This is a genomic window from Burkholderia sp. MBR-1, from assembly GCF_013822785.1.
GTDB lineage: Bacteria > Pseudomonadota > Gammaproteobacteria > Burkholderiales > Burkholderiaceae > Burkholderia > Burkholderia vietnamiensis.
The window spans coordinates 57,672-115,342 of sequence record NZ_CP053611.1; the positions used below are offsets into that span (position 1 = coordinate 57,672).

48 protein-coding genes and 1 pseudogene (2 of these 49 cut by a window edge) are annotated in these 57,671 nt (G+C 70.5%); 23 read left to right on the plus strand and 26 right to left on the minus strand.

All coding sequences use genetic code 11. The features are described 5' to 3' along the window. On the minus strand, positions 1-509 hold the start of the coding sequence (locus MBR110_RS24680) for an Nramp family divalent metal transporter (protein WP_181709629.1). Its footprint begins 820 nt before the window's first position; the window shows 509 of its 1,329 coding nt (coding positions 1-509); its start codon is at positions 507-509; the stop codon falls past the left edge of the window. Next, on the minus strand, positions 506-1,225 hold the full coding sequence (locus MBR110_RS24685) for a UdgX family uracil-DNA binding protein (protein ID WP_175984168.1): 720 nt from the start codon (positions 1,223-1,225) through the stop codon (positions 506-508). The genes MBR110_RS24680 and MBR110_RS24685 overlap by 4 nt, the downstream gene beginning before the upstream one ends. Before the next feature lie 218 nt (positions 1,226-1,443). Between MBR110_RS24685 and MBR110_RS24690 the strand changes: the two genes are divergently transcribed. The 3 genes from MBR110_RS24690 (at position 1,444) to dctA (ending at position 4,370) form a co-directional block, all read left to right on the plus strand. After that, complete coding sequence (locus tag MBR110_RS24690; protein WP_059456176.1) at positions 1,444-1,893, plus strand: response regulator; 450 nt, start codon at positions 1,444-1,446, stop codon at positions 1,891-1,893. 196 nt (positions 1,894-2,089) lie between these two features. Continuing rightward, positions 2,090-3,013: a LysR family transcriptional regulator gene (locus MBR110_RS24695; RefSeq protein WP_014725684.1), complete on the plus strand. Its 924-nt coding sequence runs from the start codon at positions 2,090-2,092 to the stop codon at positions 3,011-3,013. 64 nt (positions 3,014-3,077) lie between these two features. Continuing rightward, complete coding sequence (gene dctA / locus MBR110_RS24700; protein WP_081053385.1) at positions 3,078-4,370, plus strand: C4-dicarboxylate transporter DctA; 1,293 nt, start codon at positions 3,078-3,080, stop codon at positions 4,368-4,370. Positions 4,371-4,460: 90 nt separating this feature from the next. Here the strand turns inward: dctA and MBR110_RS24705 are convergent, their stop codons facing one another. The 5 genes from MBR110_RS24705 to MBR110_RS24725 all read right to left on the minus strand — a co-directional run bounded on the left by MBR110_RS24705 (position 4,461) and on the right by MBR110_RS24725 (position 8,169). Beyond that, complete coding sequence (locus MBR110_RS24705; protein ID WP_175901113.1) at positions 4,461-5,243, minus strand: substrate-binding domain-containing protein; 783 nt, start codon at positions 5,241-5,243, stop codon at positions 4,461-4,463. A 64-nt stretch (positions 5,244-5,307) separates the two neighbouring features. Further along, complete coding sequence (locus MBR110_RS24710; RefSeq protein ID WP_014725687.1) at positions 5,308-6,603, minus strand: MFS transporter; 1,296 nt, start codon at positions 6,601-6,603, stop codon at positions 5,308-5,310. 226 nt (positions 6,604-6,829) lie between these two features. Continuing rightward, complete coding sequence (locus MBR110_RS24715; protein ID WP_011879870.1) at positions 6,830-7,312, minus strand: PRC-barrel domain-containing protein; 483 nt, start codon at positions 7,310-7,312, stop codon at positions 6,830-6,832. A gap of 88 nt (positions 7,313-7,400) precedes the next feature. Continuing rightward, entirely contained in the window at positions 7,401-7,832 is a 432-nt protein-coding gene (locus tag MBR110_RS24720) for a CBS domain-containing protein (RefSeq protein WP_011879871.1), read from the minus strand. An 82-nt stretch (positions 7,833-7,914) separates the two neighbouring features. Next, a complete protein-coding gene (locus MBR110_RS24725; protein WP_181709630.1) occupies positions 7,915-8,169 on the minus strand; it encodes a hypothetical protein in 255 nt (84 codons plus the stop codon). 161 nt (positions 8,170-8,330) lie between these two features. On the opposite strand from MBR110_RS24725, the gene MBR110_RS24730 reads away from it, so the two are divergent. From MBR110_RS24730 to ligD, 11 genes are all read left to right on the plus strand, one after another. Continuing rightward, a complete protein-coding gene (locus MBR110_RS24730; protein WP_011879873.1) occupies positions 8,331-8,633 on the plus strand; it encodes a hypothetical protein in 303 nt (100 codons plus the stop codon). Between the two features lie 234 nt (positions 8,634-8,867). Next, complete coding sequence (locus MBR110_RS24735; protein ID WP_181709631.1) at positions 8,868-9,125, plus strand: hypothetical protein; 258 nt, start codon at positions 8,868-8,870, stop codon at positions 9,123-9,125. Next, a complete protein-coding gene (locus MBR110_RS24740) occupies positions 9,122-9,433 on the plus strand; it encodes a hypothetical protein (protein ID WP_034192847.1) in 312 nt (103 codons plus the stop codon). The genes MBR110_RS24735 and MBR110_RS24740 overlap by 4 nt, the downstream gene beginning before the upstream one ends. Positions 9,434-9,484: 51 nt before the next feature. Further along, entirely contained in the window at positions 9,485-9,796 is a 312-nt protein-coding gene (locus MBR110_RS24745) for a hypothetical protein (protein WP_011879875.1), read from the plus strand. 471 nt (positions 9,797-10,267) lie between these two features. Further along, on the plus strand, positions 10,268-11,701 hold the full coding sequence (locus tag MBR110_RS24750; protein ID WP_034192846.1) for an RNA polymerase factor sigma-54: 1,434 nt from the start codon (positions 10,268-10,270) through the stop codon (positions 11,699-11,701). A 70-nt stretch (positions 11,702-11,771) separates the two neighbouring features. Next, positions 11,772-11,960, plus strand: a complete 189-nt coding sequence (locus tag MBR110_RS24755) for a DUF3008 family protein (protein ID WP_011879877.1) — start codon at positions 11,772-11,774, stop codon at positions 11,958-11,960. Between the two features lie 44 nt (positions 11,961-12,004). Further along, positions 12,005-12,166, plus strand: coding sequence for a DUF1328 domain-containing protein (locus tag MBR110_RS24760; RefSeq protein ID WP_034192901.1), 162 nt, complete (start codon positions 12,005-12,007; stop codon positions 12,164-12,166). Beyond that, positions 12,163-12,549 (plus strand): DUF3022 domain-containing protein, encoded by a 387-nt coding sequence (locus MBR110_RS24765; protein WP_034192845.1) that lies wholly within the window; start codon positions 12,163-12,165, stop codon positions 12,547-12,549. Before MBR110_RS24760 ends, MBR110_RS24765 begins: the two co-directional genes overlap by 4 nt. Before the next feature lie 140 nt (positions 12,550-12,689). After that, positions 12,690-14,792, plus strand: a complete 2,103-nt coding sequence (gene katE / locus MBR110_RS24770) for a catalase HPII (protein ID WP_034192844.1) — start codon at positions 12,690-12,692, stop codon at positions 14,790-14,792. 59 nt (positions 14,793-14,851) lie between these two features. Continuing rightward, positions 14,852-15,886, plus strand: coding sequence for a non-homologous end joining protein Ku (gene ku / locus MBR110_RS24775; RefSeq protein ID WP_060042800.1), 1,035 nt, complete (start codon positions 14,852-14,854; stop codon positions 15,884-15,886). Positions 15,887-15,919: 33 nt separating this feature from the next. Further along, positions 15,920-18,880 (plus strand): DNA ligase D, encoded by a 2,961-nt coding sequence (ligD, locus tag MBR110_RS24780; protein ID WP_181709632.1) that lies wholly within the window; start codon positions 15,920-15,922, stop codon positions 18,878-18,880. A 5-nt stretch (positions 18,881-18,885) separates the two neighbouring features. On the opposite strand, the gene MBR110_RS24785 is transcribed toward ligD, so the two are convergent. Both MBR110_RS24785 and MBR110_RS24790 read right to left on the minus strand, forming a co-directional pair. Then, a complete protein-coding gene (locus tag MBR110_RS24785) occupies positions 18,886-20,208 on the minus strand; it encodes a cation:proton antiporter (RefSeq protein ID WP_059459641.1) in 1,323 nt (440 codons plus the stop codon). 38 nt (positions 20,209-20,246) lie between these two features. Further along, positions 20,247-20,603, minus strand: coding sequence for a DUF3175 domain-containing protein (locus MBR110_RS24790; protein ID WP_046427226.1), 357 nt, complete (start codon positions 20,601-20,603; stop codon positions 20,247-20,249). A gap of 140 nt (positions 20,604-20,743) precedes the next feature. Here MBR110_RS24790 and MBR110_RS24795 point away from each other — a divergent pair, with 140 nt between their 5' ends. From MBR110_RS24795 to MBR110_RS24815, 5 genes are all read left to right on the plus strand, one after another. Continuing rightward, positions 20,744-21,196 carry a hypothetical protein gene (locus tag MBR110_RS24795; protein WP_181709633.1) on the plus strand — a complete coding sequence of 151 codons (453 nt, stop codon included), beginning with the start codon at positions 20,744-20,746 and terminating at the stop codon, positions 21,194-21,196. A 103-nt stretch (positions 21,197-21,299) separates the two neighbouring features. Next, positions 21,300-21,665: a DUF3022 domain-containing protein gene (locus tag MBR110_RS24800; protein ID WP_014725702.1), complete on the plus strand. Its 366-nt coding sequence runs from the start codon at positions 21,300-21,302 to the stop codon at positions 21,663-21,665. Positions 21,666-21,891: 226 nt separating this feature from the next. Beyond that, on the plus strand, positions 21,892-22,440 hold the full coding sequence (locus MBR110_RS24805; protein WP_014725703.1) for a type 1 glutamine amidotransferase domain-containing protein: 549 nt from the start codon (positions 21,892-21,894) through the stop codon (positions 22,438-22,440). A 3-nt stretch (positions 22,441-22,443) separates the two neighbouring features. Then, positions 22,444-22,782 (plus strand): DUF1488 domain-containing protein, encoded by a 339-nt coding sequence (locus tag MBR110_RS24810; protein ID WP_060081425.1) that lies wholly within the window; start codon positions 22,444-22,446, stop codon positions 22,780-22,782. 281 nt (positions 22,783-23,063) lie between these two features. Further along, complete coding sequence (locus MBR110_RS24815; protein WP_011879887.1) at positions 23,064-23,288, plus strand: hypothetical protein; 225 nt, start codon at positions 23,064-23,066, stop codon at positions 23,286-23,288. Between the two features lie 30 nt (positions 23,289-23,318). Here MBR110_RS24815 and MBR110_RS24820 read toward each other — a convergent pair whose 3' ends face one another. Beyond that, a complete protein-coding gene (locus MBR110_RS24820) occupies positions 23,319-24,569 on the minus strand; it encodes a phosphatidylserine decarboxylase family protein (protein ID WP_181709634.1) in 1,251 nt (416 codons plus the stop codon). Positions 24,570-24,688: 119 nt separating this feature from the next. On the opposite strand from MBR110_RS24820, the gene MBR110_RS24825 reads away from it, so the two are divergent. Beyond that, complete coding sequence (locus tag MBR110_RS24825; protein WP_059897196.1) at positions 24,689-24,940, plus strand: hypothetical protein; 252 nt, start codon at positions 24,689-24,691, stop codon at positions 24,938-24,940. A gap of 225 nt (positions 24,941-25,165) precedes the next feature. Then, a complete protein-coding gene (locus MBR110_RS24830) occupies positions 25,166-27,907 on the plus strand; it encodes a putative bifunctional diguanylate cyclase/phosphodiesterase (protein ID WP_181709635.1) in 2,742 nt (913 codons plus the stop codon). Positions 27,908-27,949: 42 nt separating this feature from the next. Here the strand turns inward: MBR110_RS24830 and MBR110_RS24835 are convergent, their stop codons facing one another. The 3 genes from MBR110_RS24835 to MBR110_RS24845 all read right to left on the minus strand — a co-directional run bounded on the left by MBR110_RS24835 (position 27,950) and on the right by MBR110_RS24845 (position 32,229). Continuing rightward, a complete protein-coding gene (locus MBR110_RS24835) occupies positions 27,950-28,795 on the minus strand; it encodes an MFS transporter (RefSeq protein WP_208455206.1) in 846 nt (281 codons plus the stop codon). Positions 28,796-29,191: 396 nt separating this feature from the next. Then, on the minus strand, positions 29,192-30,637 hold the full coding sequence (locus MBR110_RS24840) for an APC family permease (RefSeq protein WP_176315244.1): 1,446 nt from the start codon (positions 30,635-30,637) through the stop codon (positions 29,192-29,194). A gap of 2 nt (positions 30,638-30,639) precedes the next feature. Continuing rightward, positions 30,640-32,229 carry a carboxylesterase/lipase family protein gene (locus MBR110_RS24845; protein ID WP_176315243.1) on the minus strand — a complete coding sequence of 530 codons (1,590 nt, stop codon included), beginning with the start codon at positions 32,227-32,229 and terminating at the stop codon, positions 30,640-30,642. 139 nt (positions 32,230-32,368) lie between these two features. Between MBR110_RS24845 and MBR110_RS24850 the strand changes: the two genes are divergently transcribed. Beyond that, a complete protein-coding gene (locus tag MBR110_RS24850) occupies positions 32,369-32,965 on the plus strand; it encodes a TetR/AcrR family transcriptional regulator (RefSeq protein ID WP_224056778.1) in 597 nt (198 codons plus the stop codon). Positions 32,966-33,067: 102 nt separating this feature from the next. On the opposite strand, the gene MBR110_RS24855 is transcribed toward MBR110_RS24850, so the two are convergent. The 13 genes and pseudogenes from MBR110_RS24855 to MBR110_RS24915 form a co-directional block, all read right to left on the minus strand. Then, a complete protein-coding gene (locus tag MBR110_RS24855; RefSeq protein WP_181709795.1) occupies positions 33,068-34,189 on the minus strand; it encodes a sensor histidine kinase in 1,122 nt (373 codons plus the stop codon). A gap of 229 nt (positions 34,190-34,418) precedes the next feature. Next, positions 34,419-37,184, minus strand: coding sequence for a malto-oligosyltrehalose synthase (gene treY / locus MBR110_RS24860; protein ID WP_181709636.1), 2,766 nt, complete (start codon positions 37,182-37,184; stop codon positions 34,419-34,421). Next, positions 37,181-39,415, minus strand: coding sequence for a 4-alpha-glucanotransferase (gene malQ / locus MBR110_RS24865; RefSeq protein WP_181709637.1), 2,235 nt, complete (start codon positions 39,413-39,415; stop codon positions 37,181-37,183). The genes treY and malQ overlap by 4 nt, the downstream gene beginning before the upstream one ends. Positions 39,416-39,425: 10 nt before the next feature. Continuing rightward, complete coding sequence (gene treZ, locus MBR110_RS24870) at positions 39,426-41,573, minus strand: malto-oligosyltrehalose trehalohydrolase (RefSeq protein ID WP_181709638.1); 2,148 nt, start codon at positions 41,571-41,573, stop codon at positions 39,426-39,428. Continuing rightward, positions 41,570-43,696, minus strand: coding sequence for a glycogen debranching protein GlgX (gene glgX, locus MBR110_RS24875; RefSeq protein ID WP_059740430.1), 2,127 nt, complete (start codon positions 43,694-43,696; stop codon positions 41,570-41,572). Before glgX ends, treZ begins: the two co-directional genes overlap by 4 nt. Before the next feature lie 32 nt (positions 43,697-43,728). Continuing rightward, the gene (glgB, locus tag MBR110_RS24880) at positions 43,729-45,930 is read right to left on the minus strand and encodes a 1,4-alpha-glucan branching protein GlgB (protein ID WP_181709639.1); all 2,202 of its coding nucleotides are present in this window, start codon (positions 45,928-45,930) and stop codon (positions 43,729-43,731) included. Then, positions 45,927-49,337 carry a maltose alpha-D-glucosyltransferase gene (treS, locus tag MBR110_RS24885; RefSeq protein ID WP_059740499.1) on the minus strand — a complete coding sequence of 1,137 codons (3,411 nt, stop codon included), beginning with the start codon at positions 49,335-49,337 and terminating at the stop codon, positions 45,927-45,929. Before treS ends, glgB begins: the two co-directional genes overlap by 4 nt. After that, the gene (locus MBR110_RS24890) at positions 49,337-52,738 is read right to left on the minus strand and encodes an alpha-1,4-glucan--maltose-1-phosphate maltosyltransferase (protein ID WP_181709640.1); all 3,402 of its coding nucleotides are present in this window, start codon (positions 52,736-52,738) and stop codon (positions 49,337-49,339) included. The genes treS and MBR110_RS24890 overlap by 1 nt, the downstream gene beginning before the upstream one ends. A gap of 195 nt (positions 52,739-52,933) precedes the next feature. Next, on the minus strand, positions 52,934-53,422 hold the full coding sequence (locus MBR110_RS24895; protein WP_014725721.1) for a phage protein NinX family protein: 489 nt from the start codon (positions 53,420-53,422) through the stop codon (positions 52,934-52,936). 37 nt (positions 53,423-53,459) lie between these two features. Next, positions 53,460-54,251 (minus strand): endonuclease/exonuclease/phosphatase family protein, encoded by a 792-nt coding sequence (locus tag MBR110_RS24900; protein ID WP_059694121.1) that lies wholly within the window; start codon positions 54,249-54,251, stop codon positions 53,460-53,462. Then, positions 54,242-56,429 (minus strand): annotated as a pseudogene (locus MBR110_RS24905) (VTT domain-containing protein). The gene MBR110_RS24900 and the pseudogene MBR110_RS24905 overlap by 10 nt, the downstream one beginning before the upstream one ends. Continuing rightward, positions 56,426-56,764 (minus strand): hypothetical protein, encoded by a 339-nt coding sequence (locus MBR110_RS24910; RefSeq protein WP_011879955.1) that lies wholly within the window; start codon positions 56,762-56,764, stop codon positions 56,426-56,428. The pseudogene MBR110_RS24905 and the gene MBR110_RS24910 overlap by 4 nt, the downstream one beginning before the upstream one ends. Then, positions 56,761-57,462 carry an MgtC/SapB family protein gene (locus tag MBR110_RS24915; RefSeq protein WP_059740436.1) on the minus strand — a complete coding sequence of 234 codons (702 nt, stop codon included), beginning with the start codon at positions 57,460-57,462 and terminating at the stop codon, positions 56,761-56,763. Before MBR110_RS24915 ends, MBR110_RS24910 begins: the two co-directional genes overlap by 4 nt. 177 nt (positions 57,463-57,639) lie before the next feature. Here MBR110_RS24915 and MBR110_RS24920 point away from each other — a divergent pair, with 177 nt between their 5' ends. Further along, on the plus strand, positions 57,640-57,671 hold the 5' end (the start) of the coding sequence (locus tag MBR110_RS24920; RefSeq protein ID WP_011879957.1) for a DUF6566 family protein. It continues 211 nt past the right edge of the window; only the first 32 of its 243 coding nucleotides appear in the window; it begins with the start codon at positions 57,640-57,642; its stop codon lies off the right edge, out of view.

The following is a 57,671-nucleotide window of genomic DNA, read 5'->3' on the forward strand; positions in this document are numbered from 1 at the left end:
GTCATCCATTTGAGCCAGCGCGCATAGCGCTCGTACGACATCAGCACCTGCAGCGCGAGCGACGCGATCCCGTACAAGGCCGCGTACCAGTAGCTGCGCCCGCCGGCGACGAGCGCGGTCGCGTCGCCCATCGCGGCGAGATCGGCGCCGACGTTCACGACGTTGACGATCACGACCATCACGATCAGCGTTTTCGCGAGACGGTCGGAGAAGTGCTCGCGGATGCCGGCCACCAGCCCCTTGCGGTTGGTGCGCCCGACGAACGCGGCCGCGAGCTGCACGACGACCATCATCGGCAGCGTGACGACGATCATCCACAGCATGTTGAAACCGAACTGGCTGCCGGCCTGCGCGTACACCGCGACGTTGCTCGGATCGGCGTCGGATGCGCCCGCGAGCAGGCCGGGGCCGAGCCGCCGATACCACGGCTTCGCGGCCGGCGCGGGCGCGGACGTGGATGTCGAGGTGGGCGCGGCGTGCGTTGCGTCGTCGTTGCGCAGGTCGCTCATTCGGCGTCTCCGCGCGTGCCGTGCGCCGTGCCGGCGTCGCGCGCGAGTCGCGCTGCGGTGCGCAGCGCGTCGACCAGCGTCCGGTACGCGCGCTCGCGCGAATCGGCGCCGCGCGTGCGCAGCACGTAGGACGGGTGATACGTCGCGACGACGAGGCGGCCGCCCGGCGAGCGCAACGGCTGGCGCGCGCGTTCGAGCGTCGCGTCGTTGTCCTGCAGCACCGCGCGCAGCGCCGTCCCGCCGAGCGCGACGATCACGCGCGGCGCGAGCGTCTCGAGTTCGCGCTCGAGCCAGTAGCGGCACGCGGCGACCTCCCGCTGCGCCGGCGTCTTGTGCAGCCGGCGCTTGCCGCGCGGCTCCCACTTGAAGTGCTTGACCGCGTTGGTCACGTACACGCGGGCGCGATCGATCCCGGCTTCGTCGAGTGCACGGTCGAGCATGCGGCCCGCCGCGCCGACGAACGGCACGCCGGTCCGGTCTTCCTGATCGCCCGGCTGCTCGCCGACCAGCATGATCCGCGCGTCGGCGGGGCCGGCGCCCGGCACCGGCTGCGTCGCGTGCTCCCACAGCCCGCAGCGGCGGCACGCGTCGAGCGTGGCCGGCGCGTGGTCATCGGCGTCGCCGCCGTGCGTGTCGGCCGCGTCGGGCTGCGGCCGCTGCGATGGCTTGGCGTGCTGCGCGGCGTGCGTCGGATGTCGGGACGTGCGTTCCGTCATGCGGCGCCTCCCACGCAGCCCGACGCGTCGGCGTGCGCCGCGCGGCATGCGTCGCGCCCGCATGCGGGCGGCTTGCTGGGTTGGCGGTTCGGCCGTGCGCGCATCGAGGGGCTCCCGTATCGACGATATCGCGTCGATGCAGCAACCGGCATGCCGGGGACTTTCAATATGGGCGCGCAGTTTGCGCGGGGGCCGTATCCGCTGAATGGAGACACCCGATGCATACCCCCCGCGTCAACGATCCGGCGGCCGACGACGTGCTGCTGTGGCGTTCACCCGACAGCGTCCCGCCGCGCCCGCGCCGGGTGCTGGTGGTCGACGACTACCGCGACGCGGCCGATGCGCTGCAACTGCTGCTGGAGGCGCGCGGTTTCGAATGCCGCGTCGCCGACGATCCGTTCGCCGTCTGCGCGCTCGCGCGCGACTGGCAGCCGTTCGCGATCGTGCTGGACATCGCGATGCCGGGCCTCGACGGCCTGCAGCTCGCGACGCGGCTGCGCGCCGACCCGCGCACCGCCGACATGCTGCTCGTCGCCTGCAGCGCGCACGCGTCGCAGCGCGATCGCGAGCGTGCGCGCGAAGCAGGCTTCGACGCGCACTGCGCGAAGCCGCTCACGCCGCACCGGCTGCTCGCCTACCTGGAATCGGCGAGCGGCGGACGGCGCTGACGCGCGCGGCGCGGGACGTTACACGACGCTTGTAAAACGGTGCCGGGTGGCGCGGCGGCGGGCTCGCGCGCATGCTCGATTGAGTGATCGTTCGCGACGACGCACGGCCGCGCTCGCGCGCCGGTATCTTCCCGGCTGGGTCTGCCCGGGCGAATCATGCACAATACCGGGCATTCGAGAACCGGAGACCAGGCCCGTGGGAATCAATTTCGATTTGACCGACTTGCAGGCGTTTCGCGCGGTGGTGGAGCTGGGGAGCTTCCGTAAGGCCGCCGAATCGATCAGCATTTCGCAGCCCGCGTTGAGCCGCCGGATCGAGAAGCTGGAGGACGCGCTCGGCGTGCGGCTGTTCGAGCGCACCACGCGCAGCGTCACGCTGACGACCGTCGGTCGCGTGTTCGCGCCGAGCGCCGAGCAGCTGCTCGACGATCTCGACGTCGCGCTGCTCGGCATCCGCGACGTGTCGTCGAGCCGCCTCGGCCATGTGACGATCGCCTGCGTGCCGTCGGTCGCCTATTACTTCCTGCCGAACGTGATCGCCAGCTACCATCGCCGCTTTCCGCGCATTCGCGTCAAGCTGCTGGATGCGAGCGCGAACGAGGTGCTGAGCGCCGTCATCAGCGGCGAGGCCGATTTCGGCGTGAGCTTCATGGGCAGCCAGGAGCCTGAAGTCGAATTCCGGCTGCTGCTGCAGGAGCGCTTCGTCGCCGCATGCCGGCGCGATCATCCGCTCGCGGGCAAGAAGCGCGTGACGTGGAACGAGCTCTATGCGTACGACTACGTGTCGGTCGACAAGACCTCCGGCAACCGTCTGCTGCTCGATCAGGCGCTGACCGCCGTCGCGCCGCGCGCGGCGAGCGTGTGCGAAACCCGTCACGTGACGACCATGCTCGGCTTGATCGAAGCCGGGCTCGGCGTGGCCGCGGTGCCGTCGATGGCGATGCCGGGGCGCGACCATCCGGTGCTCACGAGCGTGCCGCTCGTCGAGCCGGTGGTCAAACGCCGCGTGGGGATCGTGAAGCGGCGCGGGCGCACGCTGACGCCGGCCGCCGAAGCGTTTCACCGCGCGGTGCTCGATGCGCGGCGCGGCGCCGCGGCCGGCAGCGAGGCGGCGGCATGATGCGCGCATCCGCTGCCGTTCTTGCATACGCGTCCGCAACCGCAACGGCGGAGCGCGCCGCGTCGTGACGACCGCAACACCGCTTCGTTCGTTGTACGTGCAGGTCCTGCTCGCCATGGCGCTCGGCGTGAGCGTCGGCCATTTCTGGCCGCACGCGGGCGCGCTGCTCAAGCCGCTCAGCGATGCCTTCGTCGGGCTCGTGCGGATGATGATCGCGCCGATCGTGTTCTGCACGATCGTGTCGGGCATCACGTCGCTGGCGAACGGCCGGGCGATCGGCCGCACGATCGTGCGCGCGCTCGCGCTGTTCTATCTGCTGACCGCGGCCGCGCTCGCCTTCGGGCTCGTCGCCGCGTTCGTGCTGCGCCCCGGCGCGGGCATGCACGTCGACGTGCATCACCTCGATCCGAACATCCTCGCGCCATACGCACGGCAGGCGCCGCCGCGCGGCCTGGTGGCGTTCGCGCTCGACGTGATCCCCGACACGATGCTCGGCGCGTTCCGCAACGGCGACGTGCTGCCGGTGCTGCTGCTGTCGCTGCTGTTCGGCTTCGCGCTGAATGCGCATCCGCAGGCCGGGCGGCCCGTGCTGGCGCTGATCGACGGCGTCGCGCAGGTCGTGTTCCGCGTGCTCGCGATGATCATGCGGCTCGCGCCGCTCGGCGCGTTCGGCGCGATGGCGTTCACGGTCGGGCGCTTCGGCATCGGCTCGGTCGGCTCGCTGACGTGGCTGATCGTGTCGTTCTACGTTGCCTGCATGCTGTTCGTCGCGCTGGTGCTCGCGCCGCTCGCGCGGCTGCACGGCTTTTCGCTGTGGCGGCTGTTGCGCTACATCCGCGAGGAGTTGCTGATCGTGCTCGCGACGTCGTCCACCGAGCCCGTGTTGCCGCGGCTGATCGTCAAGCTCGAGGCGCTCGGGTGCGACAAGGGCGTGGTCGGGCTCGTGCTGCCGGCCGGCTATTCGTTCAACCTGGACGGCACTGCGATCTATCTGACGCTCGCCGCGCTGTTCATCGCGCAGGCGTGCGACGTGCCGCTGTCCGCGCCGCAGATCGCCGCGCTGCTGGCGGTGATGCTCGTCACGTCGAAGGGCGCGGCCGGCGTGTCGGGCAGCGGGCTCGTGGCGCTCGTCGCGACGCTCGTCGTGATGCCCGACCTGCCGGTCGCGGGCGTCGCGCTGCTGGTCGGCATCGACCGGTTCATGTCCGAGGCGCGCGCGTTGACGAGCGTAATCAGCAACGCGTGCGCGGTGATCTTCGTGGCGTCGTGGGAAGGCGCATGCGACCGTGCGCGTCTCGTGCGGGTGCTGAGCGGCGCCGGGACGGCCGGCGCGGACGAGGCCGAAGCCGGCGCGTAGTGCGCGTAGTGCGGCGGGAAGGCGGGAAGGCGGGGAAGGCGGGGGAGAGCGGCGGGAACGCGGCGTCGTGCCCGCGCCCGCCGCACGTGCTCAATGCGCGGACACCGAATCCAGCCCGGTCGACTTCACTTGCGGCTGCACGTCGGGCGACGCGAGATAGTCGAGCAGCGCCTTCGCTTCGGCCGGATGTTGCGCGCCGATCGGGATGCCGGCCGCGAAGCGCGTGACGGACTGCAGCGCTTCCGGAATCTTGCCGACGTAGGTCGCGCCCTTGACGGGCAGCAGCTCGCTGACCTGCTGGAAGCCGATTTCGTAGTCGCCGTTCGCGACCACCGAGGCGACCGGAATCCGCGGAATCATCTTCGCCTTCGATTTGACCTGGTCCTCGATGCCGAGCTTCTTGAACAGCTCGCGCTCGATGTAGACGCCGCTCGCGCTGTCCGAGTACGCGATCGATTTGGCATGCAGCAGCACCTGCTTGAGGCCGTCGGCCGTGCCGATGTCGGGGGTCGGCGCGCCGGCGCGCACCACCATGCCGATGCGCGAATCGGCCAGCTCGACGCGCGAGCCGGCGATCACCTTGCCTTGCCGGATCAGGTCGTCGAGCGCGTAGCCGACCATGATCACCGCGTCGGCCGGCTCGCCGCGCGCGAGCCGGTTCGGAATCGCCTCGGCCGACTTGCCCATCGACGGGCCGAGCGCGGTGTCGAGCGTGTTGCCGGTGTGCGCTTCGAACTGCGGGCCGAGCAGCTTGTAGGCGGCCGTGAAGCCGCCCGAGCTCATCACGTGCAGCTCGGCCGCCTGCACGGTCGTGGCGAGCGCGGCGGCGGCGACGAGCGCGCTCGCGCAGAGGGTGTGGAACAGTTTTTTCATGGTCGTGTCGATCGTCGTGGTCGAGCGGTGTCGGGGCAGCGATGCGGCTGCGGATTTCAGTGCGTCAGTGCGCGGGCGTGAGCGTCGCCGGCTGGCGGCGATACAGCGCGAAGGTCGCGAGCAGCGCGCACACCGCGGCGAGGCTCATCCAGTAACCGGGCGCGGCCTTGTCGCCCGTCGTATGGATGAGCGCGGTCGAGATCGCCGGCGTGAAGCCGCCGAACACGGCGGTGGCGAGGCTGTAGGCGAGCGAGAAGCCCGCGACGCGCACTTCGACCGGCATCACTTCCGTCAGCGCGACGACCATCGCGCCGTTGTAGATCCCGTACATGAACGACAGCCACAGCAGCACGAGCAGCATGTTGATGAACGACGGCGCGTGAGCGAGCAGCGACAGCGCCGGATACGCGGTGGCGATCGCGAGCAGCGTCATGCCGACGAGCAGCGGGCGGCGGCCGATGCGGTCCGACAGCGCGCCGCCGATCGGCAGCCACACGAAGTTCGACACGCCGACGCACAGCGTCACGAGCAGGCTGTCGGCGGTGCTCAGGTGCAGCACCGTCTTGCCGAAGGTCGGCGCGTAGACGGTGATCAGGTAGAAGCTCGTGGTGGTCATCGCGACCAGCATCATCCCGGCGATCACGACGCCCCAGTTGCGCGCGAGCGTGGCGAACACTTCCTTCATGCCCGGGCGATGCCGGCGCGCGGTGAACTCCTGCGTTTCCTGGAGATTGCGACGCAGCATGAAGATGAACGGGACGATCATGCAGCCGACGAAGAACGGCACGCGCCAGCCCCACGCGGCGATGGCCGACGTGCTGAGCCAGTGATTCAGCGCGAAGCCGAGCGCGGCCGCGACGACGATCGCGACCTGCTGGCTGGCCGACTGCCAGCTCGTGTAGAAGCCCTTGCGGCCGGGCGTGGCCAGTTCGGCGAGATAGACCGACACGCCGCCCAGCTCGGCCCCGGCCGAGAAGCCCTGCAGCAGCCGCCCGGCCAGCACCAGCACCGGAGCCAGCATGCCGATCGTCGCGTAACCGGGTACGAACGCGATCAGGATCGTGCCGCTCGCCATGATCGCCAGCGTGACGATCAGGCCCTTGCGGCGGCCGACGTCGTCGATGTACGCGCCGAGCACGATCGCGCCGAGCGGACGCATCAGGAAGCCGGCGCCGAACACGGCGAAGGTCATCATCAGCGACGCGAATTCGCTCGCGGCCGGAAAGAACACCGCGGCGATCTGCGTCGCGTAGAAGCCGAACAGGAAGAAGTCGAATTGCTCGAGGAAGTTGCCGGCCGTCACGCGGAATACCGCGGCGGCCTTCGAGCGTCCGGTCGAAGGGCTGGACGAGGGATGCATCAGGGTGTCTCCAGGAAAGCGGGAAAGGCGCGGGGCGCGATCGATTGTTGTTTCGCCAATGTTCGCCCGGAGACGGCAAAACGAGAAGTGCGATTTTTGCAGCGATTGATGTTGTTTCGTTATCAATCGGCGCGCGCGCCGAGGACGGCACCAGGACGAAAAAAAGCCCCGCATTGTGCGGGGCAGGTCGGCTCAACTGCCGCCGAATCCGGATGACGCGTCAGTTTCAGTGATGGCCGCGGGTGCGCGGGTCGGTCAGATCCTCGGTCGGGTCGGTCAGCCCGAGCTCGTCGCTGGCGCTCCAGTACGGCGTGCTGCCGTAGTACTCGTGCAGCGGCTCGGCCCATTGCGGGTCGGCCATCGCCGGCCAGTGATCCTTGTCGAAGCCCGGCGCGTTCTTGATCCGCTCGGACGACACCGACAGCAGGAAGCACTTGCGTTCGGTGTCGAGCGTGAGCGCGCTCCACGGGATCGCGAGCAGCTTGTCGCCGATGCCGAGCAGGCCGCCGCTCGACAGCACGGCGTACGCCACGCGGCCCGAGCGCACGTCGAGCATGATGTCCTTGATCTTGCCGACGTCGTCGCCGTCGGTCGTGTAGACCTTGTTGCCTTCCAGCGTGTCGGCGGCCATCACGTCGGGACCGGGGCCGGCTGCGGTCGCCGCGCCCTTGCCGATGATGCGGGCTTGTCCTTGGTCGGTAGTCTGCATGGTTGTCCTCCTGGCTGTGTAGGCGCGACCGTGCCCGGGATGGGCCCTGCGGGTCGCGCGGGTGGTCGGGCGGGGCGCGCGCGCCCCGTCACGTCTGCTTCGGTTGCGACACGCCTTCCAGCGTGTTGGCTACTTCGTCGCGCGCGGGGCTGGCCGTGCGCGTCGCGATGTCCGCGAGCGACAGCATGCCGACCAGCCGCTTGTCGTGGTCGACGACGGGCAGCCGGCGCAGCTGCGCGTCGGCCATGTAGTGCTGGATCTCGTCGAGCGAATCGTCGACGAAACACCATTCGATCGGGCCCGACGCGACTTCGTGCACGCGCGTTTCCGGCGGCTTGCCCGCCGAGATCGCACGCACGGCGAGATCGCGGTCGGTGACCATCCCGATCAGCCGGTTGTTGTCGCACACCGGCAGCGCGCCGATGTCGTAGCGCTCCATCAGTTGCGCGGCATGACGGATCGAGTCGGTCGGCGCGATGCGCACGACGTCCTGCGACATGATTTCGTTGACGCGATGCATTGCGGTCCTCCTCGCGAATTGGGAGCCGGGTCATGCGCTGCCGCAAGCGGCGTGCCGCGGAGTGCGCGTCGCCCGGCCAGGGTCATTCGTCGCGGCGCTTGGCCGGGTCCTGCCAGGGGCCGTCGTCATGCGTGCCCGGGGGCGTGTCGGGGTCGATGCGCGTGACGCCGCCGGTCGCGGGCGGGTCGCTCGCCGGGAACGTGTCCTCGAGCTGCTCGTCGATGTGGCGCTCCGAGTGGCCCGTCTTGGTCTGATCCTGGTCCTTCAGCGGCGGCTGCGGGTCGGGATGCCGCTCCTGTTCCGGCGTATCGATGCCGGCTCGGGTCGAATCGCTCATGGCGTGGCTCCGTATCGTTGGCGTTGACGTGCCGGTGGCGCAACCGGCGTGCCTGCAACGCGCGGCGGCACACGATTTGCCGTCTGCGTGGCAGAGGACCACGCGCGGCGCCGCACGCACACACGCACACGCAGTCCACACGCAATCGAGCGGGAGGCACGATGACCATTCCAAAACGACGACCCGGAGTGCGCTACGAAGTGAACGTATGTGGCGGCGGCTTCGATTCGGTGAAGAGCCACTTCAGCGCATGGAAGCGGGAGCCGCTGATTTACCGGCCCGAGCGGCGGATGTTCGAGGGCAAGGCCGACGTGCGGCCGCTCGACGAGACCTTCGGCTCGACCGAACCGGCGCGGTTCGCGCTGCAGACCGCGTGCGAGCCGGCCGACGCGTATGCGCTCGCCGCGCGGGTGCGCGACGACGGCCGCGAGCTGTGGCTCGTGATGGCCGCGTACGAGAGCTAGCGCGATGCCGTTGAAAGAATTGCAGCGCGCGGTGTAGGGAAGACATGGAATGCGATCGCGCCGCGGCGCGCGGCGGCGGGCGGCCCGTCAGGACGCGCGTGTCGCGGCGGCATAGCGCTTGCGGGCCTTTGCGAGCCTTAGCGGGCCTGATGATCGCGCGCACGCGCGACAGCGGGCGCCGCCATGTGGAGATCGGCGCCGCTTGCGCCGACACGACGCGATGAACGACTGCCTATGAACCCGATCGTTATCCGAGAGCTGCATCGCCCCGAGCCGCCGATGCCGGACGTCGAGCCGGAGCCCGAGCCGCCCGCGCCGACCGAGGTGCCGCCCGGCGTGCCGGAACCGTACCAGGATCCCGAGGGCGACCCACCCGGGCACCCGCCGCCCGAGCGTGAGCCGCCGACCCGCGAGCCGTCGATCCGGGCGCGATGGGCGCGATGGGCGCGGCGGGCGGTGAAATCCACAACGTTGATGGAGGTCCCACGATGAATATCCGCGTGAAACCCGGCATGTTGCGCGACGTGGCCGAGACGCTCGGCCGTCATTTCGACGCACGCGAGATGCCGTTTCATGTCGAGGAGCGGCCGGCCGGCGCGCTGCATATCGGCTTTCGCGTCGACGGCCATCCGGCGTCGCTGACGGTCACGTTCGACGCCGACGCGTTCGCCGCGCTGGAACACGCCGGCGTCGGGCGGCAGCGCGGCGCGCTCACGCGCGTCGCCGCCGAATTCGACACGATGATGGCGCGCCGCGCGCCCACCGCGTATGCGGGCGATTTCCACTTCAACCGGCTCTGAGCCGGGCCGTTCAGGCCGGCGCGGTGCCGGCCACTTGTCACGGAGGATTCGATGAAACCGATCCAGACGATACGCGTGGGCGCCGTTGCGTTCGCCGCCGCGTGCGCGCTGGGCGCATGCATGCAACCGCGGCCGAACGACGCCGCCCACGCTGCGCCGCCGGCGCCTCCGGGCGCGCACGGTCCGCAGCCGACCACGACGATGCCGGACGCGAACACGCGTTACGACACGCGGCCGTCGCCGCACAACACGCTGCCGGCCGGTGCTGCCGGTGGCGAGCCGGCCGACGTGCCGCCGCCCGGACCGAACGGCGCAGAGGGCGACGCGCCGCTGCCGGGCACGCCGCCGCCGATGCAGTACTGAGGCGAGCGGTTGGTGCTGCGGGGTGGGAGCGGGCGGGACGGGGGCGCACGTGACGCATGACGCGCGCACGGCTCACGGCGCACGGAGGGCGCGCCGGACCCGCGGGATGCGCGAGAAGCGCGAGAAGCGCGAGAAGCGCGAGAAGCGCAGGACGCGCTCGACACAAGAGGCGCAAGAGGCGCAAGAGGCGGAAGACGCGCGGCCGCCAACAACGTAGCCCCCAGCGCGCGCCCAGCGCGCCACGCCCTCCGTCGCCGTCCCCCAAACCCCCGCCGCGCGCCCCCCGCCCCCGCAACCCCCGTGCCCCGCCCACCCCCGAACTTCCCGCCGCTTGTAAAAAAGCGGTCTCACGCGCCGCCCGCGCCAGGGTACGAACCCTTGAGAGCCGCGCCGGACGGCGCTTTGCCGTACTGGCACGGAAGCTGCATCGATTCCCGCATACGAATTCCGCACACCGTCAGGAGGACATCGATGTCAGTCACGCTTGCGCTCCAGATGCGACAGCACCTGGCACTCACGCCAAGGCTTCAGCAGTCGCTTCGTCTGCTGCAGTTGTCTTCGCTGGAATTCCAGCAGGAATTGCGGCAGGCGCTCGACTCGAATCCGTTTCTCGAAGATGGCCAGGGCGACGACGAGGCGCCGGCCGATACACCCGAACATACCGCCGAGGCGGCCCCGCAGGACACCGCGGCCGAACGCGACGACGTGCGCGCGCCGGACGGCGACGTGTCGTACACGGCGGCCCCGACGATGCGCGGCACGGGCCGCCAGGGCGAGGATGGCGGCGATCTGTCGCCGGGCGAATGGATGGCCGCCGAGCCGTCGCTGCATCGGCATCTGCACGACGCGCTGCGGCTCTATCCGCTGAACCGCCGCGATCGCGAGGCGGCGCGCATCGTGATCGACGCGCTCGACGAAGACGGCTACCTGCGGCAGGAACTCGGCGATCTGCTGGGCGCCGCCGATCCGGCGCTGCTGGTGTCCGAGCAGGATCTGGCGGTCGCGTTGCGGTTCGTGCAGATGCTCGATCGGCCCGGCATCGCCGCGCGCTCGCTGTCCGAATGCCTGCTGCTGCAGCTCGACGCGATCCCGGCCGGCACGCCGGCGCTCGCCGAAGCGAAGGCGATCGCCCGCGACCACCTCGAACGGCTCGCGCGCCGGGAAACGGCGGAGATCCAGCGGCGCGTCGGCTGCAACCAGCAGACGCTGCAAGCCGCCTGCGCGCTCGTGCGCGGGCTCGATCCACGCCCCGGCAATCACTACGGCAGCACGCGCGGCGACTACGTGGTGCCGGACGTGATCGTGCGTCAGGTGCGCGACGAATGGATCGTCACGATCAACCCGGCCGTGCTGCCGCGCGCGCGTCTGCACGAGCGTTACGCGACGTTGTTCGCGCAGTCGAGCGGCGAGCGCGATTCGCCGCTCGGCCAGCAGCTGCAGGAAGCGCGCTGGCTGATCCGCAACGTGCAGAAGCGCTTCGACACGATCCAGCGCGTCGGCGAATGCATCGTCGCGCGGCAGCGCGACTTCTTCCGCTACGGCGAGATCGCGATGAAGCCGCTCGTGCTGCGCGACATCGCCGAGGAGCTCGATCTGCACGAATCGACCGTGTCGCGCGCGACGGGCAACAAGTACATGGCCACGCCGCACGGCACCTTCGAGTTCAAGCATTTCTTCCCGCGCAAGCTCGAGGCAGCCGGCAAGGGCGTGTGCTCGGCATCGGCCGCGAAGGTGCTGATCCGCGACATGATCGCGGCCGAGCGCCACACCGATCCGCTGTCGGACGTCGCGCTCGCGCAGAACCTCGCGGGGCGCGGCATTCTTCTTGCGCGCCGTACCGTGACCAAGTATCGCCAGGCGATGAAGATCCCGCCGGCCGAGATGCGCCGGCGCGACGCCGCATGACGATACCGTTCGAACTGCGCGCGGCCCGCGAGCCGCGGCCACCGCGCGCGTCACCGAAAGGAGGCAAGCGATGCCAGCCAAATCCCAGGCACAGCAGCGCGCCGCGGGGGCCGCCCTGTCGGCCAAGCGCGGCGACACGAAAATGAAGGATCTGAAGCCGCCGTCGAAGTCGATGGCCAAATCGATGAGCGAGAAGGAGCTCGAGAAAATGGCCTCGACGCCGACTCACGGCAAACCCAAGCACAAGCACGATTCTTGACCGCGGCGAGCGCGCCGCCGGTCACCGTCAACCAGGAGGAATTCATGCTTCGATACGCTGTCATCTTCTTCGTCATCGCGATCATCGCCGCCGTGTTCGGCTTCGGCGGCATTGCGGCCGGGGCGGCCGAGATCGCGAAGATCCTGTTCTACATCTTCGTCGTGATCTTCCTGGTCACGCTGCTGCTGGGCGTCGTGCGTAGATGACGGACGCGCCCGACCGTTCGCAGCGCATCGCCGAACTCGAACATGCGCTCGCGAACGGGTTTCCGTCGCAGTCGACCCTCGTCGTCCACGCGGACGACGCTTCGGGCCGGCTGACGATCCAGGTGTCGTGGGTGCGCGTGCCGGCCGACGAGCGCGCACGCCAGTGGCGCTGCGTGGTCGACCTCGGCTTCGCGCCGGACGTGCTTGCGCGTTACGCGTCGCTCGGCACGGCCGACCGCCTGCGCGTGCGCACGCACGTGTGCGACCTCGCACGCCGCGCGGTGGATGACCAGAAGCCGCGCGTCGAGGATGCCGAGATCGAATGCCGCGTCGCGGTGGACGTGACGCGCGCCGAACTCGACGACGCATTGCGCGCGCCCTGACGCCGCACCCGCGGCCCGCCGCGCCATCGCGCGCGGCCGCGCCGGCTCGCGCCGCCCCGGCGCGGGCCGTTTTCCGTAGCGGCGACACGCCGTCACGTGCACGTCGTCGCTCCTGACCGAATCGATACGAGGATGCCTGCATGACGAACTCCGCTCCATCCGGCAGCCAGCCTTCCGCCGCACCGCAATCCGACAGCGCGAAGGCGCGTCAGCTCGACGAGCACCGTCAACACCCTGACGGCGAGGCGTTGCGCACCAACCAGGGCGTGCGCATCGCCGACAACCAGAACACGTTGCGTGCCGGCGCGCGCGGCCCGTCGCTGCTCGAAGACTTCATCATGCGCGAGAAGATCACGCACTTCGATCACGAACGGATCCCCGAGCGTGTCGTGCATGCGCGCGGGTCGGCCGCGCACGGCGTGTTTCGCGTCTACGAGTCGATGGCCGACTACACGAAGGCCGCTTTCCTGCAGGACCCGGCGGCCGAGACGCCGGTGTACGTGCGCTTCTCGACCGTGCAGGGCCCGCGCGGCTCGGCCGATACCGTGCGCGACGTGCGCGGCTTCGCGGTGAAGTTCTATACCGAGGAAGGCAACTACGATCTGGTCGGCAACAACATGCCGGTGTTCTTCATCCAGGACGCGATCAAGTTTCCGGACTTCGTGCACGCGGTGAAGCCCGAGGCGCCGAACGAGATGCCGACCGGCGCGTCCGCGCACGACACGTTCTGGGATTTCGTGTCGCTCGTGCCCGAGACCACGCACACGGTGCTGTGGCTGATGTCCGACCGCGCGCTACCGGCGAGCTATCGCGCGATGGACGGCTTCGGCGTGCACACGTTCCGGTTCGTCAACGCGGCCGGCGCCGAGCATTTCGTGAAATTCCACTGGCGGCCGGTGAGCGGCGCGTACTCGCTGTTGTGGGACGAGGCGCAGCGCATCGCCGGCCACGACCCGGACTTCAACCGCCGCGATCTGTGGATGGCGATCGAGCGCGGCGACTATCCGGAGTTCGAACTGGGCGTGCAGCTGATCGACCCGGCCGACGCGCGCAAATTCGACTTCGACCTGCTCGACCCGACCAAGCTGGTGCCGGAGGAGCTCGTGCCGGTGAAGCCGATCGGCCGCATGACGCTGAACCGCAACCCGGACAACTTCTTCGCCGAAACCGAACAGGTCGCGTTTCATCCCGGTCATGTGGTGCCGGGCATCGACTTCACGAACGATCCGCTGCTGCAAGGGCGGCTGTTCTCCTACACCGACACGCAGCTGAGCCGGCTCGGCGGCCCGAATTTTCACGAGCTGCCGATCAACCGGCCGCTGTGCCCGTTCGCGAACAATCAGCGCGACGCGATGCACCGGCAGACCATCGCGGTCGGTCAGGCGTCGTACGAGCCGAATTCGCTGAACGGCGGCTGGCCGCGCGAGACGCCGCCGGCGCCTGCCGGCGGCGGCTTCGAGACGGTGCCCGAGCCGCTCGAAGGCACCAAGGTGCGCGTGCGCAGCGAATCGTTCGCCGACCATTTCTCGCAGGCTGCGTTGTTCTACCAGAGCATGACCGACATCGAGCAGCGGCACATCAGCGATGCGTATTGTTTCGAGCTCGGCAAGGTCACGAAGCCGGAGATTCGCGCGCGCGTCGTGAACGACATCATCGCGCGATTCGACGCGGGGCTCGCCGCGGAAGTGGCCGAGCGGCTCGGCTTGCCCCCGCCGCAGACCGCGACGACGCCGGCCGTCGCGCGCCTCGCGCCGTCGTTGAGTCTGGTCGGCCGCGCGAAGCCGACGATCCGCTCGCGCAAGATCGCGCTGGTCGCGACGCCGGGCGTGAGTCAGGCGCTGGTCGACCAGGTGCGCAGCACGCTGGCGGCGGCGGGCGCGGTGCCGACCGTCGTCGCGCCGACGCTCGCGCCGATCGGCAGCATCGTGCCGCAGGCGACGCTCGCCGGGATGCCGTCGGTGATGTTCGACGCGGTGTTCGTCTGCGGCGGCGACGGCCGCGAACTCGCGCACAACGCCGACGCGTGTCACTTCGTGCGCGAGGCGTTCAAGCACCTGAAGCCGATCGCGGCGGTCGGCTCGGGCCGTCAGCTGTTGAGCGCCGCGCATTTGCCGGACCCGGCCGAAGGCGTGTGCGTCGGCCACGTGGCCGATCTCGACGCGGTGCTCGGCGCGTTTTCCGGCGAGCTCGGCCGGCACCGCGTCTGGGCGCGCGAGCAGCAGGCGGCCGAGCTGCCGGCGTAGCGCCGCACCGCGCGCCCGGCTCGCGCAGACGGGCGCGCCTGCGGCAAGGAGGAACAGGGATGCCACCGCGGATGATATGGAAAGGCGCGATCAGCTTCGGGCTGGTGCACGTGCCCGTGCAACTGTTCCCGGCGACGCGCACCGTCAAGCCGTCGTTCCGGATGCTCGACAGGCGCTCGATGGACCCGGTCGGCTACCGGCAGATCAACAAGCGCACCGGCAAGGAGGTCACGCGCGACGACATCGTGCGCGGCTACGAGTACGAGAAGGAGCGCTACGTCGTGCTGACCGACGACGAGATCCGCTCGGCGAATCCGGAATCGACGCAGACCGTCGACATCCTGACCTTCGTCGACGAGGACGCCGTGTCGTTCCTCTATCTCGACACGCCGTACTACCTCGTGCCGGACCGCAAGGGCGAAAAGGTCTACGCGCTGCTGCGCGATGCGCTGAAGGACAGCGGCAAGATCGGCATCGCGCTGGTCGTGATGCGCGATCGCCAGCATCTGGGCGCGCTGATTCCGGTCGGCCCGCTGCTCGCGCTCGATACGCTGCGCTGGCAGGACGAGCTGCGCCCGCTCGACGAGCTGTCGGTGCCGGCCGACGACGCCAAGCGTGCCGGCGTGACCGCACGCGAGTTCGAGATGGCGAAGAAGCTGATCGACGACATGTCGGGCAAGTGGACGCCCGACGAGTATCACGACACGTTTCGCGACGACATCCTCGAGCTGGTCGAGCGCAAGGTGCGCGCGGGCAAGATCGAGGAGATCGAGGAGCGTCCGGCCGAGACCGGACGCACGGCGACCAACGTCGTCGATCTGACCGAGCTGCTCAAGCGCAGCTTGCGCAGCGGCGATGGCGGCGGCGGCCGTGCCGCGCGCGCGCGCGATGCGGAGGACGACGGCGAAGCGGATGAGGCGGACGCCGCGCCGCGCGGCGGCGCCCGGCGCAAGCCCGCCGCGAAATCGGCGTCGAAGGGCGCGGCCGCGAAGTCAGCCGCGAAGCCCGCGGCGAAGCGGCCGGCCGCGAAGCGCGCGTCGGCGGCCGAGCATGCGACGAAGAAGACTGCCGCGCGTCGCAAGCACGCGGCCTGACGGTGCGCGATCCAGTTCACGCGAGGTGACGCGATGGCAGGCAAGCTCGATCCGTATCGCCGCAAACGCCATTTCGACGCGACGCCCGAACCGGATGGCGCGGGTGCGCGGCGGCGCGCGAAGCCGCAGCCGCAGCCCGATGGGCGTGCGGCCCCACGCCGGCCGTTGCGTTTCGTGATCCAGGAGCACCATGCGCGGCGGCTGCACTACGACTTCCGGCTCGAACTCGACGGCACGCTGAAATCCTGGGCGGTGCCGAAGGGACCGAGCTTCGATCCGGCGGTGAAGCGTCTGGCCGTGCACGTCGAGGATCATCCGGTCGAATACGCGTCGTTCGAAGGGCAGATTCCGGCCGGCCACTACGGCGCCGGCTCGGTCGTCGTGTGGGACGAAGGCACGTGGACGCCCGACGGCGGCGTCGCAGGCGCGCGCAGCGGCTATCGTGCGGGCAAGCTGACGTTCCGGCTCGATGGCGAGAAGCTGCACGGCGGCTGGGCGCTGGTGCGCAGCGGACGGCAGGAGGGACGCCAGGAGCAGTGGCTGCTGATCAAGGAGCGCGACGAAGCGGCGCGCAGCGCCGATGAATTCGACGTGGTCGGCGAGCGGCCGGGCAGCGTGCACGACGGTGAGGGCGGGGCGTCGTCGGCGGCAGGCGGCGCGGGACGGGACTCGCACGATGCGACGGCGCGCGCGGGCGGCGGCGGCAAGCGTGCCACGCAAACCGGCAAGCGCGCCGCGCGAAGCGGCGAGTGCGCCGATGACCGCGATCGCGCCACCGCACGCGCGCACGTTCGCGATGGCGACCGCGCCGCGGCCAGCGACCGTGCTGCCGCAAGCGACCCCGGCGCCGCCAGCGTCCGAGCTAGCGCCGGCGACGCCGACCGCACCCCTCGCCGTACGCGTACTCCCGACCGCGCATCCGCCGGCGACCGCGACCCCTCCACCGTCGAAGGCGCCGTGCGCGCGCCGCTGCCCGAGCGCATCGCGCCGCAACTGGCGACGCTGGTCGACGCGCCGCCCGCCGACGCCGACTGGCGCTACGAGCTGAAATTCGACGGCTACCGGATCCTCGCGCGCATCGCGGGCAAGGGCGCGCGTCGCCACGTGAAGCTGATGACGCGCGAAGGCCGCGACTGGACCGCGAAGCTGCGCGCGCAGCGCGATGCGCTCGCGGCGCTGCCCGTCGACGACGCCTGGCTCGACGGCGAGGCCGTCGTGCTCGGCGCGAACGGCCTGCCCGACTTCCAGGCGTTGCAGAACGCGTTCGGCGCCGGGCAGTCGGACGACGTCACGCTGTTCGTCTTCGACCTGCCGTATCTCGACGGTTACGACCTGCGCGATGCACCGCTGGCCGCGCGCCGCGCGCTGCTCGAGCCGCTCGTCGCCGACAGCGACCCAACCAGGCTGCGCTTTTCCCCCGATCTCGGCGACGACGTCGCATCGCTGATCGCGAGCGCCTGCGACACCGGCCTCGAAGGGCTGATCGGCAAGCGGGCGGAATCGCGCTATCGCGGCGGACGGTCGGCGGCCTGGATCAAGCTCAAATGCCGGCGCCGGCAGGAATTCGTGATCGGCGGCTACACCGAGCCGTCGGGCAGCCGCCACGGCTTCGGCGCGCTGCTGCTCGGCGTGCACGACGCGCCGCCGGCCGGCAAGCGCTCGCGCGCGGCCGCGCCGCTGCGCTACGTCGGCCGCGTCGGCACCGGCTTCGACGCGCGCGCGCTCGACCGGCTCGCGGCGCTGCTGCGCCGGCACGAGCGCGACACGACGCCGTTCGAGCCGGCGCCGCGCGAACGCACGCGCACGCGCGTGCACTGGGTCGAGCCGACGCTCGTCGCCGAATGCGAATTCGCGGAATGGACCGGCGACGGCATCGTGCGGCAGGCCGCGTTCATCGCGTTGCGCGACGACAAGCCGGCGACGCAGATCGTCCGCGAAATGCCGAAGCATGTGGAAACGGAGGGAGCGATGGAGCGACAGCACAGCACGCCCGACGCGGGCCATGAACGCAAGCGCGCGTCGCGCGCCGCCGACGATACGGGCAAGCGCAAGCCAAACGCGCGCGCGAGCGCGTCCGCGCGCAACGCACGTGAGGACGGCGACGCGGAGCTGTCCGGCCGCGTGCGCATCACGCATCCCGAGCGCGTGCTCGACCCGGCGAGCGGCACGCGCAAGATCGACCTCGCACGCTACTGGCAATGGGTGGCGCCGTGGCTGCTGCCCGACCTGAAAGGGCGGCCCGTGTCGCTCGTGCGCGCACCGGGCGACATCACCGGCGAGCTGTTCTTCCAGAAGCACGCCGAGCGCCGCGAGATTCCGTTCGTCACGCAGCACCCCGGGCTCGATCCCGGGCATGGGGCGCTGCTGTCGCTCGACAGCGTCGATGCGCTGCTCGGCGCGGCCCAGATGGGCACGATCGAATTGCATACGTGGAACGCGCACGCATCGAACATCGAGCGGCCCGATCGCATCGTGTTCGACCTCGATCCCGATCCGGCGCTGCCGTGGAGCGCGATGATCGAGGCCGCGCAGCTGGTGCGCGGGCTGCTCGACGAGCTCGGCCTGCGCTCGTTCTGCAAGACGAGCGGCGGCAAGGGGCTGCACGTCGTCGTGCCGATCACGCGGCACATGGGCTGGGACGACGTGAAGGCGTTCTCGCGCGCGCTCGCGCAGCACGTGGCGGGCGCGCTGCCCGAGCGCTTCACCGCGACGATGGGGCCGCGGCACCGGCGCGGCAAGATCTTCATCGACTACCTGCGCAACGGCCGCGGCGCGAGCACGATCGCCGCCTACTCGGTGCGCGCACGGCCGGGGCTGGGCGTATCGGTGCCGCTGCACTGGGACGAGGTGCCCGACACGACGGGCGGCGCGCAGTGGACCATCGACACGCTGCACGAGCGCCTCGACCGCTTGAAGCGCGACCCGTGGGAAGGCTACGACGACACGCGCCAGCGCATCACCGCGCAGATGCGCGCGCGGCTCGACGGGGCGTGACGCGTTCAGCGGCGACGCTGCTGCAGCCGGTAATACCAGTCCATCAGCGGCGTCGCGGAGATGCCGTGCGCGATCACCGACGCGGACACGACCGCCAGCACCGGCGCCGCGAGCGGACGCACGGCGCTCGACGGTCCGTGCTCGAGCGCGAACAGTAGATAGTAGAAGGAGCCGATTCCGCGGATGCCGAACCATGCCATCAGCCGCCGCTGCGCCGGCGTCGCGCGTGAGCCGGCGAGCGTGAGCGACACCGCGAGCGGGCGCACGGCGAAAAACAGCAGCGCCGCGAGCGCCGCCGCGCCCCACGTGACGAGCGGCGCCGTCAGCGTGCCGAGCACGCTGCCGATCATCGTCATCACGACCGCTTCGGCGATCCGTTCGAGTTCGATCGTGAAATCGAGCACCGATTCGGTCATGAACGCATGCACCTTCTCCGGATGCTTCTCGGTCGCGACCACGTCTTCGGAGTCGATCCGGCCGATCACTTCGCGCGGCCGCCGGCCGCCGCTCGCGCGGTACTCGACGCGGCGCATCGCGACGCCCGCCGCGAAGGTCGCGATGAAGCCGAAGGTCTGGGCGAGCTGTGCGGCGCCGAACGACAGCACGATCAGCGCCAGCGCGAAGAAGCCCTCGAAGCCGAGCGCCTGCGCATAGCGCGTGCGCAGCCAGCCGATCGCGCGCGTCGCGCTGGCGCCGAGCACGCCGCCGATCGCCGCCGCGCCCGCCGTGCCCCACAGCGCGGCCAGCAGGAACGTTCCCGACAGCGCCGGCTGCCCGTGCGGCATGTCGGCCGCGCCGCACAGCGCGAGCCCCGCGAGCGCGAACGGCAGCGCGATCCCGTCGTTCATCCCGCCTTCGCCGGACAGCGCGAAGCGCACGAGATCGCGGTCGCCCGGATCGTGCACCTGCACGTCGTGCGCGAGCACGGGGTCGGTCGGCGCGAGGATCGCCGCGAGCAGCAGCGCGGGGCCCCAGCCGAGCCCGAGCGCGAGCATCGCGCAGCCAGCCAGCAGCGGCACCGTGACGATCATCGCGAGCAGGCCGAGCCGGCACGGCACCAGCCACAGCTTGTCGGACAGCGGCACGCGCAGCCGCAAGCCGATCGCGAACAGCGACACCAGCAGCGCGATCTCGACGATTTCGCGCAGCAGCGCCGCGTCGCGTTCGATGTCGAGATGGAGCAGTCCCGCGCCGGCCGGGCCGAGCGCGATGCCGAGCGCGAGATAGATCATCGCGCTGCTGCAAGGCAGATGGCGCAGCGCCGAGGTCGCGACGCCCATGCCCATCAACACCGCGCCGACGATCAGATACCAGAGGGTTTCATGCATGCGAAAACGGGCAGTGGGAGAGGGAAAAAGGCGTGCGGTCACGGCTTGCGGCCGAACGCCTCGCGCAGTTTCCGCTTCGCGCGCTCGAGCGTCGCGCGACGGGTTTTCGGCAGGTTGCGGCCCGCGCGGTTCACATAGAAGTTCAGCATCGACATCGCCGACTGGAACGGCGTCGCCTTGCGGCGGCGGCTGTGCTCGGCCGAGCGCTTCAGCGACGCGGCGATCTCCGCCGGATCGTCGGACTGGAAGATGTGCGGCTCGAGGTCGAGGGCGTCACTTTTTTGCATCACGTCGGCAGACCAGCGGTTGCGGTGCTGGGGACCGTTGCTGCGCGCGCGGCCGGGGCGGCGCGACGCGCGTTTGCCGTGCGGCGGTGAAGCGGAAGCGGAAGGCATGGCGGCGACTCCGTAAGGGATCGGATGAACGGACGCGGGGCCGCAAGTGGCGTGCCGGCCGACGACGACGGCACGGGCCTTGCTGATTCGTCTGCGCATGAACGTTCCACGACAGCGGTTCCATTGAGGGAGAACGCACCATGAAGTCAGCATCCGAATCGAAATCTGCCGCCCGCCGTCTGGTCGCGTGCGCAGCCGTCGCGCTCGTCGCCGCCGCGCCGGCCGCGTGGGCGCAGAACTCGCAGCGCGCGGACCACGGCACCGGCGCGCCGATCCTGTCGCCGCCCGATACGTCGGCGCAGGACGGCGGCAGCGGCATGTCGAACGGCAACACGGCCGCGCCGCCGCCTGCGACGCGGATGAACGACGCACGCGGCAAACGTTCGCACGCGCGGCCGCATGTACGTACCAAGCCGGGCGGCCCGAGCGCAGCCGGTAAGGGTGGTAGCGGCGGTAGCGCGGGGATGGGCGGCGTGGGCGCGGGTCAGGCCGGCACCGGAGCCGGTGCAGGCGCCGGCCGCTCGTCGGGCGCGACCGGCTCGGGCGGCGGCGGTGCGGGCGGCACGGGCAGCGCGGGCTCCAGCGGGTATTGACGCGCTCATTTGACGACCACGGTGTCGCGTCGGCGTAGCCGGCGCGGCGCGATGGCGGGGCCGGCCGCGCAGCCGGCGCGCCGCCGCCACGCAGGAGGACATCATGCACTCGAATCATTGGAACTCGTTCGACCCCAACGACCTCGACGCGGACGACATCGATACCGACGATCTCGACACGACGGTGCGTCTCGACGTCGAAACCGGCAGGATCATGTTCCATGCGGCCTGGGCGTCGGCGCCCAACGCGTCGCCGATTGCCGCGCGGCACTCGGTCATGCTCGCGCTCGACTGCGACACGATGGAGCGCTACGCGAACCTCGACGAAGCTGCGCGCTTGCGCGTTCACGCGATGCTGCACGACAGCGTGCAGGCGACCCTCGAGACGTTGCCCGACACCGGCGACGAGATGACGCTGACGGTCGAGCTCACCGATGCGATGCTCGACGTGGCGCGCCATTTGCAGTAACCCGGTAACGCGATACTCGCGACACGTGCGACACCTGGCCGACGTCGCATGTCGATGCGTCGCCGGCCGGCCGCAGCGCGCGTTACACCGCGTTGCAATGTTTGCAGAGCACGCGGAGCGGCACCGCGACCAAAGTCGCTTGGGCGAGCGACCGGCATGGCGATTGCTGCGCAAGCTGCACGGCACGATGGGTGCCGCAACGCGGTAACACGACAGGGAGCGATCCATGAGCAACAAGCTGGACCAATGCAAGGTGGCGATCCTCGCCGTCGACGGCTTCGAGGAAGCCGAACTGGTCGAACCGCTGCGCGCGCTGAAGGCCGAAGGCGCGCAGGTCGACGTGATCTCGCAGCAAGCCGGCGAGATCCAGGGCTTCCGGCACGTCGACAAGGGCGAGCGCGTGAAGGTCGATCGCACGTTCGACGACGTGCGCGAAGGCGATTACGACGCGGTGGTGCTGCCGGGCGGCGTCGTGAACGGCGACGCGATCCGCATGCTGCCGGCCGCGCGCGAATTCGTGACCGCAGCCGTCGGCGGCGGCAAGCCGATCGCGGCGATCTGCCACGGCGGGTGGCTGCTGGTGTCGTCCGGGCTCGTCAACGGCCGCACGATGACGAGCTGGCCGAGCCTGCAGGACGACATCCGCAACGCGGGCGGCAAGTGGGTCGATCAGGAAGTCGTGCGCGACGGCAATCTGATCACGAGCCGCAAGCCCGACGACCTGCCCGCGTTCAACGGCGCGCTGGTGCAGTGCCTCGCCGCGCGGGGAGCCTGAGCGATGGCTTCCTCCGAGCGCCGCGTGACGCTGACCGATGCGCCGCCTGAATTCGACGGCGCGGCGCTGCAGTTGCGCTTCGTGATCGACGTCGACGGCAAGCCGCAGACGGCCGCGATCAGCGTGGAAGCGCTGGAAGATCATTTCGGCGCACGCTCCGCGCTGGAAGCCGACTTGCGCGACGCGTTCGAGCGTGGCCGTGTGCGGATCCAGGCGGCCTGCGCCGAGCTGCTGGCGAACGGCGAAGGCGTCGTCGAGCTTCACAGCGGTTATTTTCGCGTGCGCGAGACGGTCGTCGGCGAGGCCGCGCGCGCGGGCCTCGAGCGCGCGCGCCGGTCGTGAGCGACGCGCTGCACCGCGCGGCGACGGCCGGCGTGGCGGCGTGGCGGTGAAACCGTCGGCCGTTGTCCCGCGGCATTACATGGCGTTGAAAACTTTGCACCGGGGCGCGCGCAGCCCGTGGCGACAGACCACGCCGCACGCGCGCTGTGCGCCGATCTCGCGCTTCATGGCGGTTGGCACGATCCCTGCATGTCCCTATAGCTGCGGCGCGCGCCTGCGCGCCCGCGCCGACACGAGGCGCGCGCCGCACCGTATGAAGCCGTCCACGGGGGAAATCAAACATGCTGACCGCACATGAATTCGCTGCACTGTTCCTGGTGCATCGCGCACCGGAACAGATCCAGCTCGACCGCGACGACGTCGTCGCGTTGATGGAACGGGAACTGATCGAGTTGCAGCCCGACGGGTCGGGCGCACACCGTCCTGCGTTGACCGCCGGCGGCTTGACGATGGTCCGGAGCGTGCAGCGGCACGACGACCGGCGGGTCGACGGCTTCGAGCTGTAACCCGCGCGCCGCGCGCTGCCGGCCCGCGCCTCAACGCGCGATCGCCACGGAATCGTTGACCTTCACGACCGGCGGTTCGCCGTCGAACGGCGGCGCGTGCACGAAGCGGTCGATCACGCCCGGCTCGAACACCAGGCAGCAGGTCGAGCCGCCGAACTGGAAATATCCGATCTCCTCGCCCTTGTCGACGCGCTGCCCCGGCACCACCTCGATCACGCACGACGACACGTCGCCCATCCCGATGAACACCGCTGCAATGGTGCCGATGCCCGGATCGTCGCTGTCGATCGCGACGATCGCGCGCGCGGCCACGGCCGTCATATAGCCCTGCGAGTCGTTGAGCCCGGCCGGGTCGGGGCCTTCCGCTTCGGCGACGGAGTAATACGCGCCTTCCACGCGGTACGCGTGCGTGACGGTGCCGCGCACCGGCGCATGCCAGCGGTGATAGTTGTACGCGGCCAGATAGGCCTGATAGATCTCGCCGCCGACGAAGCGCTCGGTCAGCGGCTGCCACGCCGGCGTGAAGATGTCGCGCAACGAATACGGTTGCCCCTTGATCCAGAACGTGTCGCGGATCTTCACGTTCGACGCGGTGTGGTACGGCGTGGATTCGCAGGGGCTGACGATCACGTGTGAATCGCCCGGCGCCGCGACCGGCCGCATCCCGGCGCGAAAACGCCGCGTAAAGAAGTCGTTCCACGAATCGAAGCCCCAGTGCGGCTGATCTTCGCGGTACTCGAACTGCGACAGACCGAGGCGCTGTTGCGCGGCCTCGCAGAACCAGCCGTTCGGCGCGGATGTGTCGAGATGCGCGCGCGAATGCGGACCGCCGAGAAAGTCGCACCACACGTTCAGCACCTGCTTCAACTGCGCGTTGACCGCCGCGTCGCGAAACACCGCATGGCCCGACGGCATGCACATCGGCCAGTCGAGGAACGCGTTCACCGGACACACGATCAGGCTCGTTTCGCTGAACGGCGGCGCGTACGTCATCAGATGGTCGAGCACCGTCGTCAACTCGCCGATCGATGCGTAGCCGAGCCGGCGGCCCGCGGCGCGCGCCTCGTCGATCGCGCGCGTGAGGCCCATGCGCAGCACCGCGTTATCGTCGAACAATTGCGCGAGCGCCTGCACGGCCGGCGTACGCAGCCGTTCGCCGGCCTGTGTGCGCGCGTCGCTCGCGAGCTTTTCGCGGTACGCCGCCATCTGCGCTTCCTCTCCGGCCATCCAGGCGCCGAGCCGGCGTCGCGTCGAGGGTGGCGTGCTGCGGTCTGTCGGCATGGTTACCTCCGTAACGAGTTGCGATAAGGCGCTCATAGCAAGCCGCTTGCCCGGCCATCGGCACCGGAATTGCTGCTCCAGGGAGCAGCGTTTCCTTCACCGACCCAAGGAGGGCACCCATGACTGCAGCTTCCGACATGCAACGGACCGACGATCGAACCGCGAGCGGCGAGCACTTTCCCGGCGGGCAACGCACGGTCGCACCGACCCGCACGCGAGCGCGGCTGCGTGCGGCCACGTCGCGCGACGCGGCGCAACGCAAGGAGCGCCCGGACGGCCAAGGGGAAATCGCCACGAGCGGCGATCACGATACTGGCGAGCCGCTGTGGGAGGACGATCGCCCAGCGATGCCGCCGGAGGAATGGTCTTAACGGGCTCGGACAGGCAAGCGGGCACTTTTTCATGACGCAGGGCTGATTCGCCGATAACGTGCCTGTCGCGGCCGAAAATTTCACTGAAGTTTTTGCGCCGCGCACCGATATATCAGGTCGGAGACAAAATTCCTGCCATGACGGGACTGGCCCCATATTCGAACAGCCGGGACTGAGAGCCGGTTGCGTGTAGTGCTGCGCTTCTTGCCGTCTTATTGCCCTTCGATGAAGTTCGTCCTGTTATCTCGTGCTCCCGCTGCGGTCCGGCGTTGGTGGCAACGTCACGTCGTCGACGGCGCCCGTCTTCCCGTCACGCTCGGGCTCGCCTTCGTGGGGCTCGCGATGTTCGCGTCGGGGCTCGGCTACATCACGATCAGCCACAACCGGCTGAATGCGCAGCGCGTGCATGCGCTGCACGCGCGCAACGACATCGACGCGCTGCAGGCGCTCTATCTGCGCGCCAACGCCGACTTCCTGCAGGGCTTCGGCAGCACGCGCGCGGCGTCGTTCGCGTGGCCGGTCGAGCGCGTCGGTGCGGCCGTGGCCGCCTTTCGGCGCCTCGAGCAGAGCTATGCCGGCGACCGCGGCGGCATCGAGACCATCCACGCGCTGCGTCAGGAAACCGCGCGATGGGCGTGGCTGCTCGCCGAAATCACGGTCAACGCGCAGGTCGCAGGCGGTCGCGCGTCGGTCGACAGTGCCGGCTTGCTGGAGGCGAACCGCCTGCTCGCGCAGATCATCGGCCAGCTCACGGCGCTGCGCGAAGGGCAAACCCGGATCCTGCGCGCGATGTCCGACCGCGCGAGCCGCAACGAGGCGATCGAGGGCAGCGTGCTGGCGCTGTCGTCGCTGCTCACCTGTGCGCTGCTCAGCTACGCGTTCGTCGCGCGCTACCGCGCGCGGCTCGAACGGCAGCGCGGGCGTCTGGTCGCCGCCGAGAACGAGCGGCGCTTTCGCCAGTATTTCGAGCACCATCCGCTGCCGATGCTGATTTTCGACGTCGAGACGCTGGCCATCATGGCCGTGAACGTCGCCGCGGCAGCGCAGTACGGCTATCCGGCGGGCGAGCTGTGCCGGCGCGACATGGCGTCGCTGTACGCGCAGGCCGATATGCCGGCGTTCCTGCGCGATCTGCAGCATCTGCGCACGTCCGGCACGGGCAGCGGCTCGGCCGGCATTTGCCGGCACCGGCGCAACGATGGCCGCGCGATGTACGTCGATCTGTCGTATCACTTTCTGACGTACACGAAGCGCGACGCCTGCTTCATCACCGCGATCGACGTGACCGAGCGCAAGAACGCCGAGCTGGCGCTGCGGCTGCGCAGCCGCGCGCTCGACGCGATCGGCAACGGCGTGCTGATCACGCGCATCGAAGCGGGCGAGGAGATCGTCGAATATGCGAATCCCGCGTTCGAGACCATCACCGGCTACACCAGCGCGCAAGTCGTCGGCCGCGACCATGCCGGCCTCGCGCGTGCCGGGCAGCAGGGGCTGCTGTTCGAGCAGATGGCCCAGGCGCTGGCCGCCGGCAGCGCGGGCGCACGGCTGCTGCGCAGCCGGCGGGCCGACGGCTCGGCGTTCTGGGGGCAGCTGTACGTCGCGCCGGTGCGCGACGATCTGACGTATCACATCTGCGTGATCAGCGACCTGACCGAGCTGATCGATTCGCGCGATCAGCTGGTGAGGCAGGCGCGGCGCGATGCGCTGACCGGTTTGCCGAACCGCGCGACGCTGCGCGAGCTGATCGAGCAGGCGGTGGCGGAGCAGCGCGCGTTCGCGCTGCTGTTCATGGACGTGGACCGGCTCAAGGACATCAACGACAGCCTCGGCCACGGCGCGGGCGACCGCCTGCTGCGCGAGATCGCGCAACGGCTGTCCGGTTGCGTCGGCGACGACGGCACGGTGACGCGCTACGGCGGCGACGAGTTCGTCGCGATGCTCGGGCGCCCGGACGACGGCGACCGGCTGCCCGCGCTGCTGCGGCGCATCGCCCGTGCGTTGGAGCGTCCGGTGCAGATCGGCGACGCCCAGTCGCGCGTGCAGTTGAGCATCGGTGTCGCGTGCTACCCGGCAGACGGGCTCGATGCGGAGACGCTTCTGAAGCACGCCGATCTGGCGATGTACCAGGCGAAGGCGCGCGGCCGCAACACCGTCGAGCTGTTCCAGCCGTCGTTCGCGGAAGCGGCGGAGCGGCGTATCGCGCTGTCGCACCGGTTGCGCGCCGCGCTGGAGCACGATGGCTTCGAGCTTGCGTACCAGCCGCAGATCGACGTGCGCACGAGCCGCGTGAGCGGCGTCGAGGCGCTGTTGCGCTGGCACGACCCCGAGATGGGCGCCGTGAGCCCGGCCACCTTCATCCCGCTTGCCGAAGATATCGGGCTGATCGGGCAACTGGGCGAGTGGGTGCTGCGCAGCGCATGCGGACAGGCGAAGCGCTGGGCGGACACGTTGCCGGCGTTGCGCGTGTCGGTGAACGTATCGCCGCGACAGCTGGCGAGCGGCGACTTCTGCAGCGTGGTGCGGCGCGTGCTGGATGCGTCCGGGCTGCCGGCTCATCAGCTCGAGCTCGAGATCACCGAAGGCGCGCTGGTCGCGCCCGGTGCGCTGCCCGCGCTGCGTGCGCTGAACGAAATCGGCGTGCTGATCGCGATCGACGATTTCGGTACCGGGTATTCGAGCCTGTCGTACCTGCGCACCTTCCACGCCGACCGGTTGAAGATCGACATGTCGTTCGTGCGAGGCATCGGCACCAACTGCGCCGACGAGGCGATCATCCGCGCGATCCTCGCGCTCGCTCGCAGCCTGCATTTCGAAGTGGTGGCCGAAGGCGTCGAACGTTCGGACCAGTTGTCGTTCCTGGTCGCCGAGGGCTGCCCGATCGTGCAGGGCTATCACTTTTGTCGCGCGGTGCCGGCTGCCGAGATTCCGACGTACGTGCGGAGCTTCTCGATGCTGTCGACGGCGTGACAGTGAGGCCGCGCGGTGCGCGCATACCGCGCGGCCGTCGCGTTATCGGCTGGCGATTTCGATTCGACGGACGTCGCCGAGCACGAACAGATAGGACGCGACGCCAAGCGCCGCGACCGCCGCAACGTAGACGAGCGCGAGATTGAACCCGCCCGTCGACTTGACGATGAAGCCGACCACGATCGGCGCCAGCGTCCCGCCCACGTTCGCGACGAAGTACAGCAGGCCGACCATGCCGTTCGGCGCGATGTCGGAAAGCAATGCGCCCGTCACCGTGGACGCCATTGCCTGACCGAAGAACGCGACCGCCATGAATGCGATCACCACGTTGATCGACGACGTGTAGTTTGCGCCGAGAATCACGCACGACAACGTGAAGCCGATGATGATCGGCACCTTGCGGGCCTTGCTGTTCGTGAAGCCTGCGCCGACCATCCGGTCGGACAGGCGCCCGGCGATCAGCGTGCCGACGATCGCGACCAGGAACGGAATCGCCGCATAGATGCCGCCCTTGAGCATCGTCATACCCTTGCCGTTGATCAGATAAGTGGGAAACCCGGTCAGGAAGAAGAACAACGTCGTATTCACCGAGAGCTGGCCGATGAACATGCCCCACAGCTGACGGTGCGACAGCAGCTGCTTCACCTTGGTCCAGGTCGGCACGGTGGGCTGATCGTGCTGCACGTCGCCGGTCGAATCGGCGAGACCGCCGCCCGCCTTGATGAAGTCCAACTCGGCGCGACTCGCGTTCGAGTGCTGCGGATCGCGGTAGAGGGCGTGCCAGATCGCCGCGACCAGCACGCCGAGCGCGACATATTGCATCGCGGTGTACATGCCGATCGCGAGCGCGCGCTCTTTCGCCGGGTGCCATGCGGTGACGACGCGCACGTTCGCCGGAAACAGATTCTGGGAGTCGGCTTTTTGCCGGGTCCGAATCGAGCCATCGCTCCTGCGAGCTTCGCGGTCGTCGCTTCGAACTTGCGGTGAAGCTTCACCACGCACCCGCAAGCATCGACTCGTTCGGCATCCAGGCCGAGCGGCAAGGCTTCGTCGTTACGCTGTCAGCTTGCGTATCGCCACCGATTTTCGGCGCGGCCGGATCCTCATAAACGGGCAGTGCGACGAGCGTCGCATCGGTGTCGGCTGCGGGCCGGCGCGAACGAGAAAAATTACGTCCGCATCGGGCGACAGTTGCGCCGGGACCGGCCAGCTCGGCCGAACAGGTCAACCGATCCGGCGCAACGGTTCGTCGCGGGCCATCACCTCGCCACGAACCGAAACCCGTCAACTCTCGTTGAGAAAACGCCCCAGCGCGCCATACACCGACGGCCGTGCATGCCGCAGCCATATCGCGAACGCGGCACCGGCGACGGCGATGGCCGGCGTCGTCCACGGCAGAATGGACACGACCGTCGACGACGTACCGGCCATCAGCGAGACGTTGCCGATCATCGCGTACAGGAAATAACCGAATCCGGCAAAGCTGATCGCCGGAAACACCGCCCACCGGATGAACGGCGTTTCACGCTCGCGACGCATGCGGAAGAACCGGATCACCGCGAGCGCCGTCAGCGCCTGAACGCAGACGATGCCGATCGCCGCCGGAATGCTCAGATACGGCGTGATCACCATCACGGGGTCGACGCGATATACGGCGAACAGCACGATCAGCGCGATCATCAGCACGGACTGCATGTTGGCTGCGCGGATCGGCAGCCGCTTCTTGCTGCTCAACTCGCCGAGCGAGCCGAATGCGATCCCGTCGCGGCCGAGCGAATACCAGTAACGTACGGTCGCGTTGTTGAAGCTGATGATCGCCGCAAGCATGCTGGTGATGAGCAGCGCATTGGTGACCATCACCATCTGCTTGCCGAGCACGCGCTCCGTCACTGCGAACCATAGATCGGCCGGCGACTTCTGCGCCAGCGCGACCACTTCGGCGTAGCCGAATGCGTTGGACATCTGCACCGTCGACACCACATAGATCGCCATGATGATCGCGACGCTCACGTACGTGGCGATCGGAATCGACCGGTTCGGATTGCGCACGTCGTTCGCGTAGATCACCGTCGTCTCGAAGCCCATGTACGCGACCACGACGAACACGAGCGACGTGCCGAACTTGCTTGTCAGCACGTTCGCCGGATGCAGCGGCGCCAGGCTGAAGTGCTCGACGCCGCCGCCCGTGGCCGCGACCTTGACGTTGAACGCGACGATCAGCCCGATCTCGATGATCATCAGCAGGAACAGCACCGCGCCGTTGAACTGCACGTTGTTGATCGCGAACACGTGCACGACGGCCGCCGCCGCGAGCGTGCAGGCCCACCACGGCACGGCGACGCCCGTCAGGCTGCCGATGAAGTAGCTGATGTAGAAACCGAGCAGCGCGTAGCACGCGAGCGTGATCACGAAATACGACGCGACGGCCATGAACGCGGCGCCCACGCCCGCCGGCCGCCCGAGCCCTTGTCCGACGTACGCGTACAGTGCGCCCGCATTCGATACGTGGCGGCTCATCGCGGTGAAGCCGACCGCAAAGAACAGGTAGATCAGCCCCACGCACAGATAGGAGCCCGAGATGCCGATGCCGTTGCCATAGGCGACGCCGTACGGCACGCAGCCGATCAGGCTGGTCAGCGGTCCGTTGGTGGCCAGCACGAAAAACACGATTCCGAGCCAGTTCAACGGCCGCGTTGACTGGGATGCACCGGTTGCCGCTGACGTCTCCATGTCTATTCCTTGTCGATGAGAGTGGAACTGCTGAATGCGTTCGAATCCGCGGCGAACAGCGCATGTCGCCGCGGCCCGTCCGGATCGGTCTCGATCCGGCAGATGCGGTCGAAGATGCGGGTCGCGCGTTGGTCGCGCGTGTAGCGCGGCCATATCGATGCGTCGCCGGCGGACGCATCGCCGGCGCGCGCAAACCCGGCCCACGCGCGGCGCACGCGGGCGGCGAGGCGGAACCGGTCGCCGTGCGGGTCGTCGCGATAGCGGTCGCGCGGAAGATCGGCGCTGTCCCAGGCGGGCAGCGCGTAGTCGAGCGTGCCGAACACGAACGGGATTTCGGCACCGTGGATCGCGTAGCGGCCGCCGCAGCACGGGAATGCCCAGTCGAACCGGTAGACGAACGTGTCCGCGTGCTCGGCGTTACGCTCGGCGAGCGCCAGCGCGGGCATCCGGAACATCACGTCGGTCAGGTCGCGGCCGAGCGAGCGCGGCCCGAGCGCGTGCAACCGCGCTGCGGTGGCGGCTGCCGCCCGCACGTCGTCCGCGCCGATGCACAGCGGGCGCATGCCTTCTTCGAGCGCATCGCGATAGTCCGTCGAGTCGAGCGGGCTTCGCGCGAGCAGCTGCGGCGGCAGAAAATAGGCGGCCTCGTGCCGCGTCGTGCCGATCAGCATCGGCACCGATGCCGCACGCCGCCGCGACGCATCGACGACGTTGCCGTCGTCGACCGGCCAGAACGCGGTATAGCCGTATCGGTCGATCAAGCGGCGCGCCGCGCCGAGCAAGCGCGCATCGTCGATCGCGGCGAGCGAGCGCGCATCGGCGCCGAGCAGCGACAGCAGCGCGTCGGTGCGCTCGCGTGCCTGCGCGCGCGACAGCATCGTGACGAACGTGCCGCTCTGGATGATGGCCTTGTGAAACAGCCCGTCGGCCGACGGCATCATCGTCAGCGCGCAGATCTTCCCGCCGCCGCCCGATTCGCCGAACAGCGTGACGTTGCCCGCATCGCCGCCGAACGCGGCGATGTTCGCGGCGATCCACTCGAGCGCCAGCACGATGTCCTGCTGCCCCACGTTGGCGGCTTGCGCGCCATGCTCGTCTCGATCGCTCAGGTACAGGTAGCCGAACGCGTTCAGCCGATGGTTGATCGACACGACGACGACCTGCTGCTCGTCGGCGAGCGTGCGTCCGTCGTACAACGGCAGGTTCGCCGAGCCGGACAGATAGGCGCCGCCGTGCAGCCAGACCATCACCGGCAAACGGTCGCCGGGCATGGCGGCGGCCGGCGTCCACACGTTGAGGTTCAGACAGTTCGCCGAATGATCGCCGTCGAACCGCCACGCCGGCAGGTCGTCGTTGACCTGCGGACAGGCATCGCCGTACGCGCGGCAGTCGCGCGTGCCGTCCCACGCGAGCGGCGCGACCGGCGGCGCGAAGCGCCTGCTGCCGGTTGCCGGCATTCCGTACGGGATGCCAAGGAAGCGCGCGACGCCGTGCGAGCGGCTGCCGCGAAGCCGGCCGTGCGCAAGCGTGAGCACGCAGTCGCTGCCCGCGTGACGGTGGTCGATCTCGGAAATGTGCGCTTGCTCGTTCATCGTTCCATCGAAGCCAGGTATCGGACCGAAATTGGGCCATGGGACGGTCCGTCCAATCTAACTAAACCGTCCAGACGGTACAGTACCGAGATCAAAAAAAAGCGCAAAGGGTATTTGTATAATGCAGCGCCCGGCCGGTATGGCTTGCCGCATCACTTCATTCCATCAAAACCCAATGAAAGAGACCAGCGATACCGATATCGGCGCGACCAAGAGAAAAATCTTCGAAGCGTCGCGGCAGATTCTGCAGGAAAAAGGGATCTTGGGACTTACCCTTGCCGAGGCTGCGGCGGTGGCCGGCGTCAGCAAAGGCGGGCTGCTCTATCACTTTTCGAGCAAGTCCGAGCTGCTTGCCGGGCTGCTGGACTTCGAGGCGGCGACGTTCGAGCAGGCGGTCACCGAAGCCGCGCACGCGGATGGCGAGCCCGGCGCGTGGACGCGTGCTTACATCATTGCGAGTTCCGAGCAGGCGCTGCAGGGGCGCAGCCTGTCGGCCGTGATCGGCAGCCTGCTGCTGGAGCCCGGCCTGCTGCCCGTGTATGCCGGTCACGTCGCGCGCTGGGGCGAATTGCTCGCGCGCGACCAATTGCCGGAACGCACGGCCCGGCTGATCCGGTTTGCGGTGGAAGGCTTGTGGTTCGACGAAGTATGCGGCGTGCGCCCGCTGGAGGCCGAGCAACGCAGCGCGTTCATCGAAGAACTGCTCGCGATGACGCGCGTGTCCGGCGACGCGTAGCGCGCGCGCCGTGGCTACGCGTCGCCGGGCGCGTCACGCGCCGGATCCGTCGCGTGTCAAATCCGCCTGACGCGGTGCGATACGCGGCACCGCCACGCCATGTCACGCGCGGCGCGGCAGCCGCACCGCAAAGACCGTTTCCGACTCGTCGGAGCGCGCGTCGATCTGCCCGCGATGTGCGTTGGCGATTTCGCTGGCGATGTACAGCCCGAGGCCCAGTCCGACGTCCTCGCCGCTTTTCTCCGATGGGCCGGTGCCGCGTTGCAGCGGATCGAAGATGCGCTCCAGCAGACCCGGCTCGACGGGCGGACCGCTGTTGCCGATCTCGATCGTCACTTCGTCGTCGGTCGCGATCGCGGTGGCGCGAACCGGCGTTTTGGGCGTCCCGTACTTCAGCGCGTTGGTCAGCAGATTGCTGAGCAGTTGTTGCAGCCGCTGATCGTCCCAGTCGCCGCGGAGGTCGCCGCGCACGTCGACGTTGATTTCGCGATCCGGATGTGCGGCCCGCAATTCGTCGACCACATTGGCCACGACATGGGCGAGATCCGCGTCGCGGCGGATCACGTTGATGCCTAGCCCAAGCTGTGTCCGGCTGAAATCGCACAGGTCGTCGAGCAGGGACTGCATGCGGCGGCCGCTGCGGATCAGCCGGGCGGCCGCTTCCGACACCTGCTCGCCGGCATTGAGCGCCGACAGATAGCTTGCCGTCAGGCGAATCGTCTGCAACGGCGTGCGCATGTCGTGCCCGAGCATGCCGAGCAACAGGTTGCGCGCCTGCTCGACCTGCTCGGTAAAGAACGCGACCGATTCCGCGAGCGCCTGATCGATCGCTTCGTTGAAGCGGATCATGTCGTCGAGATCGGGCGGGCTCGGCCGACACTCGTCGATCCACATCCCCAGCACGCTGGCGCGCAGCGCGCGATACTCGGCCGCCAGCTGGTTGATGTCGAAGCCGCGCCGCGCGCGCAGCACGGCATGCGTCTGGGCGGCCGTTTCCGAGGCATTCGTCGGCTTGGGTGCGCGGCCGAGCGATTTTTCCCGCTGTTCTTCCCGCGTTTGTGGGGTTGCGATGTCCTTGGCAATCGCCTCCAGGATCTGGCGCGCATGGTCGCGCAGCCCGTGGGAGTCGATGGTTCTCGCGGCCGGGAGCAGCGTTGCAGCGAACGCTTCCCACTGCACGAGGATCGGTTCCATGTTGCGCGTGATGAATTCGGCTAGACGCATGTCGCCCCTCATGACGGAATGAATGGTGGACGCTTCTGTCGATGCGCACGATATCACGTCAATGCCGGGAAACGGGGTGATCCGCGGGCTGGCGCGGGAGCGAGCGGTTCCCCGGGCGCCCGGGATCGCGCGCGGCGGGGCGGTTCGATCGCGAGCGGTGGGTCGGGCGCGAGGGTAGTCGACCGGTCGGCGGTTGCCGTCGCCGGGGGAGTGCGGGCCGCCCCCCGCTTCAGCCCCGACCGCGCGTCGCGACGACCACGGCCACCGGCAGCGCCGACAAACACCGATCGAGCCGCAGCATGCCGTCATGCGTCTCGACCGCGCCGCCGCCGTTCAGGCAGTCGAGCCACGGCTCGCCCGCCATCGGCGGCAGCACGACCGCCGTATCGCCCCATTCCCGAGGCTCGATGCGCGGCAAGCCCGGCATGTCGCCGAGCAGGCGGCACGCGAGCCGCGTCACGACGACCACGACGGTCGCCGTGTCGTCGCGGCGGGCGAACGCCACCGCATGCCGCCCGAGCGGACCGCGCACGCGCAGCGGCACGTACGCGCCGTCCGCGAACGTCGCCGGCCGGTGCGCGCGCAGCGCGAGCATCCGCTCGATCAGCGCGCGCTTCACGCGCGCGTCCGGCCAGTCGCGCAGATACGCGGCGACCGGCCGATCGACCGGCTCGGCCGCGAGCTGCGCGAACGGCACCTCGCGCCGGTTGTCGGGATCGACCAGAGAGTGATCCCATAACTCGGTACCTTGATACAGATCGGGCACGCCCGGCGACGCGATGCGCAGCGCCACCTGCGCGAGACTGTTGACGACGCCGGCCGGGGCGATCCGCGCGACGAACGCATGCAGCCGATGCAGAAAATCGCCCGCACCGCGCGGCGTGAGGATCGCGCGGACGAACTGCTCGCTCGCGCGTTCGTAGTCCGCATCGGGCGCGAGCCAGTCGGTGTGCTGCTTCGCCTCGCGCAACGCCTTCGTTTGCCAGCCCACCACACGCTCGGCCAGCGCGGCGACGCCCGCCGCGTCGTCGGGCGCGAGCGTCGGCGGCCAGCAGCCCACCAGCGTCTGATACAGCATGGCCTCGGCCGCCGGCCCCGGCGTCCACGCGAGATCGCGATGCGCGGCGCCGCGATGCGGCTGGTTCAGCGCCGACCAGTCGAGCGACACCGCGAGCCACGCGTCGGGCACTTCGCTCAGCACCGCGAGCCGCGCACGCGCGTCTTCGCCGCGCTTGTGATCGTGCGTCGCGGTGGCGACGAGCGTGCGCGGCACGCTGCGCGCGCGACGCCGGTTGCGCGCGTGGAACGCGCCGCGCGACAGGCTGAAGTCGCCCGCGTCGGCGCCGACCTCGTTGCGCGACAGCAGCCGGCCGTAGCGGTAGTTCGCCGTATCCTCGACGCCCTTCGCGGCAAGCGGCGCGCTGAGCTGCGCGAACGCGACGCGCACCGCGAGCAGCGCGGCCGGATCCGCGCGCGGCACGCGGATGCCGGGCAGCCCGAGCCAGGCGGCGGCGCGCTCGAGCGCATAGCGGTCGGACGGATCGATCGCCGCGCGGGCCGCGTCGTACGCGCGTTCGAGCACGCGGCGATCGGCGTCGCCCGGTTCGTCGCCGAGCGCCGGATACATGCGGTACACGGGCAGGTGTACGGCGAGTTCGCCCAGCACGCGGTGCAGCGCGTTGCGGCTGAGGTCGCGGGTCGCCGGCGCGGCGCGCGCGATGCGGTGCAGCGCCCGCGCGAGCCGCGCATGCTCGCCCGCGAGCTGGCGCGCGAGCACGCGCCGCTTGCCGGCGATCGCCTCGTCGGCGAAGGTGCGCGTCGAGCCCGACACGGCGGCCCAGTGCGCGGCGAGCGGCGCGGCGCCGGCCGGGTCGTGCAGCAACGCGGCGACGTCGTTCATGAAGTCGTAGCCGGTCGTGCCGTCGGCGTGCCAGTCGTCGGGCAGCGTCTCGCCCGGCGCGAGGATCTTCTCGACGACGAGGAACGGCCGCTCGTCGCGCTGCGCGGCGAGCCGCGCATGCAGACGCCGGCAATACGCCCGTGGATCGGCGAGGCCGTCGACGTGATCGACGCGCAGGCCGTCGACGAGGCCCGCCGCATGGAGCGCCAGCGGCAGCGCATGCACCGCGTCGAACACCGCTTCGTCCTCGACGCGCACGGCCGCGAGCGTCGCGATGTCGAAGAAGCGCCGCCAGTTCAGTTCATCGGCGGCGGTGCGCCACCATGCGAGCCGATAGTGCTGGCCTTCGAGCAGGTGGTGCAGGCAGGCGCGCGAGCGCGCGCGCCGCGGATCGACGCCGCGCAGCACCGCATCGAACGCATGCGCGCCGTGCTCGGCCGCGTAGTCGCACAATGCCGCGTGCGCCTGCGCGAGCCGCGCGCTGCCGCGCAGCGGCGCGGCGGCGAAGCGTTCGGCCAGCGCGTTCAGGTCCGCGCGGTTCGCGATGCGCAGGATCTCCGCATAGGTCGCGGCCGCGACCGGCAGCGTGCGGCCCGGACATGCGAAGAAGAAGCGCCCCGTCTGCGGATCGACGTCGAGCGTGATGTCGCCGGCCGCGAGCGCGTCGCCGTACGGCGCGCCGAGGCAGGGCAGCAGCACCTTGCCGTCGAGCACCGCATCGGGCGGATGCCAGTCGATGTCGAAGTAGTGCGCGTAGGGGCTCTCCGGCCCCCATTCGAGCACGTCGTTCCACCAGTGGTTCGATGCGCCGCCGACGCCCATGTGGTTCGGCACGATGTCGACGATGACGCCGAGGCCGCGCGCGCGCAGGGCCTCGACCAGTCGCTCGAAGCCGGCTTCGCCGCCGAGCTCCGCGCTGATCGCGCGATGGTCGACGGTGTCGTAGCCGTGCAGCGAGCCGGGCTCGGCCGTCGTGATCGGCGACAGGTACAGATGGCTCACGCCGAGCCGCGCGAAATAGTCCGCCTGCGCGGCCGCATCGTCGAACGTGAAGCCCGCGTGCAGTTGCACGCGCAGGGTCGCGCGCGGCGTCATGCGTCCTCCTGGCGCACAGGGCGTGCGCGTTCGATCGCGGCGATGCGCTCGCGCACCGGCGCGTCGAACAGCGCGTCGATCGCGCGCGGCAGCCGCCGCAGCCAGTTCGGATGGCCGCACGGCGGGCCGGGAAGGTTCGGCTGCGCGTCGAGGGCGAGCAGGTCTTCGAGCGGCACGATCGCGAGCGGCGACGGGCTGCGCGCGACGTAGGCGACGACTGCGTCGACCGGCGGCGCAGCGGGCGGTGGCATGGCCTGATCGGCCGCCGCGCAGCCGGCGCGCTGCAGCGCGCGCCACAGCGCCGTGCGTTCGGCCGCGCGCTCGGTTTCCGCGCCGGCGGCAGCCGCCGCGAGGTCGGGATCGGGCGGCGACGGATCGCGGCCGGCGTCGGCGTCGTCGTGCAAGCACGGCGCGTTGCGTTCATCGCCATCCGCGCCATCCACGCCATGCGCGGCCGCGGCCAGCCCGACGTCGTCGCCCGCGCCGTGCGCAGGCCCGTCGTCCCGCTGCGCGTGCGCGCCGCGCCGCCATTCGAGATCGACGCCGCGCCACCAGCCGGCGACGGTCGGCAGATCGTGCGTCGACGTCATCGCGACCGTATCGCGATCCCAGTCCGACGGCGGCCGGAATGCGCCGTCGGCGTCGCGCTCGAACCACAGCACGCGCATGCCGGCGATGCCCTGCGCGGCGATCCGCTCGCGAAAGCCGGCCGGCACCGTGCCGAGATCCTCGCCGATCGCGATCGCGCGATGCCGGGCCGCTTCCAGCGCGACGATGCGCAGCAGATCGTCGAGCGGATAGCGCAGGTACGCGCCGTCGCGCGGCGAGCGGCCGTGCGGCACGATCCACAGCCGCGCCAGGCCGAGCACGTGATCGATACGGATGCCGCCCGCATGCGCGAACGCCGCGCGCAGCAGCTCGATGAACGGCGCGAAGCCGGTCGCGCGCAGCGCGTCCGGCGTCCAGGTCGTCACGCCCCACGCCTGCCCGTCGGTGTTGAACAGGTCCGGCGGCGCGCCGACCGACACGCCGCGCAACAGCGTCGTGCCGTGCGCCCATGCATCGCTGCCCGCGCAATCGGAGCCGACCGCCAGATCGGCGATCAACCCGAGCGCCATCCCTGCATCGCGCGCCGTCGCCTGCGCGCGGCCGAGCGCGTCGGACGCGCACCATTGCAGGTACGTGTGGAAGGCGATCGTGTCCGCGTGGGTCTGCGCGAACGCGTCGACCTCGGGCGACGTCGGGTCTCGCCACTGCGCGGGCCATTGCCGCCAGTCCGCGCCGATCCCGTTCTCGATGCAGAACGCCTGCAGCGCGTCGAAGCGCGCATGCGCGTCGAGCGCCGCGCCGCCGGCCGCGCGGAATCGTTCGAATGCGTCGCGTGCCGGCTCGCCGTTTTCGCGCCAGGCGTCGAAGCACGCACGCAGGCGCCGCAGTCGCAGCGGAAGCACGTGCGGCCAGTCGATCAGCGGCGTGTCGGGCGCGCGGCCGTCGGCGGCGGCCGGGTCGAGCGTGCGTCGCACGAAGTCCGCGCCCGGCACCGCCTCGCCGTCGAGATACGCGACGTTGTGCCAGCGCCGCGACGACGGCGAATACGGGCTGTCGTGCTCGGGCAGCGCCGGATAGCCGGCGTGCGTCGGGCTGATCGCGACCGCGTGCGCGCCATGCCTTGCCGCGTGCGCGGCGAGTTCGGCGAGCGCCGAGTAGTCGCCGGCGCCGTCGTCGTTGGTGCGGCGCAGCCCGTACAGCTGCGCTGCGATTCCCCAGCGTCCTTCGGTTTGCGGCATGCGCTCGCCGGCGGACGGGCGCGCGCGCGGCGGCGCGATCGCGAGCGCAATGCGTCGTGCGCCGAGGTCGAGCGTGTGATAACCGGGCTCGTCGAGCGGCGCCAGCGTGCCGGATTCGCCGCTCGCTGCGATGCGCCCGTCGACGTGCGCGCCCGATTCGAGCGTGACCCGGTAGCGCGTGCCGGCCGGCGCGATGGCGTGTGGCAGCGCGAGCGGCGCACCGGCGTCGCCGGTGACGAGCTGCGGTGGCGCGTTGCGCGCATCGGCAAGCGCGGCCGCGCTGTCGACGCGCTCGATCGGCGTGCCGCAGGGCCAGCCGAGTGCGTCGACCAGCGCGACGAGCGCGTCGTCGTCCACCCGACGCGCGACACCGCCCGCGTCGGTCCAGTCCGGTTCGAGCCCCGCGGCGCGCGCGAGCTCGGCGATCGATACGTCGGTCGTCATGTGTTAGCCGTCATGTGTTGGCCGTCGGTGCGTTCGCGCGATGCATCAGCGCGTCGTGGTTGACCGCGCCATCGCGCCAGGCGATGCAGCTGCGCGCCGGCAGTCGCCGGTCAGCGAGCCGGTCGCGCGCGCGCGGTGGCGTCTCGAACACGACCTTGCCGACCGGCAGCGTGTCGAGCACCGCATCGTGCGAGCCGGGATTGAAGGCGATCGTCAGCGTGCTGCCGTCGCCGAGCCGCCAGCGGGCGGCGAGGGCGATGGGGGTGTCGTTGGCGTTGCCGTTGCCGTGGCTGTCACTGGCGCGGACGGCGTTGCCACCGTCGTCTCCTGCAGCACTAGCGCCGTCAGCGCCAGCGTCGCCGGTACCGCCAGCTTCACCAGCGCCGCTCCCAGCAGCACCAGCAGAAGCACCACCAGCATCAGTAGCACCGGCACCCCCGGCAGCAGCACTAGCAGTACCGGCAGCGGCCCCGGCAGCCGTGCCAGCAGCACCAGCAGCACCGCCGTTACCCATCCCCTCGAAATGCGCCCCCAACAACTCGACTCCCAACGCGCGCGCTCCCGGCAAATGCGGCGTCACAAGCGCCGCCCGCACCGTCAGCGCGCTGCGGTAGAAGCGCCGCCACGTATCGGCATCCTGATGCGCGTTCTCATGCGCATGCGCCGGCGACGACCGCACGAACGTCCCGAGGTCGTTCGGATCGGGAATCGCGTCGCGATGCGCGGGGTCTGCAAACGCCGGAAACGCGGCGAACTCGCGGCGGCGGCCGTCGCGCACCGCATCGGCGAGCTCGCCGCGATAGTCGGTGAAGAACTGGAACGGCTGCGTGCTGCCGTCTTCCTCGCCCATGAACAGCAGCGGCACCTGTGGCGCGAGCAGCAGCAGCGCGGTCGCCGCGCGCACCGCGTCGTCGTTGGCGAGCGCGCGCAGCCGTTCGCCGAACGCGCGGTTGCCCACCTGATCGTGGTTCTGCAAAAACGCGACGAAGCTCGTGGGCGCGAGATGCGCGCTCGATTCGCCGCGCGGCGCGCCGTCGTGCAGCGGCGACGGCTCGCCCTGATACGCGAAGCCCTCGCCGAGCGTGCGCGCGAGCTGACGCAACGGCGCGTCGGCGTACGCGCGGTAGTAGCCGTCGCGCTCGCCGGTCAGCAGCACGTGCGCGCTGTTGTGGAAATCGTCGTTCCACTGCGCGTCGAAGCCGTCCGGCCCGAGCAGGCTCGCGGTATTGCGCTCGTTCTCCAGCACCAGATGCACGTGGCGCGCGTCGCCGACATGGGCGCGCACGCGGCGCGCCAGCTCGCGCAGCCACGCGTCGTCGTCGATCGCATGCGCGGCGTCGATCCGCAGCCCGTCGAAGCGATACTCGTCGAGCCAGTACAGCGCGTTGTCGATGAAGAAGGTGCTCGGCTGCGCGCGCGAGAAGTCGATGGCCGGCCCCCACGCGGTCTTGCAGTCCGCGCGGAAGAACGCCGGTGCGTAGCGCGGCAGGAAATTCCCGTCCGGGCCGAAGTGGTTGTAGACGACGTCGAGAAACACCTGCAGGCCGAGCCCGTGCGCGGCATCGATCAGCGCCTTCAGTTCCTCGGGCCGGCCGTACGACGCATCGGGCGCGAACGGCAGCACGCCGTCGTAGCCCCAGTTGCGCGCGCCGGGGAACGCGTTGATGGGCATCAGCTCGATCGCCGTCACGCCGAGCGCGGCCAGCGCCGGCAGCCGCCGCTCGACGTTCGCGTAGCCGCCGCACGCGCCGACGTGCAGCTCGTACAGCACCGTTTCGTGCCACGGCCGGCCGCGCCATGCGTCGTTGCGCCAGCGGTACGCGGCCGGATCGACGACCTGGCTCGGGCCGTGCACGTCGTACGGCTGGAAGCGCGACGCCGGGTCCGGCACCGCGAAGCCGTCGTCGAGCACGTAGCGGTACAGCGCACCGGCGCCGCACGCGGCGACCACCTCGAACCAGCCGTCGCCGACTGGCTGCATGTCGATGCGCTGTTCGCCCGGGCGCTTGCCCTCGAAATCGCCCTGCAGCTCGAGCGCGGCGCTGCGGCTCGCCGGCGCCCATAGCCGGAAGCGCGTGTGTCCGGCGTCGACGCAGGTCGCGCCGAACGACGACGCATACGCGTGCGTGCCGGGCGGAAGGTCGGAACGTGACGTCATGACGGCTCCTTCGTGGACAGGTCGGGCGGCACCGCCGCCACCGCGATCACGGCGGCGTGCGCGGCCACCTCGACGCCGCTGTCGGGCCACGAGCGCGGGCCGGCGTCGGGCGTCGCGGTATCGAGCAGCACGCGGTACTCGAGCGCGGGCGCCGGCTGCTGGAACGTGATCGTGTCGGCCGACGCATTGAGCATCACGAGCAGCGCCTCGGTGCGGCCGGTGCGGCCGGTGCCGACGCGCCGCATCGTCAGCGCGCGGCGCTCGCCGTCTTCCCACGCGGGCACGCTCAGCACCTCGCCGCGCTCGTCGAACCATTCGATCTCGCGCATGCCGGGCGCGCCGTCGCGGTCGCCCGACGGGTAGTGCGGCGCGGACATCACCGGATACATGCGCCGCATCGCCGCGAGCCGCGACACGAAGCGGATCATCTGCGTGCCTTCGTCGCCGTGCGCGAGCTCCCAGTCGAGCCACGACAGCTCGTTGTCCTGGCAATACGCGTTGTTGTTGCCGTGCTGGGTGCGGCCGAATTCGTCGCCGGCCACGAGCATCGGCGTGCCGAGCGCGGTGAACAGCGTCGCGAGCATCGAGCGCGCGACGCGCGCGCGCAGGTCGCGGATCGCCGGATCGTCCGTCGGCCCTTCGGCGCCCCAGTTGGCGCTGCAGTTGTCGTCGCGGCCGTCGCGGTTGTCCTCGCCGTTCGCGTCGTTGTGCTTGTGCTCGTACGACACGAGATCGGCGAGCGTGAAGCCGTCGTGCGCGGTGACGAAGTTGACCGACGCCCAGGTGCGGCGCCGCTGATGATTGAACAGGTCGGCCGACCCGGCGAGCCGCGCCGCCAGCTCAGGGCGCTGGCCGGCGTCGCCGCGCCAGAAGCGCCGCACCGTGTCGCGAAAGCGGTCGTTCCATTCGGCGAAGCCGGGCGGATGGCGGCCGAGCTGATAGCCGCCGGGGCCGAGATCCCACGGCTCGGTGATCAGCTTGCGCTGCGCGAGGATCGGGTCCTGCCGCAACGCGTCGAAAAAGCCCGAGCCGGGCTCGAAGCCGTGATCCTCGCGGCCGAGCGTCACGCCGAGATCGAAGCGGAAGCCGTCGACGTTGAACGCGGTCGCCCAGTAGCGCAGCGAATCCATCACCATCTGCACGACGCGCGGATGCGACATGTTCAGCGTATTGCCGCAGCCGGTCTCGTCGACGTGATAACGCGGATCGTCCTGCCGCAGCCGGTAGTAGCTGGCGTTGTCGAGGCCGCGCCACGACAGCGTCGGGCCGAGCTCGTTGCCTTCGCAGGTGTGGTTGTAGACGACGTCGAGCACGACCTCGATGCCGGCCGCATGCAGCTGGCGGATCGCGATGCGCATTTCGTCGAGCCGCCGCGTCGACAGGTACGACGGCTCCGGCGCGAAGAACGCCGCCGTGTCGTAGCCCCAGTAGTTGCGCAGCCCGCGGTTCACGAGCGCGCGCTGCTGGAGGAACGCATGCACGGGCAGCAGCTCGACGGTCGTCACGCCGATCGACAGCAGGTGATCGACGAACGCCGGATGCGCGAGCGAGGCGAACGTGCCGCGCTCCGGCGCGCGCAAGCCGGCGCGCCGCATCGACGCGCCGCGCACGTGGGTTTCGTAGATCACGGTATTGCGCCACGGCACGTCCGGGCGCCGGTCGGTGCTCCAGTCGAACGCCTCGTCGACGACCACCGCCTTCGGCATCGCGGGCGCCGAGTCGCGGCGATCCATCGACAGGTCGGAGCGGTTCGAATGCACGCGGTAGCCGAACAGCGCGTCGGACCAGCGGAAATGACCGACCAGCTTGCGCGCGTACGGGTCCAGCAGCAGCTTGGTCGGATTGAAGCGATGGCCCTGCTGCGGCTGATACGGCCCGTCCGCGCGAAAGCCGTACACGGTGCCCGGATGCGCGTTCGGCAGATAGCCGTGCCACACCTCGTCGGTGCATTCGGGCAGGTCGAGCCGCGCGAGTTCCTTGCGGCCGGTCGGATCGAACACGCACAGCTGGATGCGCTGCGCATGCGCGGAAAACACCGCGAAGTTGGTGCCGAGCCCGTCCCAGGTCGCGCCGAGCGGATAGCAGCGGCCGGGTTCGAGGCGGGCAGGCAGTGCAGACGGCATGGGGAGCGTCTCCGTGTTGAAAGCGTGATGGGTCATGCGGGGGTCAGCCACAGCGTCGCGAGCGGCGGCAGGTGCAACGTCGCCGACCACGGCTGGCCGTGCGCGGGCACGTCCTGCGCCCACACGGCGCCGTCGTTGCCGGCGTTGGTGCCGCCGTACACGGCCGCGTCGGTGTTCATCAGTTCGCGCCACTGTCCGGGCGCGGGCAAGCCGACGCGATAGCCGCTGCGCGGCACCGGCGTGAAGTTGCAGATCGCCACCACCACGCGGCCGCTGTCGTCGCGGCGCGCGAACGCGAGCACGCTGTTGTCGCGATCGTCACCGATCAGCCACGCGAAGCCGGCCGCATCGCAGTCGAGCGCATGCAGCGCCGGCTCGGCCGCATACGCGCGGTTCAGGTCGCGCACGAGCCGCTGCACGCCGCGGTGCGCGGGCGCGTCGAGCAGATCCCAGTGCGGCGTCGCGTCGTGCGCGAACTCCGACCATTGCGCGAACTCGCTGCCCATGAACAGCAGCTTCTTGCCCGGATGCGCCCACATGAAGCCGAAGTACGCGCGCAGCGTCGCGAGCCGCTGCCACGCGTCGCCGGGCATTTTCGCGGCGAGCGAGCCCTTGCCGTGCACGACCTCGTCGTGCGACAGCGGCAGCACGAAGCGCTCGGAGAAGGCATAGACGAGCCCGAACGTCATCCGGTCGTGGTGATAGCGGCGATGGATCGGGTCTTCGTGCAGATACGCGAGCGTGTCGTGCATCCAGCCCATGTTCCATTTGAAGTCGAAGCCGAGCCCGCCGTCGCCGGTCGGCGCGGTCACGCCCGGCCACGCGGTCGACTCCTCGGCGATCGTGACGACGCCCGCCGGCGCGGCCGCGCCGTGCAGCGCGTCGTTGAGCGTGCGCAGGAACGCGACCGATTCGAGGTTCTCGCGCCCGCCGTACACGTTCGGCACCCATTCGCCTTCCTTGCGCGAATAGTCGCGGTACAGCATCGACGCGACCGCGTCGACGCGGATCCCGTCGACGTGATAGCGGCGCGCCCACGCGAGCGCCGACGCGATCAGGAACGCGCTGACCTCGTTGCGCCCGAGGTTGAACACGCAGGTGTTCCAGTCCGGATGCATGCCTTCGCGCGGATCGGCGTGCTCGTACAGCGCGCTGCCGTCGAACTGCGCGAGCCCGTGCGCGTCGTTCGGAAAATGCGCGGGCACCCAGTCGACGATCACGCCGATGCCGGCCGCATGCGCGCGGTCGACGAAGCGCGCGAAGCCGTCGACCGGCCCGAAGCGCGCGGAAGGCGCGAACTGCGCGAGCGGCTGATAGCCCCACGAGCCGCCGAACGGGTATTCGGAGATCGGCATGAATTCGACGTGCGTGAAGCCCATACCCTTCACGTACGGAATCAGCCGCTCCGCGAGCTCGTCCCACGTCGCGCTGCGGTCCATTTCCTCGGGCACGCGCTGCCACGACTCGGCATGCACCTCGTAGATCGACCACGGCACCCGGAACCGCCGCCAGGCGTCGGGCCGCGCGTCGATCCAGCCCGCGTCGTGCCATCCGAAGCCGTCGAGCGCGGCCGTATCGGCGACCACCGACGCGGTGCGTGGCGGCGCCTCGGTCGCGCGCGCGCACGGGTCGGCCTTGTGCGGCAGCAGGCTGCCATCGGCCGCGCACAGCTCGTACTTGTAGTGCTCCCCAGGGCCGATGCCGGGCACGAACAGCTCCCACACGCCCCACGGGCGCCGCAGCCGCATCGGGTGGCGGCGGCCGTCCCAGCTGTTGAAGTTGCCGACCACCGACACGCGCTGCGCGTTCGGCGCCCATACCGCGAAGCGCACGCCGTCGACGCCGTCCACGCGGATGGGCGTCGCGCCGAGGCAGTCGAGCACGGCGGCCGGGTCGCCGGCCGCGAAGCGTGCGAGGGCGGCGTCGTCGAGCAGCGTGCCGAATGCGTAGGCGTCGTCGGTCACCTGCTGCGCGTCGGGCCAGTCGATCGCGAGCCGGTAGCGGCCGTCGTGCGTGATCGTGCCGGCGAAGCAGCCGGCGTCGTCGACGCACGCGAGCGCGCCGAGCTCGTCGCCGCCGGGCGTCACGGCGCGCACGCGCAGCGCGCCGGGCAGCAGCACGCGCACCACCGTGCGCCCGGCCTCGCCGTGCGGGCCGAGACACGCGAACGGATCGGGATGGCGGCCGCCGAGCAGGGCGTCGATATCGCGGCGGTCGAACAGCGTGTCGGTCATCGGGTGCCTCCGTGGTCGGACGCGGCGTGCGCGTCCAGCAGGCGTTCGACGAGCGCGGCGAGCCCGCCGACCGGCACGCCGAGCCAGTCGGGGCGGTTCGCGGCTTCATAGCAGAGCTCGTACGACGCCTTGTCGATCAGGAACAGCGCGAGCAGGCGATCGGCGTAGCGCGGCTCGACGAAGCGTTCCGGCGCGTGCTCGGCCGCCGCGCGATAGCACTCGACGAAGCGGTCCGCGGCTGCCTGCCCGAAGCGGTCGAACAACGCGCGCTTGCGGCCGGCCGCCTGCGGCGGCACCTTCTCGATCGCGAACTGCGCGGTCGCGCTCACGTACGACAGCGAACGCAGCAAGCCGGCGACGTCGCGCAGCGGATGCGACTTCGCGCGGCGGCGCTCGAGCGCGCGCGCCGGCTCGCCCTCGAAATCGATCAGCAGCGCGTCGCCCTGCACGTCGAGCACCTGGCCGAGATGGAAGTCGCCGTGGATGCGCGTGCAGACCGCGTCGAGGGTGCGCGGCACCAGCGCGCCGAGCGCCTGCACGGCCGCGTCGCGCGACGCGAGCAGCGTCTCGGCCGCGTCGCGGGCGCTCGGGTCGAGCGCGTCGAGCCGCGTGGCGAGCACGTCGAGCGCATGGCCGAACGAGGCAATCGCGTCGACGCACCAGCCGTCGACGTGCTCGGGCGTCGCGCGCTCCGGCGCGAACGCGGCGTCGTCCGACGGCTGCGCGAGCGCGACGTGCAACTCGCCGAGCCGTGTGCCGACGACGCCCGCGAACGCCGCGTAGCCGAGCAGCGCATCGGGCTCGCCGTCGCGCTCCGCGGGCTCGCCGTCGCCGACGGCCGGCAGCGCCAGCTCGTCGATCGCGCGCTTGAGGAAGTCGAACGAGCGCGTCCACGCATCGCCCTGGTTGTCGACGTAGCGTTGCAGGATCGCGACCGTGTGCGGCGTGCCGTCGGGATCGACGTGCACGACCTCGCCGGCGAGCGTCGCGGTGTTCGCATAGCCGATCCGCGTCAGGTAGCGGCTCATCTCCGCTTCCGGATGCACGCCGTGCGCGACCTTGCGCACCAGCTTCAGCACGATCGCATCGCCGATCACGAGCGAGCTGTTGCTCTGCTCGGCGGCGAGCCAGCGCACTTCGGCATCGTCGCCCGGATCGAGCGCCGCGAGCGCCTGCTCGGGCAGGAACTCGAGGCGGCCGCCGTCGGAAGTCGGCACGGTCGCGCCGTCGCGCAGCATCCGCAACATCCCGCGCGCGAAGGCCGGCAGCGCGAACGCGTCGGTCAGATAGCCGACCGTGTGGCCGCGCCGCACGCGCGCGAGCGCGAGCTGCGCGAACAGCGGGTTCGACGTTTCGCCGCCCCACGCGGCCGCGAGCGGCACCACGTAGCGTTCGACGTCGCCGCCGTGGGTCGTCACCCATGCCTCCGCGTACTGGAACGGCTCGTCGGGCATCGGCGTGACGACGTTCAGCCGCGCGTCGCCGATCTTGCGGTCCTTCGACGCGAACCAGCGGCGCCGCGCGAGCCACGACGACAGCGCGTCGTGCGCGAGCGTATGCAGCTGGCCGACGTCGGGCCGTTGCTCGCCGCGCCGCATCACGATCGTCACGTACTCGGGCAGCGGCTCGGCCTGCGGCTGCCGCCACGACGGCTCGCGGCCGTGCTCGGACAGCACGAACCACAGGAAGCCGTACGGCGGAAACGTCAGCAGGTAGGTGAGCTGCCCGATCGGCGGGAACGGCGAGTCCGACGTCATCTCGATCGGCACGCGGCCCGCGAATTCGGACAGATCGAGCTCGACCGCCTGCGACGCGCGCGACAGGTTCGCGACGCACAGCACCGGCTCGTGGCCGTCCAGCTCGCGCAGGTAGGCGAGCACCTTGCGGTTCTCGGGGCGCAGGAAGCGGATCGTGCCGCGGCCGAACACCTGGGTCGCGCGGCGCGTCGCGAGAATGCGGCGGGTCCAGTTCAGCAGCGAGTGCGGGTCGCGCGTCTGCGCCTCGACGTTGATCGCGTCATAGCCGTACAGCGAGCCCATCACGGGCGGCAGCACCAGCAATTCCGGATCGGCGCGCGAGAAGCCGCCGTTGCGGTCCGACGACCATTGCATCGGCGTGCGCACGCCGTCGCGGTCGCCGAGGTGGATGTTGTCGCCCATCCCGAGCTCGTCGCCGTAGTAGATCACCGGCGTGCCGGGCATCGACAGCAGCAGCGAGTTGATCAGCTCGATGCGGCGCCGGTCGCGCTCCATCAGCGGCGCGAGGCGGCGGCGAATGCCGAGATTCAGCCGCGCGCGCCGGTCGCTCGCGTAGGTCTGCCACAGCAGGTCGCGCTCGGAGTCGGTCACCATCTCGAGCGTCAGCTCGTCGTGGTTGCGCAGGAACACGGCCCACTGGTTGCTCGGCGCGAGGGCCGGCGTCTGCCGCATGATGTCGAGGATCGGGAAGCGGTCCTCGCTCGCGATCGACATGTAGATGCGCGGCATCAGCGGGAAGTGGAACGCCATGTGGCATTCGTCCTCGTTGCCGAAATACTCCTGCACGTCTTCCGGCCACTGGTTCGCTTCCGCGAGCAGCATGCGGTTCGGATACTCGGCGTCGATCGTCGCGCGAATCCGCTTCAGGATCGCGTGCGTCTCGGGCAGGTTCTCGTTGTTGGTGCCTTCGCGCTCGACCAGATACGGCACCGCGTCGAGCCGCAGCCCGTCGATGCCGAGGTCGAGCCAGAAGCGCATCACCTGGATCACCTCGCGCACGACGGCCGGGTTGTCGAAGTTCAGGTCCGGCTGGTGCGAGTAGAAGCGGTGCCAGTAGTACTGGCCGGCGACCGGATCGTGGGTCCAGTTCGAGGTTTCCGTATCGAGGAAGATGATGCGCGTGCCCGCGTACTTCGTGTCGGTGTCGGACCACACGTAGTAGTCGCGATGCGTCGAGCCGGGCTTGGCGCGCCGCGCGCGCTGGAACCACGGGTGCTGGTCCGACGTGTGGTTGATCACCAGCTCGGCGATCACGCGGATGCCGCGCGCATGCGCCTCGCGGATGAAGCGGCGCACGTCGGCGAGCGTGCCGTAGTCCGGATGTACGCCGCGATAGTCGGCGATGTCGTAGCCGTCGTCGCGGCGCGGCGACGGGTAGAACGGCAGCAGCCAGATCGTGTCGACGCCCAGCTCGGCGATGTAGTCGAGCTTCATGATCAGGCCGGGGAAATCGCCGATCCCGTCGTTGTTCGAGTCGTAGAACGACTTCACGTGCACCTGGTAGATGATCGCGTCCTTGTACCACAGCGGATCGTCCGTGCTCAGTGCGGGCTCGCGGCGCCGCGCACGGCGTGCGCGCGCGGTGCCGGCCGGTGCGACGGACGCGAACTGGGCGCGGCGCACGTCGTCGAGGGAATCTTCGCGTTTCATCATCCGTGTGCTCCCGAGAGGCGCCGGGCCTCGCCCGGCTCGGGCGCCGCCGCTCGCGCGGCGCCGGGCGACGGCGCGAGCCGCCAGATCGCGTACGGCCGCACGTGCGGGTCGAGCGATACGTATTGACGATGGCCGCGCCAGGTCTCCGCATGGGCGGCGTCCTGGTCGAGCGCGTCGAGCGGCTCGCCGTCGACCAGCCCGAAGCCGCGCCACAGCGACGCGTCCAGGGTGAAGTCGGTGGCCTGCGGATGCCAGGGGTCGAGGCTGATCGCCACCACCACGACGCTGTCGTGGGCCGGCGTCGCCTTCACGAACACGAGCACCTGATCGTTGTCCGCAGGGACGAACGTGAGGCCGAGATGGGTCTGCAGCGCCGGATGGTCGCGCCGCGCGCGGTTCAGCCGCGCGACTTCGCCGCCGATATGCGCGGCCTTGCTCCAGTCGCGCGCGCGCAGCTCGTATTTCTCGGCGTCCGCATATTCCTCGCTGTCGGGCAGCGGCGCGGACTCGCCGATCTCGAAGCCCGAATACATGCCCCACGAGCCGGCGAGCGTCGCCGCGAGCGCCGCGCGGATCACGAACTGCGAGCGCGGCGCGTTCTGCAGGTGGCGCGGATTGATGTCGGGCGTATTGACGAAGAAGTTCGGCCGGAAGAATTCGCGCGGCGGGCCGGCCGTCAGCTCGGTCAGATACTCGATGAACTCGTGCTTCGTCTCGCGCCACGTGAAGTACGTGTACGACTGCGAGAAGCCGACCTTCGCGAGCCGGTACATCATCCCGGGGCGCGTGAACGCCTCCGACAGGAACACGACGTCCGGATGCTTGCCGCGTACGTCCGCGATCATCCACGCCCAGAACGGCAACGGCTTGGTGTGCGGGTTGTCGACGCGGAAGATCCGCACGCCGGCTTCGACCCAGAACAGCACGGCGTCGCGCAGCGCGACCCACAGGCCGGGCAGCGCATCGGGCGCGTAGAAGTCGGGGTTCACGATGTCCTGATAGCGCTTCGGCGGATTCTCCGCATAGCGCAGCGTGCCGTCCGGGCGCCACGCGAACCAGCCGGGATGCGCGGCGAGCCACGGATGATCGGGCGAGCACTGGATCGCGAAATCGAGCGCGATCTCGAGCCCCTGCGCGCGCGCTGTGTCGACCAGCGTGCGGAACGACTCGAGCGTGCCGAGCTGCGGATGCACGGCCGTGTGGCCGCCGTCGGGCGAGCCGATCGCATACGGACTGCCGACGTCGTCGGGGCCGGCGCTCAGCGTGTTGTTGCGGCCCTTGCGCGCGGTCGTGCCGATCGGATGGATCGGCGGGAAATACAGCACGTCGAAGCCCATGTCGCGGATGCGCGGCAGCTGCGCGATCACGTCGTCGAAGGTGCCGTGCCGATGCGCGTCGTTGCTCGCCGAGCGCGGGAACATCTCGTACCAGCTCGAGAAGCGCGCGGCGCGGCGCTCGACCTCGACCGCGTACACCGTCTCGTCGTGCGTGACGAACGGCCGGTAGCGCAGCGCCGCGTATGCGTCGGCGAGCGCCGGTGCGCCCAGCATCGCGAGCCGCGCTTCGTGCGACGCGTCGCCGAATTCGTCGGCGAGCCGCTGCATCTGCGCGATCGCGCGGCGGTCGGCCGGCGCGGCCTGTTTCAGCGCGGTCGCGAGCAGCAGTTGCGCTTCGCGCAGCTCCAGCATCACGTCCTGGCCGGCTGCGCGCTTCTTCGCGACGTCGGTGACGAGCGACGCCCAGTCGTCGCGCCATGCGACCACGCGGAACGCGTGACGGCCGAGCCGGTCGAGCACGACGCTCGCGTGCCAGCGATCGTTCGGCTCGGCGATGAACGGCACCTCGCGCCAGTCGTCCTCGTCGTCGGCGCGCCATTGCAGCACGGTCGACAGATGCGCATGGCCGTCCGTGAAGATCGATGCGTGTACAACCAGCGTGTCGCCGATCACGCGCTTGATCGCGAAGCGCCCGCCATCGACGGCCGGCTCGACGCGCTCGATCGCGATCCGGTCGGCCGCGAGCGCCGCCGATAGCGCGGTGCGCTCGCGGGCCGCGTCGGCGCGCGTCGTCGCGGGCGGGGCGCGCCGGGCGTCGAGCACCGCATAGCCGCCCGGCTCCAGCGTGAACGCCTCGAGCGCGGCCGAGCCGCGCTTGCGCGTGCCGCCGGGCGCGGCGACGTGCGTGAAGCCGCCCGGCACGCCGGGCAGGATCGCCGCCGGGTCGACGAGTGCGGGCGCGTCCAGATCGGGATTCAGCGCGACGACGAGCGCCGTGTCGTCGTGTTCGAGCGACGGGCCGCTGCCGCGCAGCAGTACGGTCGCGGTCGCGCCGGGCGCGCTCAGTTGCGCGATCTCGCCGCGTTGCGCCGCCAGCGGCGTCGCGCGGCGCCACGCGTTCGCATCGGCCAGCGCGCCCGACAGATCGAAGCGCGCGCCGTCGAACGCGGCGCGATAGCGCGCGGCGTCCGCGTCGCGCGTCATCAGCGGCAATGCGACGCCGCGCTCGAAGCCCATCGGCACGAGCCAGCCGGTGCCGAGCGCCGCCGCGGTCCACATGGCGCGGTGGTACGCGCGCACCAGCACCTCGTCCGATGCGCCATGCCAGTCTTCCGCGATGCGCGGGCCGTCGAACGCATCGGGGCACGCGATCGGCGACGCGATGCGGCGCAGCAGCCGGTGCTCGTCGACGAACCACGGCGCGCGCAGATCCCACCAGCGCGCCGACGAGAACACGCCGTCGAAGCCGGCCGCCTCCAGCTGCACGAGCGCGTCGCGCGCATGGCCGGGCACGCCCGCGAGCACCGCGACGTCGGGGCGCGCGCGGCGCAGCGCCGCGCGCCACGCGGGCCACCATGCGGGCGGCAGACGCTGCGGCGCGTCGATCAGGAAGCCGGCCGCGCCGGCATCCGCGTACGTGACGAGATGTTTGCACCACCACGCGCCGAGCCCGTCGTGCGCGTCGTGCGGCGCATCGTCGCCGAGCTGCGCGTGCGCGACGTCCATCTCGTGCGCGGCGCTGCGCGGGTCGATCAGGGCGTCGTCGTGCGCGCGCTCGACGTACCAGTCAGGATGCTCGCTGCGCAGTGGGTTGACGCGCGCGATGCGGTCCGGCACGACTTCGAGCATCACGCGCAAGCCGTGACCGTGCGCGAGCTGCGCGAGCCGCGAGAAGGTTTCGACCGCGCCGGCGCGCGTCGCGAAGGCCGCGGCCGGCCGGTGGAAATCGGCGACGTGACGCGGAAACCCCGCGGCGCTGGCGGCCCAGAAGCTGCCGATCAGCACGTGGTCGAAGCCCATTCCCGCGATGTGCGCGAACGTGGCGGGCCATGCGTCGAGCGGGCCGACGAGGCGCGCGTCGCAGAAGTAGACATGCGGGGCGAAGGGCGATGTGACGTTCATGAGGTGCGGATGAGGATCGTGACGAAGGGCGGACGGCGGTTTGCGTCGCAACCGGCGTGCCTGCTCCGTTTGGCGCTTGGGGCCGCGCGCCGCAGCGGACGCTCGCGGCGCTGCGGCCGTCATGCTGTCGTTTTTACATGCGGGTGGCACGACATCTGCATCCCTTGCGCGGCGGCGGCCCGGCATCGCGCTGCGTCACATGCGCGGGATCGAGCGGATATCCGAGCTTTCGCCCGTGGCCGGATCGTGGTCGGTGGAAGGAATCGGCACGCCGACGTCGTGCCGCACCGGCATGCCGCGCTCCATCCGGTGGGCGAACGCCGGCGGCGTGTCGACTTCGTCGCCGAAGCGCGCGCGCACGAACGCGCGCAGCAACGCGACGCGCAGGTTCGGCGCGCGGGCCGCGCAGGTCGACGGGCCGTCGTCGAAGCGCGCATCGCATTCGACGCCGTCCGCGCGCCGCACCACGCGCAGTTCGACCGCGTGCTCGAGCACCGCGCCCGCATCGGCCCACGACGCCGACGGCGCGAACTGCGCGTCGAGCCGCCGCAGCGCGTCGCATGCGGCGGTCACGATCACCTGCGGCTCGACGGCCGTGAAGCTCAGCGTGTCTTCGGCGTCCGCGCACAATGCGCGTGCGCACCAGTAATCGAGGGCCGTTCCGGTGAGTTCGTCGGTTCGCATGGGCAAGGCTCCGTGAGGCTCCATAAAGGGACTGCGCTCAGCCCGCAAGCGGCGTGCCCGCGCCCGGCTCCACGCGCATCTGCGCGACCAGCGGATAGTGATCGGATGCGTGGCGCGCGAGCATGCTGCGATGCACGGCCACGTCGACCAGCAGCTCGCCCGGATGGATCCAGATGCGGTCGAGCGAGAACACCGGCCACGCGGTCGGGAACGTGCGCGGCGCGGGCGCGCGGCGGAACCGCGTGGTCAGTGCCTGCAGCGCGCGGCCGCGCACGAACCATTCGTTGATGTCGCCCATCAGGATCACCGGCATCGCGCCGGTGTCGAACGCGGCGAGCAGCCGCTGCACCTGCGCGCTGCGCTCGTTCGCCGACAGCCCGAGGTGGGTCGCGACGACGCGGATCGGGCCGGCGCTGCAGTCGATGTCCGCGTCGAGTGCGCCGCGCGGCTCGCGCTGATGAAACGACAGGTCGAGCGTGCGCGCCGCGCGGATCGGGCAGCGCGACAGCACCGCGTTGCCGTAGCGGCGCTCCGGCGTGTCGATGGTCGGGCCGGCGACCGCGTGCATGCCGGTCGCGTCGCGCAGATGCGCGAGCACGTCCGGCGCGCGCGTGCCGCCGAGCGGCACTTCCTGCAACGCGATCACGTCCGCATCGAGCTCGCGGATCACCGCGACGATCCGCTCGACCGCGCGCGCGGGCCATGCGCCGTAGCCGCCGTGGATGTTGTATGTCGCGATCCGCAGGTCGTGCCCGCGCGGCGCGCCGGCCGGCGCGGCGTCCGACGTGACGATGTCCGGCGGCGGCGCCGGTTGCGTGCTCAGCGCCATCGTCGCAGCGCCCGGACGAGCAGCACCGACAGGCCGACCAGCGCGATGCCGATCGCCGTGAGCCACGCGAACGCGCCCGGATCCGGATGGCTCAACGCGGCGGTCAGCTGGTGCGCGAAGGTGACCGTCAGCACGATGCCGGGCAGCATCCCGATCGCGGTGCCGATCAGGTAGTCGCGCAGCCCGATGTGCGACGCGCCGGCCACCAGGTTCACGATCGTGAACGGCGCGATCGGCAGCAGCCGCAGCACGGCCATCGCGACCACGCCGCGCCGGCCGATGCGTTCGCTGAGCCGGTTCGCGCCCGAGCCAGCGGCCGATCCCGTAGGTCGCCGCCGCGGCCGCCATCGTGCCGACCGACGCATAGGCGAGGCCCGGCCACGCGCCGAACACGAGGCCCGTTACGGTGATCAGCAGCGTGATCGGCACCGACAGCGTCGCCGCGAGCACGTAGCCGGCGAGCAGCAGCGCGGGCGCGCCCGGCAGTTGCGCGGCGCGCATTGCCGCGCGCGCGAGCGACGCGACGTTCAGCTCATGGCCGAGCGGCGAGAAGCGCCACGCGAGCGCGAGCGCCGCGATCAGCAGCACGGCCGCCCCCAGCACGAAGAAACGCGCGGTCAGCGATCGATGCTGCTCCTGCGGAACGAACTCGCGCACGAAGCGGTCCGGCTCGATCGGCTGCTCGGGGTCGAGGCGCGCGCTGACCGGCACCAGCGCATCGAGCTGCGGCGTCACGGCCGGCTCCAGCGTGCGCAGCGTGCGTCCGTCCTTCGCGCGCAGCCGGTCGAGCGCGACATTCGGCCGTTCCGGCTGCGCGAACGCGTCGGCGACGGCCGCGGGCGTCGTGCCGAGATGTTCGGCGAGCAGCCGGTCGCGCAACGCGGCGATCGCCGCGCGGATGCGCGGCTCGCCGGCCGCGACGAGCGCGACGCAGCATTCGGTGTCGAGCGCCATCGAGCGGTTGTTCAGGTTCGCGCTGCCGATCACCACGCATTCGTCGTCGACGATCGCGAGCTTGCTGTGGACGTTCACGCAGCCGTCGCCGAGGCCGTCGACGTGCGGATACAGCAAGCGGTAGCGGTCGAAGCGGTCGGCCGCTTTCAGCGTGCCGTGCAGCCGCGCGCGCAGCACGCCCATCGTCGCCTCCTGCAGCCAGCCGCTCTGCACGCGCGGCGCGACCACCGTGACGTCCGGCCCGTGCGGGTCGGCGAGGCGCGCGCTCAGCGCATCGCGCACCACCGCCGCGGTGAAATACTGGTTCTCGATGTACAGATGGCGACGGGCGGCGCGGATCGTGTCCTCCACCAGCGCGCGCACCTGCGACACCGGTTCGCGGTCGCGATGCCGCGGCGCCGTATAGGCGATGCCGAGTTGCACGTCGCGCACGTCGACCGGTACGCCGGGCGGCCAGGGATCGACGTCGTCCTCGCGATCGAGATGGCGATGCGCGCGGATCGCGATGCGGCGCCCGCACGCATTGAACCAGCGCGTGCGCGCCTGCTCGCCGATCGCGGCGGCCGCGTCGCCGTCGAACATCGCCTGCACGTCGTGGAACGGCCCGTACGGCATTCCGCGCGCGTCGCGCCGGCGCGGATCGTCGGCTGCGTGGGCCGACGTGTCCCAGCGCGCGACCGTCAGGTCGAGGCCGCCGACGAAGGCGAGCCGGTCGTCGATCACGACCAGCTTCTGATGATGCGACGCGCCGCGCGGATGCGAATCGTCGAGGCGGAAGCGGATGCCGCGATGCGCGCGCCATGCCGCGCGATAGACCGGCGGCCAGTCGCGCTCGAGCGCGTAGATCATCGCGAAGTCCCACGCGAGCACGTAGATGCGCAGGTTGTGCCGCGCGGTCGCGAGCGCGTGCAGGAACGGGGCGAGCGTGTCGGGCAGCCCGTCGTCCGCGCCGTCGGGCGCGAGCTGCATCCGGCTGTCGACGTCCCAGCCGAGAATGAACACCGTGTGGCGCGCGCGGCGCAACGCGGCGCGCAGCGTCGGGAAATACGCGGCGCCGTCCACCAGCGTCGTGAAGCGGTCCGCATGACGGATCGCGTCGCAGTTGCGGCCGCGTTCGAGCAGGCCGTGGCGCGTGGGCTCGTCCGCGGGCGACCAGGCCGGTACGGCGTCGCCGCGCGCGTTGGCCGCGAACGGCCGGTGCGTCGTCTGGTCGGGCGTGCTCATCGGGCGCCGGCGTCGCGGTTGCCGTCGATACGTTGCAGCAGCACGTCGCAGCGCGCGCGCAGCGCCTTCAGCTCGGGCGACGCGAGATCGATGCGAATCCGCTCGACGCCTTCCGGGTCGCCGTACGCGCACGCGATCTCGTAGATGCCTTGCGCGATCAGCAGCGACGCGTGCGCGATCCTGATCCGGTCGAGCCAGTCGCATTCGGCGTGATGGCAGGCGAGCCACGCGCGCAGCGCGCCGACGACCTGGCTGACGGTGAGCCACTCGCCGCCGCGCATGCGCGCCGCGAGCTGGCTCGTCACGAGGTAGGAGAGCAGGCGCGTCTGGGTCACGCGAAACTCCTTGACGAGTTGTCGTTGTCGGGGCAACAGGCGCGCACGCCGGTGATGCCTTTCAGCGTCCGGCAGATCGCCGCAAATTCCGCTCCGCTCGTGCGCGAGAACGACACGGAGATGTCGTCGGTGTCGGGATCGTCGTCGGATTGCTGGACGATGAAGCGCTTCACGCGCACGCGGCCGTTGCCGAGCGCGTCGTGCAGCGTCGCGAGCGTGAGGCCGCCGCGCTCGACGACGAGGCGCAGCGTGCGCTGCTGCCGTTGCGCGATGAAGCGGCGCTCGAGCGGCTTCACGCCGGCGAGAATCACCAGCACGATCGCGGTCGCGCCCAGCGCGGCGACGTACATGCCGCCGCCGGCCGCGAGGCCGATGCCGGCCACGGCCCACAGGCTCGCGGCCGTCGTCAGCCCGCGCACCACTTCGCCGCGCAGCAGGATCGAGCCGGCGCCGAGAAAGCCGATGCCCGACACCACCTGCGCGGCGACCCGCGACGGATCGAGCACGACGCCTGCCTGCCCGTGCACGTCCGCGAAGCCGAAGATCGAGACGAGCATCACGAGCGCGGAGCCGACGCACACCAGCATGTGCGTGCGCAGGCCCGCGGCCCAGTTGAGTCGCTCGCGCTCGAGCCCGACCACGCTGCCGAGCAGCGCGGCGAGCAGCAGGCGTCCGAGAAGTTCGATATGGCCGATCATCGTGGCCTCCCTTTTTATCTGGCGTACCGGAGCGGTGCGATGTGCAATGGGGACGCAAGGGGCGTGCCGGGCGCGGAGGCGCGGGCATGTCGTATGCGCGCGGGCAGCGCGGCGTGCGCGCCGATCATGCGGCGCGCATTTTTTTCATGTCATCGCAGATAAGCACAGGGGGCCAGCATGGAGCATCAACCCGATGCACAGGTGCGCGA

Excerpts from the sequence above, each read along its gene's own strand:
- MBR110_RS24850 (WP_224056778.1), top strand. The coding sequence starts at position 32,369 with ATGGCTTGCCGCATCACTTCATTCCATCAAAACCCAATGAAAGAGACC.
- MBR110_RS24755 (WP_011879877.1), top strand. The coding sequence starts at position 11,772 with ATGCCAGCCAAATCCCAGGCACAGCAGCGCGCCGCGGGGGCCGCCCTG.
- MBR110_RS24685 (WP_175984168.1), bottom strand. The coding sequence starts at position 1,225 with ATGACGGAACGCACGTCCCGACATCCGACGCACGCCGCGCAGCACGCC.
- glgB (WP_181709639.1), bottom strand. The coding sequence starts at position 45,930 with ATGACCGACACGCTGTTCGACCGCCGCGATATCGACGCCCTGCTCGGC.
- MBR110_RS24715 (WP_011879870.1), bottom strand. The coding sequence starts at position 7,312 with ATGCAGACTACCGACCAAGGACAAGCCCGCATCATCGGCAAGGGCGCG.
- MBR110_RS24900 (WP_059694121.1), bottom strand. The coding sequence starts at position 54,251 with ATGGCGCTGAGCACGCAACCGGCGCCGCCGCCGGACATCGTCACGTCG.
- MBR110_RS24825 (WP_059897196.1), top strand. The coding sequence starts at position 24,689 with ATGACTGCAGCTTCCGACATGCAACGGACCGACGATCGAACCGCGAGC.
- MBR110_RS24765 (WP_034192845.1), top strand. The coding sequence starts at position 12,163 with ATGACGGACGCGCCCGACCGTTCGCAGCGCATCGCCGAACTCGAACAT.
- MBR110_RS24745 (WP_011879875.1), top strand. The coding sequence starts at position 9,485 with ATGAAACCGATCCAGACGATACGCGTGGGCGCCGTTGCGTTCGCCGCC.
- MBR110_RS24840 (WP_176315244.1), bottom strand. The coding sequence starts at position 30,637 with ATGGAGACGTCAGCGGCAACCGGTGCATCCCAGTCAACGCGGCCGTTG.
- treY (WP_181709636.1), bottom strand. The coding sequence starts at position 37,184 with ATGACGCCGCGCGCGACCCTGCGCGTGCAACTGCACGCGGGCTTCACG.
- glgX (WP_059740430.1), bottom strand. The coding sequence starts at position 43,696 with ATGCCGTCTGCACTGCCTGCCCGCCTCGAACCCGGCCGCTGCTATCCG.
- MBR110_RS24690 (WP_059456176.1), top strand. The coding sequence starts at position 1,444 with ATGCATACCCCCCGCGTCAACGATCCGGCGGCCGACGACGTGCTGCTG.
- MBR110_RS24760 (WP_034192901.1), top strand. The coding sequence starts at position 12,005 with ATGCTTCGATACGCTGTCATCTTCTTCGTCATCGCGATCATCGCCGCC.
- malQ (WP_181709637.1), bottom strand. The coding sequence starts at position 39,415 with ATGACGACCGACGTATCGATCGCCGAGCTCGCGCGCGCCGCGGGGCTC.
- MBR110_RS24730 (WP_011879873.1), top strand. The coding sequence starts at position 8,331 with ATGACCATTCCAAAACGACGACCCGGAGTGCGCTACGAAGTGAACGTA.
- MBR110_RS24855 (WP_181709795.1), bottom strand. The coding sequence starts at position 34,189 with ATGCGTCTAGCCGAATTCATCACGCGCAACATGGAACCGATCCTCGTG.
- MBR110_RS24890 (WP_181709640.1), bottom strand. The coding sequence starts at position 52,738 with ATGAACGTCACATCGCCCTTCGCCCCGCATGTCTACTTCTGCGACGCG.
- MBR110_RS24830 (WP_181709635.1), top strand. The coding sequence starts at position 25,166 with ATGAAGTTCGTCCTGTTATCTCGTGCTCCCGCTGCGGTCCGGCGTTGG.
- ligD (WP_181709632.1), top strand. The coding sequence starts at position 15,920 with ATGGCAGGCAAGCTCGATCCGTATCGCCGCAAACGCCATTTCGACGCG.
- treS (WP_059740499.1), bottom strand. The coding sequence starts at position 49,337 with ATGAAACGCGAAGATTCCCTCGACGACGTGCGCCGCGCCCAGTTCGCG.
- MBR110_RS24795 (WP_181709633.1), top strand. The coding sequence starts at position 20,744 with ATGAAGTCAGCATCCGAATCGAAATCTGCCGCCCGCCGTCTGGTCGCG.
- MBR110_RS24845 (WP_176315243.1), bottom strand. The coding sequence starts at position 32,229 with ATGAACGAGCAAGCGCACATTTCCGAGATCGACCACCGTCACGCGGGC.
- MBR110_RS24895 (WP_014725721.1), bottom strand. The coding sequence starts at position 53,422 with ATGCGAACCGACGAACTCACCGGAACGGCCCTCGATTACTGGTGCGCA.
- MBR110_RS24820 (WP_181709634.1), bottom strand. The coding sequence starts at position 24,569 with ATGCCGACAGACCGCAGCACGCCACCCTCGACGCGACGCCGGCTCGGC.
- MBR110_RS24740 (WP_034192847.1), top strand. The coding sequence starts at position 9,122 with ATGAATATCCGCGTGAAACCCGGCATGTTGCGCGACGTGGCCGAGACG.
- MBR110_RS24810 (WP_060081425.1), top strand. The coding sequence starts at position 22,444 with ATGGCTTCCTCCGAGCGCCGCGTGACGCTGACCGATGCGCCGCCTGAA.
- katE (WP_034192844.1), top strand. The coding sequence starts at position 12,690 with ATGACGAACTCCGCTCCATCCGGCAGCCAGCCTTCCGCCGCACCGCAA.
- MBR110_RS24720 (WP_011879871.1), bottom strand. The coding sequence starts at position 7,832 with ATGCATCGCGTCAACGAAATCATGTCGCAGGACGTCGTGCGCATCGCG.
- MBR110_RS24725 (WP_181709630.1), bottom strand. The coding sequence starts at position 8,169 with ATGAGCGATTCGACCCGAGCCGGCATCGATACGCCGGAACAGGAGCGG.
- MBR110_RS24785 (WP_059459641.1), bottom strand. The coding sequence starts at position 20,208 with ATGCATGAAACCCTCTGGTATCTGATCGTCGGCGCGGTGTTGATGGGC.
- MBR110_RS24735 (WP_181709631.1), top strand. The coding sequence starts at position 8,868 with ATGAACCCGATCGTTATCCGAGAGCTGCATCGCCCCGAGCCGCCGATG.
- treZ (WP_181709638.1), bottom strand. The coding sequence starts at position 41,573 with ATGACGTCACGTTCCGACCTTCCGCCCGGCACGCACGCGTATGCGTCG.
- MBR110_RS24800 (WP_014725702.1), top strand. The coding sequence starts at position 21,300 with ATGCACTCGAATCATTGGAACTCGTTCGACCCCAACGACCTCGACGCG.
- MBR110_RS24815 (WP_011879887.1), top strand. The coding sequence starts at position 23,064 with ATGCTGACCGCACATGAATTCGCTGCACTGTTCCTGGTGCATCGCGCA.
- MBR110_RS24915 (WP_059740436.1), bottom strand. The coding sequence starts at position 57,462 with ATGATCGGCCATATCGAACTTCTCGGACGCCTGCTGCTCGCCGCGCTG.
- MBR110_RS24750 (WP_034192846.1), top strand. The coding sequence starts at position 10,268 with ATGTCAGTCACGCTTGCGCTCCAGATGCGACAGCACCTGGCACTCACG.
- ku (WP_060042800.1), top strand. The coding sequence starts at position 14,852 with ATGCCACCGCGGATGATATGGAAAGGCGCGATCAGCTTCGGGCTGGTG.
- MBR110_RS24705 (WP_175901113.1), bottom strand. The coding sequence starts at position 5,243 with ATGAAAAAACTGTTCCACACCCTCTGCGCGAGCGCGCTCGTCGCCGCC.
- MBR110_RS24710 (WP_014725687.1), bottom strand. The coding sequence starts at position 6,603 with ATGCATCCCTCGTCCAGCCCTTCGACCGGACGCTCGAAGGCCGCCGCG.
- MBR110_RS24805 (WP_014725703.1), top strand. The coding sequence starts at position 21,892 with ATGAGCAACAAGCTGGACCAATGCAAGGTGGCGATCCTCGCCGTCGAC.
- MBR110_RS24790 (WP_046427226.1), bottom strand. The coding sequence starts at position 20,603 with ATGCCTTCCGCTTCCGCTTCACCGCCGCACGGCAAACGCGCGTCGCGC.